Raw genomic sequence first — 55,815 nt, forward strand, 5'->3', positions numbered from 1 at the left:
GCCGACGACTTCTCGAATTGTCAACTCTGTGCGGGCGTGGCGCAGTGAAATCGTGCCGTCGCGCGAGCGCAACTGGCGGGAGACGACAAGCCCCGCGCCGGCCAGGACGTCGTACGCCGCCAGTTGGAGGACGCACACACGCACACACCCGAGCTCACCGATCCGGCCGACCGGTCCAGACCCGTCCGCCGCCCGACCCGCCAGTCCCCCRCCAGCCCGGTCAACTGGCGGCGGCCGACAGGTCGAGCCCGGGTCAGCCAGCCAACTGGCGGCTGCCGACACCCCGAACGCCCRCCGACACGTCGTACGCCGCCAGTTGCCAGACGCGCCCCCGGAGCGCGCACGGCGGACGCGGACGCCGAACGAGCGCGCCCTGACGAGCACGGCGCGGCGGGCCGAAATGGCGAACGCCGCCCCGTCCTGGTGGACGGGGCGGCGTGACGCGGGGTCAGGGGCGGGGCGGCTCAGATGTCGGCGCCGAGGCCGTCGTCGGCCCGGTTGCCGACCTCCTCGTCGTCGTCGTCGTACTCGAGGAAGGCGATCCCCTCGTCGACGTCGCCGTCGAAGGCCAGCTTGCCCTTCTCGAGCACCAGGAGCCGGTCGCACAGGTTGCGGACCGAGCCGGGCGCGTGCGAGACGTAGAACATCGTGACGCCCGACTTCACGATCTCGTCCATGCGCTTCTTGCACTTGCGCTTGAACGGCCGGTCCCCCACCGCCAGCGCCTCGTCGGCGATGAAGATGTCGGCGTCGACGTTGATGGCCACCGCGAAGCCCAGCCGGGCCTTCATGCCCGAGCTGTAGTAGGCGACCTCGGTGTCGAGGAACTTGCCGAGGTCGGCGAAGTCCACGATCTCGTCGAACTTGCGGTCGGTCTCGGCCCGCGACATCCCGAGGATGGCCGCGTTGAGGTAGAGGTTGTCGCGGCCCGTGAGCTGGCTGTCGAAGCCGGCGCCGGTGGCGATCAGCCCGGCGATCCGGCCGCGAGTGAGCACGGATCCGGAGTCGGGGCGCATCACGCCGCTGACGAGCTTGAGCAGGGTCGACTTGCCGGAGCCGTTGAGGCCCATCAGGCCCACCGACTCCCCCTCCTGCACGGTGAAGCTCACATCGTCGACGGCGTTGAAGACGTCGTGGGTCTTGCGACCTCGCGCCTTGGCCAGCGCAATCTGCTTGAGCGAGCGGTGGTAGGACATCGTGAACGTCTTGGTGGCGTTCTCCACCTTGATCATGGTGGTCATCAGAGGCGCTCCGGGACCCGCGACTCGAGCCGGGCGAACAGCCGCTGGGCGAGCACGACGCACACGAGGGCGCCGAGCGTCATCAGCAGACCCCGGGTGAAGAGGTGGTCGGGCAGGTGCAGGGACTCGGTGTACGCCGGGTCGCTGGTCGTGCCGGTCCAGAAGCCGCGCTGGAACAGCAGCACCGCCTCGGCCATCGGGTTCCAGAGGTAGTACGTCGCGATCGGCTCACCGAAGCGGGCCTGCACCAGCGTGTACGGGTACATCATCGGCACACTGAAGGTGACGAACTGGGTGAGCGTCTGGGCCACCTTGCCGAAGTCGCGCATGAAGACGTTGGCCACGCTGAAGACGAGCCCGAGCGCGAGGCCCAGYAGGGCGGTGAGGCTGAAGCCCAGCAGCGCCGCGGCCATCCCCACCGGGTCCGGGACCCAGCCCAGCAGGACGCAGGCGAAGACGAGGATCACGAGCATCGGCACGGTGTGCCACGCCGCCACCATCATCCGCGAGACCGGGAACATCTCCCGTGGCACCGGCAGCTTGGTGATCAGCGAGCTGTTCTGGATCAGGGACTGGGTGCCGCCGTTGAAGGTCTCGGTGAAGAAGTGGACGACGACCATGCCCGCGAAGAGGTGCACGGCGAAGTTCTCCATGCTGCCGCCGCGGCCGACCATGACCTGGAACAGGAAGTAGAACAGGCAGAAGCGGATGGCCGGCTGGAGGTAGCTCCACATCCACCCCAGCACGGTCCCCTGGTAGCGGGACTGGATGGTGTTGCGCACCAGCATCATCAGCAGGTAGCGGCGCCGCGCGACCTCGGCGAGACCGGTGGCCGCCGGGGGCGCGAGCGGGAGCGCCTCGAGCTCCTCACGGGTGGGACGCCGCGAGGCCGGGGTGCCGGGAGAGCCGGAGGTGAGGGTGCCGCTCATGCGGAGGCCGACCCCGTACTCGACCCGGCGCCCGACTCGGACCCGGTTCCGGCGCTCGTCCCGGTCCAGGGCTCGAAGGTCTTCTCCCATGCCTCCGGCGAGGTGATGTCGCCGAGCGCGGCGCGGTACTCCGCGGCGAGCCGCGGCCACTCGCGCTGGAAGCGTGCGTGGATCTCGGCGGTGCGCTTCATCAGGTCCCGGAACTTCTCCGGGTCGCGCTCGTAGAGCGCGGCCGAGTTGCCGTCGGGCATCGACACGACGGCCGAGTCGTAGCGCGCGAGGCGGTACCACTTGGCGTCCATGGCCGGGATCTCCGCCTCGGGGTGCTGCCTCGAGGTGGGCCGGATCGACCTGAGCTGCCGCAGCGGCATGGTCGCGGCCCGCACGAGCAGCGCTCCCCGGCCGGGGACGCCGGAGTCGTCCTTGCCCTTGCGCGGTGGCTTGTGGCGGCGTACGGACGGGAAGGCGTCCGGGTCGGCCTGCAGCTGGGCGTCGGAGAACTGCTTGCGGAACGCGTTGACCTCGGCCAGCCGGGTGGCCAGCTTGCCGTGCAGGGCATGGGGGCCCTCGAGGACGTCCTGCAGGGCCATCAGCCGCAGCTCGACGGTGGAGTACTGCATGGAGACGAGGTGGGCGACCTGGTGGTTGAGGCTCTCGCGCACCATCCGGCCACCCCGCTCGTACGGCGAGTGGAGCAGCGCCGCGACGAAGCGGTTGCGGAGGTGGAAGTAGGCCTGCCAGTCCAGGGCGTCGTTCTTGTCGGTCCACGGGATGTGCCACACGGCCGCACCCGGGAAGGTCACCGTCGGGTAGCCCGCCTCCTTGGCGCGCAGCCCGAACTCGGAGTCGTCCCACTTGATGAAGAGCGGCAGGCTCAGGCCGATCTCGTCGAGCACCTGGCGCGGGATCAGGCACATGAACCAGCCGTTGAAGTCCACGTCGATGCGCTTGTGCAGCCAGCGCGTCGAGCGCAGGTTGCGGGCACCGAAGTCCCAGTCGCCGAAGACGCCCGGGGCCGACAGCCACCAGAACCGCCAGGGGGTGATGATCTCGCCGAAGCTGTGCAGGCGGGTGCGCGCGTAGATGCTGAACATGTGGCCGCCCACGATCGTGGGACGGCGGGCCAGGTCGCCGAAGGTGACGGCCCGGATGACGCCCTCGGGCTCGCAGATGACGTCGTCGTCCATCATCATCGCGTACGTCGCGGTGCCCTTGCGGACCGACTCGAGCTGGCCGCGGGCGTAGCCGCCGGAGCCGCCCAGGTTGCCCTGCTCGATGACACGCAGCGTCTCGCCCAGCGAGGCCGCGGCCTCGGGGAAGAACTCCGAGTCCACCATCTTCTGGGTGCCCTGCTCCATGACGAGAACCTCGTCGAGGTAGGGCCGCAGCTCGGGGGTGGACCCGAGCTGGCCGATGAGCTTGGCGACGAAGTCGGGCCGGTTCATCGTGGTGATGCAGATGTCGACCGTGCCGTGCTCGGCCCGGTCGGCGGGCACCTCGGCGGACCACTCGGCGGAGCGGACGACGACCTCCTCGTCGCCGGCCACGACGTCGTACCAGTACCAGCCGCCGTCGACGAAGGGCTTGAGGGTCAGCGCGAAGTCGAAGGTCGAGCTCTCCTCCTCACCGGTGGTGACGGTCTCCACGCGCTGCGAGCGGCCGTTGGCCATCGAGCGGTAGACGGTGACCGTGGCCCCGCGACCCTCGATCGTCAGGGTCAGGTCGACCTCGGAGACGATGGTGTAGCGGCGCCAGTAGCTGGCTGGGAAGGCGTTGAAGTAGGAGCCGAACGAGATGCGCTCCTCCGCGGACAGCCGCAGGGCCTCGCGGTCGAGGATCTGGTCGGGGTGGATCGAGATCCCGGTCGAGGCCGACTGACGCATCTGGGCGGCGTTGAGCTGCTGGGCCTGCCGGTTGGAGCCGACCTCGTACTTGTCGGCGTCGAGGACGGCGGCCTCGGGGTCGACGTACAGGCGGTAGACGTCGGTGTCGCCGTCGATGGGCAGGATCTGGCGCTGCAGGACCCGGCGCGCGGTGGCGGGCCCGGTCTCGGTGGCGGCTGTCGTCGAGCTGGTCATGCGTCCACTCCTCCGCTCGTGAGCGCCTCTCCGTCGACGAAGTGCGGCCTGAGCTTGTTGTCGAACATCGACAGCGCCGACCCGATGGCCATGTGCATGTCGAGGTACTTGTAGGTGCCGAGGCGACCGCCGAAGAGGACCATCGGCTCCTTCTTGGCCAGGTCGCGGTACTTCAGGAGCTTGGCCCGGTCGTCGGCGGTGTTGACCGGGTAGTAGGGCTCGTCGTCGGGCTCGGCGAAGCGCGAGTACTCGTGGACCACGATCGACTTGCCCGGCAGGTAGGTGCGCTCGGGGTGCAGGTGCTTGAACTCCAGCACCCGGGTCCAGGCGACGTCCTGGTCGTTGGCGTTGACGACGCCGGTGCCCTGGTAGTCGTCGACGTCGACCGTCTCCTGCTCGAGGTCGACGGTGCGCCACGAGAGCCGGCCCTCGCAGTTGTCGAAGTACTCGTCGACGGGGCCGGTGTAGACGACCGGGACCCTGCCCTTGAACTCGTCCTGCACGTCGAACCAGTCGGTGTCGGTGCGGACCTCGATGTTGGGGTGGTCGGCCATCCGGGTCAGCCAGGCGGTGTAGCCGTCGACCGGGAGACCCTCGTAGGTGTCGTTGAAGTAGCGGTTGTCGAAGGTGTAGCGGACCGGGAGGCGCGTGATGATGTCCGCGCTCAGCTCCGTGGGGTCGGTCTGCCACTGCTTGGCGGTGTAGCCCTTGATGAACGCCTCGTAGAGCGGGCGCCCGATCAGGCTGATCGCCTTCTCCTCGAGGTTGGTGGCGTCCTCGGTGGCGATCTCGCTGGACTGCTCCGCGATGAGGGCCCGGGCCTCCTTGGGGGTGTGCGCCTTGCCGAAGAACTGGTTGATGAGCCCCAGGTTCATCGGCAGCGAGTAGACCTGCCCCTGGTACTTGCCGAAGACCCGGTGCTGGTAGCTCGTGAAGTCGGTGAACCGGTTCACGTACTCCCACACCCGCGTGTTCGACGTGTGGAACAGGTGGGTGCCGTACTTGTGCACCTCGATCCCGGTCTGCTCGTCGATCTCGCTGTAGGCGTTGCCACCGAGGTGGTGGCGGCGCTCGATGACGAGGACCTTCAGGTCGAGCTCGGTGGCACAGCGCTCGGCGACGGTGAGGCCGAAGAAGCCGGACCCGACGACGACGAGGTCGGGATGGTCAATGGATCCCTGGGACAAGGGAGAACTCCTGTGTGTGGACGCAGCGCCCGTGGGGGCTGCACGAGTCTAGCGAGGGGGGGCGGCCGAGCCGGGCAGGCGTCGCATGCCCCGCGCGGCCCGGATGGCGCGGGTCACGTTGGCGGCCTCGCCCCGCCCACCGCGCACCGGGCTGGTTGCCACGACGACGAGGGCGATCAACCACGGCTTGAGGCGCACCAGGGCGTTGTCGCCGTAGCGGAAGTGGACGACGAAGAGGTTGCGGTACATGTAGAACCCCTTCCACCCGGCAAGGTCGTGCTGCTGGTTGAAGTCCAGCTGCCGCACGAGCACCGCGTCGCGGACCGCGAGGACGGTGAAGCCCGCCCGTCGGGCGCGCAGCGCCCAGTCCACGTCGTCGTAGAAGATGAAGTAGGTCGGGTCCGGGAAGCCGATCGCGTCCACGACCCGGCGGCGCACCATGTAGCCCTCGAAGGCGACGTTCTCGATCTCGACCGTCGGCGGCATGGCCGCGCGGGAGGCGTACGTCGTCTCGATGCTGGCCTTCTTGGGCCGGATCGCCAGCGGGTTGGTGAGGTCGAAGCGGACCGCGGCCTTCTCGACGAGCCGGCCCTCCAGGTCCTCGCGCACGGCCATCAGGCAGTCGCCGTCGGTGGCCATCAGGGTGGCGAGGCAGCCGGGGGCCGGGACCACGTCGTCGTCCATCAGCCAGATGCGGTCCCAGCCGCCGTCGTACGCCCGGCGGACCCCGGTGTGGAAGCCGCCGGCGCCGCCCGTGTTCTCCTGGTGGACCACGTCGAGCGCCAGCGCGCCCGGGCCGGCGGCGTGCGCCTCGAGCACCGCGCGGGTGTGGTCGGTGGAGCCGTTGTCGACCACCACGACGACGTCGGGGCGTCGGGTCTGGGCGGCCAGCCCGGCCAGCATCCCGACCAGCAAGTCGGCACGGTTGTGGGTGACGACCACCACGGCCACGGTCTCGGTCGTCGCAGGCTCGGTCATCTCAGGAACCTCTCGTGACCGTCGTACTCCCCCGCCAGGCCGGCACGCATGGCTCCGGCGCTGAGCCGGAGCCGGGCCAGGCTGGGCCGGGTGAAGGTGTAGAACCACACGGTCTTCACCACGAAGGCCAGCGCGTGCAGCGGACCGCGGTAGTCGCGCAGGTTGACCAGGTTGTTGCGGGCCATGCAGTAGTGCTTGAGGTCGCTCGGGCTGTGGTTGTACGTCGTGCGGCCCCACATCATGGGCGTCCCCAGCTCCCCGACGCTGGGGTGCAGCACCCGGGCCCCGGCCACGGTGGCGACCCGCGCACCGGCCTCGCGGGCGCGCCAGAGGTACTCGACGTCGTCGCCCCAGATGAAGAACTCCTCCCGGGGCAGGCCGATCCGGTCGACGAGCTCCTTGGTGACGAGCACACCGTTGAAGGGGATGACGACGTCGGCCAGGACCCCCGCACGTGCGGCCGCCTGCGCCTGGGCCATGTCACTGACGACGCGGGCCCCACCGGGCAGCCGGATCGGGAAGACCAGGCGCTCCGGGTCGTCCTCGTCCACCACCAGCGGGCCCCAGAAGTCGTAGTCGTCGTCGTGGGCGAGCAGCGTGGTGAGGCAGTCCGCGTCGGGCAGGCCGTCGTCGTCCATCAGCCACACCAGGTCGGCACCGCGGTCGATGGCCCACGCCAGCCCGTCGTGGAAGCCGCCGGCCCCGCCCCGGTTGTGCTCGAGGGTGCGGGCGAGCAGCGGGACCTCCCCCGTCGTCGGCTGACCGGCGAGCCAGTCACCCGTGCCGTCGACCGAGGCGTTGTCGACCACCAGCACCTCGCTGAGACCGGCCACCTCGCCCAGCCTCGCCACGAGTCGCTGGAGCAGCGGCAGGCGGTCGAAGGTGACGACCACCGCGACGACACGGCCATCCCGGGGAGCAGTCACGGCGTACACCCTAGGGGCCACCTGCCCCTACGGACGGATCAGCAGGCCGCCCCGAGGTCCTCGGAGTCGTTGGCGGCGTAGCCGTCCCTGAGCGTCCCGAACGATCCGCCCGTCATCGACGGGGGTGCCGCGGGGGTCGTGGCCGGCGCGGGAGCGGGCGCCGGCTCGCCCGTGTCCGCACCGGCGCCCGTGTCGGCGGCGGTGTCGGTCTCGGGCTCCACCGGCGCCGGGGCCGGGGCCTGACCCTCGGCGCGGTCGATGGCCTCGGCGACCTTGCTGTGGATCAGCTCGATGTCCGGGTCGGCGGTGGTGACGAGCGGCGGGACCAGGGAGAGGGTGGCGATCTTCTGGCTCTTGGCCTTGATGGCCAGGTCCACGAACCGGCCGACCTCGCCGCGCGGCACGCTGGTCGAGATCATCTCGGAGGAGGCCTCGGCGATCTTCTCGAAGTTGCGCAACGCCGTCTCGGGGCTGATCTGCTGCAGCATCGCGTTCATGACGCACTTCTGGCGGGCCATGCGCGAGTAGTCGTCCGAGCCCTCCCGGGCGCGGGCGAACCACAGCGTGTCCATGCCGTCGAGGGTGCGGGTGCCGGGCTCGATGTAGCGGAAGAAGGAGTCGGTGGGCAGGCCGACCGGGATCCGGTCCCGCACCGTGAGCTCGACGCCGCCGACCGCGTCGACGAGGTTGCGGAAGCCGGCGAGGTTGACCATCGCGTAGTAGTTGATGTCGAGGTCGGTGATGCCCTCGACGGCGGACACCGTCGCGTCCACGCCGGGGTTGTCGGAGCCCTTGAAGAGCTCGGTGTGGTCGCCCGCCCAGGTGCTCACGCCGTTGAGGTAGCACCCGTCGCAGTCGAAGCCGTGCGGGAACTGCTCGGCCATCGGCGAGCCCTCGTCGAAGGGGAAGTTCGCCATGTTGCGGGGCAGCCCGATGAGGACGGTCTTGCCCGTGCGCGCGTCGATGCTGGCGACGGTCAGGGAGTCGGGTCGCAGGCCCCAGCGGCCGACTCCGGAGTCGCCGCCGAGCAGCAGCACGTTGAAGCGTCCGTCGTGGGCGCCGACCACGGCGCCGTCGCCGAACATCGTGAGCATGAAGGTGCGCTGCACGCCGACCATGTGGGCACCGAAGAGCAGGCTGCCGGCCACCGTCAGGGAGAGGAGCCCGTTGACGCCGACGACCGCGAGGCGCTGCTGGCGCTGCAGGCCCAGGGGCTGGCCCAGGCGCCAGGCGTCCATGAACAGCAGGGCCCAGCCGACGGCCAGCGCCATCAGGCCCAGGCGCAGTGCGCCGAGCAGCAGGGTGTTGGAGGCCGCCCAGAAGACGAAGGAGTGCGCGAAGGCGGCCACGAGGGCGCTCAGCAGGACGGCCACGACGACACCCAGCCACACGCGGATCGCGATCCGGCCCAGGCGTCGGTTGCCGGCCACGAGCTGCGCCGAACCGGGCATGACCATGGTCATCACCATCAGGGTCACGGCGCGACGGAAGCGCACGCGCTGCGCGCGGTCGGCAGTGGTGTGGCGGCCGGCGTCGTGCGGCGTGGTCGTGTGCGGCGGAGCGTCGGGGTGCGACCCGCTGGAGCCGTCGGGTGGCATGGGGTGCCTCTCTTGCTGGGGGAAGTCAGCCCGGCCAGTATCACCAGTCCCACCCGTCACAACGCGGCACGACGCGCCGCCGTGGCCCGATGGGTGCAGATCCCCGACGTGCTACGGCGACCAGTCGTCGTACTCCGCCCACCACCGGTCGTCGGCATCGAGGAGGTCGACCACCCGGTCGGCCGCCTCGAGCACGGCCCCGACCGTGTCCAGGCCGATGCGCCCCTGGACCCGCTGGGCGTGCAGGTGCTCGACGTCCTTCCACTCCCGGCGCCCGTCCGGGTGGACGATGAGGTCGAGCCCGTGGTCGTCGGTGTCGAACCCGTCGTCATCGCGCCCCACCGGGCTCTCGAAGTTGACGTACCAGTGCTGGAAGACGTCCTCGACGAAGAACTTCCAGACGCTGTAGCGCTCACCGGTGCGGTGCACCTGGAGCACGGTCGTGCCGCCCCAGGCGGGGTGGGCGCCCCACGGATGGGGGCCTGCCGGGTGCTCGTGGAACGTGAACGGGGAGCCGGGCTCCAGCAGGACCGCGAAGGTGGTGCCGTCGTCGTCCACCACGGTGACGGGATGCTCCATCCACACCTGCCCGTGGAGGACCTCTCGCCGGGTGATGACCTCCCCAGGCACCCACGGCGTCGTCATGCCGTGCGGCCCCGGTCGATCTCCTTCTTGCGGGCCAGCCGGTGGGCGCGGCGGATCTCGGCCTCGCGCTCGCGGCGTACATCGCTCGGCGTCTCGGTCACCAGGCCCGGGACGGCGCGGGGGGCGCCGTCCTCGTCGATCGCGACGAAGACGAAGTACGCGCTGGCGACGTGCACGGGCTCGTCGGCGGCGTTGCCCCACGGCTGGGTCTCGACGCGCACCCCGATCTCCATCGACGAGCGTCCGGCCCAGTTGACCTGGGAATAGGTCTTCACGATGTCGCCCACGTGGACGGGCCGCAGGAAGGTCATCTCGTCCATGGCGGCCGTGACCGCCGGACCGTCACTGTGCCGGAAGGCGACGGCCCCCGCGGTCGAGTCGGCCAGCTTCATGATCTCGCCACCGTGCACGTTGCCCAGGATGTTGGCGTGGACCGAGGTGGCCGCCATCGCCAGCGAGACCCGGGAGTAGGACACCGCGCGCGCGGTGAGCGGTTCACTCATGCGGGCACGGTAGCGTCTCGGCCATGGCTGAACGTCCCCCCGGGAAGGGCGGTCCCGCGGAGGGAACGCCCGAGTACGACTGGCTCTACGGCAAGGGCGGCAAGGGCGCCCCGCCGGAGGGCTCTGCCGACGCGACCCGGATGGTCCCCACGCGGGGACGCTCCGGTGAGCGCGAGCGCCCGGACGAGACCCGGGTCATGCCGGCCCAGCCGCGGACGTCGTCGTCCGGGGGTGGGCGACCGCCGGGCGGGCCGTCGACCGCCGCGGCCTCCGCTCCCCCCCCGCGCCCCGAGCGCGAGCGTCGTCGGCCGCGGTTCCGCTTCGGCATCGTCAAGCTGATCGTGCTGGTGTGGCTGGTCTTCATGCTCGCCGTGCCGTTCTGGGCGTGGAGCAAGGTCGACAAGATCGACGCCATGCCGGGCGACAAGGGCCGCCCCGGCGAGCAGGGCGGCAACACCTACCTCATCGTCGGCTCCGACTCGCGCGACGACCTGACCGAGGCGCAGCGCAAGGACCTCGGCACCGGCGGCGAGGTCGGGCAGCGCACCGACACGATCATGCTGCTCCACACGGGCGACGGACCCAACATGCTCATGTCGATCCCGCGCGACTCGATCGTCTCCATCCCGGGTCACGGCGACAGCGAGAAGGTGAACGCGGCGTTCGCCTACGGCGGGCCCCAGCTGCTGATCCAGACCCTCGAGCAGGAGACYGGGATCCGCATCGACGACTACATCGAGATCGGCTTCGGCGGCTTCGTCGGGATGGTCGACGCGGTCGGCGGCGTGGAGATCTGCCCCAAGGCGGCCATGAAGGACCCCCTCGCCAACCTCGACATCAAGAAGGGCTGCCAGGAGGCGGACGGCAAGACCGCCCTCGGCTACGCCCGCTCCCGGCACACCTCCAACCTCGGCGACATCGACCGGGCCCAGCACCAGCGCGAGGTCGTCTCCGCCATCGGCAGCAAGGCGCTGTCGGCGTGGACGTTCGTCAACCCTGTCCGCTACTACGAGCTGGCCATGGCGTCCTCGTCGTCGTTCTCGGTGAGCGAGGGGACCAGCCCGATCTCGCTGGGCCGCTTCGCCTTCGCCATGACCCGTGTCGACGGCGACTCGGGCCTCACCTGCGGCGTCCCCATCCAGGACCTCGCGGTCACCTGGGACGCGGAGCGCTCCGAGCAGCTCTTCTCCTACATCCGCGACGACGACACCTCGAGCATCCCCGAGGACCTCTGCACCCCCAGCGGGATGCCGGGCCGGTGAGCGGCTACGACACCCTGTCGGTGAGCACCGACGCCGACGGCGTCTGCACGCTCACCCTCGACCGTCCCGACGCCCTGAACGCGTTCACCGTCACGATGGCGCGCGAGCTCGAGAACTTCTTCACCGCCGCCGCCACGGACGACGCCATCCGCGCGATCGTGGTCACCGGTGCCGGGCGGGCCTTCTGCGCGGGCATGGACCTCTCGGCGCAGGGCAACGTCTTCGGCCTCGACGAGGACGCACACCCCACGCCCGCAGACCTCCGCGACCACCTCACCGAGGCGCCGTACCAGGACGGCGTCCGCGACACCGGCGGCAAGGTGACGCTGGCGATCCACGCCTGCCCCAAGCCGGTGATCGCCGCCATCAACGGTGCAGCGGTCGGCATCGGGGCCACCATGACCCTCGCCATGGACCTGCGCCTCGCCTCCACACGGGCACGCATCGGGTTCGTCTTCGGTCGCCTCGGCATCGTGCCCGAGGCGTGCTCGTCGTACTTCCTGCCCCGGATCGTCGGCGTCCAGCAGGCGCTGGAATGGGTCTACTCCGCCGAGGTCCTCACCGCCGAGGCCGCCCTGGCGGGCCGTCTGCTGCGCTCGGTCCACGAGCCCGACGACCTGCTGCCGGCCGCCCTGGAGCTGGCCCGGTCCTTCGTGGTGGGACGCTCCCCCGTCGCCCTGGCACTCGCCAAGCAGCTGCTGTACGCCGGGACGTCGGCCGCCTCCCCGCTCGAGATGCACCGTGCCGACTCGCTGGCCATGTGGCACACCGCGGTCGGCGACGGCAGGGAGGGCGTGGCCGCCTTCCGGGAGAAGCGCGACCCGGAGTTCACGGGTCGAGCCTCCGAGGTCCCGGAGATCTTCTAGCCCCCCTCAGGGCTGTACTGCTGCCCCTGCACGGTCGGCATCATCGAAGGCGTCCGCACGCCGTCGAGAGGACCACCATGCAGATCGGCTACACGCTGATGACCGAGCAGTCCGCGCCCCGGGACCTGGTGCGCTACGCCGGGCTCGCCGAGGAGGCGGGCTTCGACTTCGAGGTGATGAGCGACCACTACTTCCCCTGGCTCGAGGAGCAGGGCCACGCGGGCTACGCCTGGGCCATGCTGGGTGCCGTCACCCAGGCGACCGAGCGGGTCGAGCTGATGACCTACGTGACCTGCCCGACGGTGCGCTACCACCCGGCGGTGGTGGCCCAGAAGGCCGCGACCGTCCAGGAGCTGTCGGGAGGGCGCTTCACCCTCGGCGTCGGCTCGGGCGAGAACCTCAACGAGCACGTGGTCGGCCGGGGGTGGCCCACCGTGCACGTGCGCCACGCCATGCTCGTCGAGGCGCTCGAGATCATCAACCGGCTCTTCGACGGCGGGTACGTCGACCACGACGGCGAGCACTTCACGGTCTCCTCCGCGAAGCTCTGGGACCTGCCCGAGGTGCGGGTGCCGATCGCGGCCGCCGTGTCCGGTCCCGCCTCCGTCGAGCGGCTGGCACCGCTCGTGGACCACATGGTGGCGGTGGAGCCCTCCGCGGACCTGGTGTCGCAGTGGTCGGGCTCCGGCGCGCGGGGCGATCGCAAGATCGGCCAGATGCCGCTCTCGTGGGACCCCGACCGCGACCGGGCGATCGCGCGGGCGCACGAGCAGTTCCGCTGGTTCGGCGGCGGCTGGGCGGTCAACGCCGAGCTCCCGGTGCCCTCCGGCTTCGAGGGCGCGACGCAGTTCGTGCGGTCCGAGGACGTGTCGGACTCCATCCCGTGCGGTCCCGACGTGCAGCCGGTCGTCGAGGCGGTGGCCGCGTGGCGCGAGGCCGGCTTCACCGACCTGGCGCTGGTGCAGATCGGCGACGAGCGTCAGGAGGACTTCGTCGCCTGGGCACGTGACGAGCTGCTGCCGGCACTGCGCGACGCCTGAACGAGCCCGAATCCCCTCCAGATCTCCTTGCGCGGGAGCGAGCGTCGTCGTACGCTCGCGATATATCGCAATGCGTCGGTGACCTTCGGGTCATCGACGCCACCACCGGGAGGGACGCACGCATGGGACACCGCAAGAATCCTTGGGATCTCCGCTTCGACCAGCACGGCTGGGGCGGGCCGCCGCGCGGCACCAGCGGTCCCCCGCCGTGGATGCAGGGCCTGCTGGGCTGGGGCCAGACCGGCAGCCCGCAGCCGCCGTCGGGGGGCCCGCGTGCTCGCCGTGGCGACGTCCGCCTGGCGATCCTGTCGGCGCTCGCCGACGCCCGTGGCCGGGGTGAGCCGATCAACGGCTACCAGGTCATCCAGCAGATCGCCGACCGCAGCAACGGTGCGTGGCGCCCGAGCCCCGGCTCGGTCTACCCCACCATCCAGCAGCTCGCCGACGAGGGCCTGCTGGAGACGGACGACGAGCGGGGACGCAAGACCCTGCGCCTCACCGCCCAGGGCGAGAGCTATGTCAGCGAGCGCGCCGCCGAGCTCGAGGCCGTCTGGGCGCCGTTCGAGCGGGCCCAGGAGCGGGCCTCGACCGGCACGTCGGGTGACCTCAAGTCCGAGATCGGTCAGGTCATGAGCGCGGTGTGGCAGCTCGTCACCCAGGGCTCCGAGGCCCAGCGGCGGGCCGCCATCGGGGTCCTCGTCGACACCCGCCGCTCGCTCTACGGCATCCTCGCCGACGGCACGGAGCCGGCGTCCGACCCAGAGCTCGACGAGGACCTGTGATGACCGATCCGCACGCCGGCGCGGCCCGGATCGGGGACCGGGAGCGGGAGGCCGCGACCTCGATCCTCAACGACCACTACGCGGCGGGACGACTCGACACCGAGGAGCACGCCGAACGCCTCGACGCCATCTGGTCGGCCCGCACCCGCGCGGACCTCGACGTGGTGTTCTGGGACCTGCCAAGGGCGGTCACCCCGCCTGCGCGGACCCCGGCACCCGTACGACGTACGGCGTCGTGGCGTGCGCCCCTCACCATGTTCCTCATCGCGGCGCTCGTGCTGGCGATCGCGCTCCAGGTGCCCTGGTGGATGTGGCTCATCGGTCTCGTCGTGCTGCTGAAGTCTCGCCACTGGGGCGGTCGCAGCTCACGCCGCTCGTGCCACAATCACGGCCCGAGGGCTCGACCCTGAGTCGTCACCCGCGAGCCAACCGCTGGAGGCCTGAGGATCCTCAGTCGCGTCGCGCCAGCTGCGCKCCCGCGGTCTCGCGCATCTCGCCCCACGAGTTGCCGAGGTAGGCGTCGCCGGCGCCCTCCCAGAGCGCGAGGGCGGCCGTCACGGCCTCGCGCTCGGCGTCGGGCAGCACCCCGGCCAGCGCCACCTCGTCCAGGGTGGCGCTGTGCCGCAGGAAGGCCACCGCGACACGGGCACACGCGGCGTCGAAGCCCAGGGACTCCGGGGCCTCGGCCTCCGCCGCGGCCACCTCGCGATCCAGCTCGGCCTCCTCCTCGCGCACGTGCGGGAGCCGGGGGGCGAGCACCGCGTGCTCCAGCGCGACGTGGATCGCCAGACGGCGACGGGCGTGGAGGAAGACGTCCTCCCGGGCCCCGGCATGGAGACGCGACACCCGGCACCAGGCGTCGCGCAGCTCCTCGTGCTGCGTGGCCAGCAGTCGCGCCAGCTGCTCGCCGGTGGTCACCGGTCCGGCGGCCTCAGGCTCTCGTGGGGGCGTACTCATACCCGAGGCCGTACCCCGAGGGTGCGGATGCATGCGTCGCGCCACGGCGGGTACGGGACGGTCAGGACGGTGGTCGGTCGGACCGGGCTCACGCAGCTCCGGGACGACCGGCCACTTCCCGGGGTCAGGCCGTGAGCTCCGGGTCCTGGTCGCGGGACATCGAGCCGAGGTAGCCGTGGCGCACACCCCACAGGACCGCCTGCGAGCGCGATGAGACGCCCATCTTGCGGTAGGCGGAGCGGATGTAGGACTTCAGCGAGTTGATGCTGATCGAGGCCCGGTCCGCGATCGACTGGTTGTCCAGGCCCGCGGTGATCATCGCGATCACCTGGGCCTCGCGGGGGGTGAGCGTCTCGAGGGGCGACTCGGGGACGGCGGGGGTCCCCACGAGCGGTTGGCCGGTGCCCAGGTCCACCACGGGCCGCCCGTGGTGGATGGACTCGAGGGCGGCGACGAGCCGGGCCGCCGGCAGGGCCTTGGACAGCACACCGCTGACGCCGTTGCCCAGGGCGAGCTCCACCAGCTCGGGCCGGGCGTTCCAGGTCCAGGTCACCAGCCGACCGTCGTGGGCGACGGGGTGGACCGCCGCCAGCGGCAGGTCCCGTACGCCGGCCAGGGTGTCGTGCAGGGTCAGGTCGACGTCGCGGGCAGGCACGCCGCCCGGCGAGGGCAGCACCTGAACTCGGGGGGCGTACGGCGCCAGGAGGCCGGTGAATCCGACGGTCACGAGCTCGGACTCGTGGGCCAGGGTGACGCGCACGGGGCGACGTCGACGTGTCATCACGGTCATGGAGCGCGGCGTACCCAACTCCCGGGATCGCATGCCCGAAGGGAGGTAGTGGTGGACGAGGACGGCTGGTTGGCTCGGAGGTCGTGGTCGAGCAGCGTGCCACGCTCGACCTGAGCGAAGGAGCGACGTGTCGCCCACATCCCCGCCCCCGGGGCACCGCGGTGTCTCCCGTGCCCGCCGGATGGAACTCACCGGTGAGCTGCTCGCCCGACTCGACGACCCGGCCGAGGCGCGCCTCGAGCTGGAGGACGAGATCATCCGCCTCAACCTCGTCGTGGCCACCCAGGAGGCCCGCCGCTACGAGCGCCGCGGCATCGATCCCGACGACCTGCGTCAGGTCGCCTGCCTGGCCCTCGTCAAGGCCGTACGCCGATACGACCCCGCGCTGGCCACCGACTTCCTGGGCTACGTCGTCCCGTGCATCCGTGGTGAGCTGCGCCGCTGGTTCCGCGACGCCGGCTGGGTGGTGCGACCGCCGCGCTCGGTCCAGGAGCTGCAGGCCAGGGTCACCCGGGTGAGCGCCGAGCTGGCCCAGGAGCTCGGCCGGTCCCCGCGCCCCAGTGACATCGCGGCACGTCTCGGGGTGCCGACGGAACGGATCGAGGAGGCCGTCTCGGCCCACGCCGGCTACGCGGTCGACTCCCTCGACGCCGTGGCCGACGACTCCGAGCGCCCGCTGGCCGCCTCCCTCGTGCACCACGAGGCGGGGTTCGCCCAGGTCGAGGCCCGGACCGTGGTCGCCCCGCTCGTACGACGCCTCGGCACGCGCGAGCAGCGCATCCTGGAGATGCGCTACCTGCACGACGCGACCCAGGGTGAGATCGGGGCGGACATCGGGGTGACCCAGACCCAGGTGTCACGCCTCATGACGGGGATCAACCGTCAGCTGCGAGCCGAGCTCACGCCGCGCGACGACGGCGCCCCCGGTCTCTCGCCGGCCGTCTGATCGTCCGGTCCGGTCACCGACCTGTCGGGACGGGTCGGTCCAGGGACGCCTCGAGCGCCGTCATCAGCGCGTCGATCCCCGACCGCACGTCTCCCCCGCCCGGCTGGAGCAGCTCGTCCAGACGGGCCCGGGCCGATCGCACCGCGTCCCGCAGCTCCCTCGCCCGCTCACGGACCCGGTCCTCCCCGGCAGTCGCCTCGAGCCGCGTGAGTCGGTCCTCGAGGGCGACCACGCGTGGCGACGACACGGCCCAGCCGCCCGCGACGCGCTCGCGCGAACCGGTGTCCCGGAGGTCGGGCAGCAGCTCGCGCGCGAACCACGACACCTCGTCCTCCGCGGCGCCGAGGTCGCCGCGCCCGGCCCCTCGGCGGCGCGCCCTCACCCACAGGAGGACCCCGATCGCCAGCGCGATCACCAGTCCGCCGAGGAGCCACCACCACCCGGTCCCACCCTCGTCCGCCTCGACCTCGGCCTCGGTCGCCTCTGCCTCGACCGTCGCGGACGTCGAGGGCGCGGGCTCCGTGGTGGCGCTCCCGGTGGGCGCGGGCAGGACGGAGGTCTCCGAGGCAGTGGGGCTCGTGGGCTCGGGCTCGACGGGGGTCTCTGTCTCGACGGGGGTCTCGGTCTCGACGGGGGTCTCGGAGGTACTGGAGGTCGAGGGTTCGCTGGGAGTCCGGGTCGGGCTCGGGACGGTGGGCGTCCGGGTCGGGCTCGGGACGGTGGGGGTCCTGGTCGGGCTCGGGAGAGTCGCGGTCCGGGACGGCTGGGCGGATGCCGACCCAGTCGGGGTCGGGGTCTGGGTCGGGGTCGGCCGGTCGCCCGAGACGTCGCTGCACGAGGTCACCAGCAGGAGAGCGGCCGCGACACCGACGGCTCGCGCGACACCGTGACGATGTCTCGTCGTGGTGGACATGGAGACCCCCTCAGCCCGTCGAGCCCCGCCCGGGCGGACGGACCTCGGACGGCCCCCGCATGCTGGCACACGGCCCTCCCCCGGGACATCACCCTCCACCTCCCGCCGTTCGGGTCACCCGGGTGACCCGTCGGGCGGGGGATGCGACGCCGGTCGGCGCGACGGATCCTCGGTGGCAGGCCCACCGTCGTCAGGGCCCGCCGCGTGCCCGCCGAGGACCCGCGCAACCAGAGGGGGCCCGAACACATGGTGACCACGGACGTACACCTGGACCGGACCGTCCGGGCGGAGCCGATCGCAGAGCCCCCGGGGGAGCCGACCGCCGCGGGCCCGGGTGACGCCGACCTCACGCGGACGATGGCGCTGGTGAGCGCACGGCTCCGGGAGCGGTTCGCCTCGGTGCCCGCGACGACCGTCGAGGAGGTGATCAGCGAGCTCCGCAGCGAGTTCGACGGGTGCCGGGTCCGAGCCTTCGTGCCGATCCTCGTCGAACGCCTGGCCCGGGACCGCCTGACCGTCTGGTCGATGCCCGAGCCCCGGGCTGACCAGGCCTGAGCCGGCCGCCCCTCCACGTAACCGTGGTCATCCTCGCCGCACCCCGGTACGGGGGATCGGGGCGCGGCGAGGAATCCAGGGGGTGGGACGCCACAGGGGAGCGTCCCGGAGTCACGACGGCGGGTGAGCGCGCTCGTACTCGCCGTGACCTCACGAAAGACAGTACGCACCGGCGACGTTCCACACAGCACCACACGGGACGGGTGCCGTACCCTCTCGGGACATGCCACGGTCACGGGCCGCACCACTGCTCGGTCGGCGTGCCGCGCTGCGCGGGTACGTCGCGCTGGCCCGCGGGCTCGACCTCGACGCTGCGCGCCTCCTGGCCGCGCAGGGCCTGCGCGTCGATGCGCTGGAGCCGGATGCCTGGTCCCCGGTGGACGCCATGGCACGGGTGCTCGGGTCGTCCGCGCGTTCGTCGGGTCGCGACGACTTCGGCCTCCTGCTGTCGAAGAGACGGCGTCTGTCCACGCTGGGGCCGCTGAGCCTCCTCCTGCACGAGGAGCCCGACGTGGCCAGTGCCGTGCAGCTGCTGCATCGAAACGCCGCCAGCTACAACCAGGCGCTCTCGTTCTCGACCGTCCACGCGGACGTGTTGACGACGATCGAGGTGACGCTGTCCCTGGGCGACGACGTCGATCCGGGGTCCGCACGTCAGGCGCTGGAGCTGGCGGTCGCCGCGTACCTCGGGATCCTCCGGGAGCTGTGTGCCCCGGGCTGGCGCCCCGTCGAGGTCCAGCTCCCCCACGACACACCCTGCGATGTGCGAACCCACCACAGCGTCCTCGACACCGCCATCGTGTTCGACGCGGCTCGAGCCGCCGTCGTCCTCCGCCGCGACGACCTTGACCTGGAGCTGCAGACCGACCCCCAGCGTCGCACGTACGCGCGACGGTTCCTCGACCTCCTCCGCCTCGACTCGCAGGCCGCCGGCATCACGGGCGCGGTGCACACGCTGATCCGGACCAGGTTGCCGTCCGGTCGATGCTCCGCCGAGCTGGTGGCTCGCGACCTCGGCATGGACCGGCGCACCCTTCACCGCCAGCTGGAGCGCGAAGGGACGACCTTCACCACGCTGCTCGACGACGTGCGCGCAGCCCTGGCCGAGGAGCGGCTGCGTGACCCCAACTACACCGTGACCCAGGTGTCCGAGGCACTGGGGTTCGCCGCCCCCAGCGCCATGTCGAGGTGGTTCACCCGCCGGTACGGCTGCTCGCCCTCACAGTGGCGCGACCGGTTCGAGGCGGCACCGGCGAGGGCGACAGACAGCACCGCCTGATCCCCACTCTGATCCCCACGCCGCAGCTCCGCACGGACCTGGATCAGAGCTGTGACTGCACCCCGTTGAGGAGCTGGCGGGCCATCACGATGCGCTGGACCTGGTTGGTGCCCTCGTAGATCTGGGTGATCTTCGCGTCGCGCATCATCCGCTCGACCGGGTAGTCGCGAGTGAAGCCGTAACCCCCGAGCACCTGCACCGCGTTGACGGTGACCTCCATGGCCACGTCCGAGGCGAAGCACTTGGCCGCCGCCCCGAAGAAGGTCAGGTCCTTGTCCCCCCGCTCGGAGCGACCGGCGGCGGCGTACGTCATCTGGCGGGCCGCCTCGACCTTCATGCCCATGTCGGCCAGCATGAACTGCATGCCCTGGAAGTCCGCGATCGACTTCCCGAACTGGCGGCGCTCCTTGGCGTAGTCGAGCGCGTAGTCCAGGGCCCCCTGTGCGACGCCCACCGCCTGGGCGGCGATGGTGACCCGGGTGTGGTCCAGGGTCTGCATCGCCGTCGCGAAGCCGCTGCCCTCCTCGCCGATCATCCGGTCCACAGGGATCCGGACCTTGTCGAGGTAGACCTCGCGGGTGGGGCTGCCCTTGATGCCGAGCTTCTTCTCGGGGGCACCGAAGGAGACGCCGGCGTCCGACTTCTCCACCACGAACGCCGAGATGCCGCCGCGGGTCTTCTTCTCCGCGTCGGTCACCGCCATGACCGTGTAGAACTCCGACTCGCCGGCGTTGGTGATCCAGCGCTTCACCCCGTCGAGCACCCACTCGTCGCCGTCGCGCACCGCGCGGGTCTTCATGCCACCGGCGTCCGAACCGGCGTCGGGCTCGGAGAGGCAGTAGGAGAACCCGCCCTCGCCACGGGCCAGGGCGCCGAGGTACTTCTGCTTGAGCTCCTCCGAGCCTGCGATCTGCACCGGCAGCGACCCGAGCTTGTTGACCGCGGGGATCAGGCTCGAGGACACGCACGCCCGCGCGACCTCCTCGATCACCAGCACGGTGGCCAGCGCGTCGGCGCCGGCACCGCCGTACTCCTCGGGCACGTGCGGGGCGTGGAAGTCGGCCGCGAGCAGAGCCTCGGCCGCCTCACGCGGGTAGCGGGCCTCCTCGTCCACGACCGCGGCGTACGGCGCCACCTTGGCGTCGCACAGGTCGCGGACGGCCTCGCGGATGGCCTGGTGCTCCTCGGAGAGGGCGTAGAAGTCGCTCATGCCATCGATTCTACTAGCGGGTAACCACTGCCGGGCACGTCGGGACCACCGACGACGACCGCCCGGCCGGTGCCGAGGCACCGACCGGGCGGTCGAGGAGGACGAGACAGTGGTCAGCGGACCACGATCACGACCTTCTTGTCCTTCGAGGTCTCGGTGAAGTCGTCGCCCACGTAGACGACCTTCACCTTGGTGACGCCCTTGGCCAGCTTCTTCTTGAGGGTGACCGTCGTCTTGCCCTTGGCGTTGAGAGAAGCCTTGCCGAGCACCTTCTCGCCCTTCATGACCTTGACCTTGCCGGTCGGGGTCTCGTTGTCGGCCTTGACCGTCACCTTGACCTTGGCCTTCTTGCCGAGGGGAGTGATCTTCTTGGCCGACTTGCCGGTGGTCGTGGACTCGTTGGCGGCCAGGATGATCGAGCCGAGGCTGGCGGGCGAGCCGGCCTTGAGCGCGCACGGGACGTCGGCGAGCATGACCACGTCACCCTGCTTGGTGGCCGTGAACGTGAACGCCGACGGCACCGCGATGTTGTAGGTGCCGGCACCCGGGAGGTTGACGGGCACGGTCGTGGCCGGCACGACGCCCGGGGTGGCCAGTGGGTTGGGGGTGTTGATCGTCAGCGGCTGACCGGCGGTGGCGGGCACCGGGGTCTGCGGGAACCGGACGTCCTGCAGGGCGAGGTCGGCCGTCCTCGAGGAGGACAGCTCGTCCAGCGTGGCGACCATGTCGTTGGAGAAGCCGCCGATCGTCGTCGCGCCGAACAGGCCCTTGGCCGCCTCGACCACGTCGGCCGGCAGGGTCACGCCGAGCAGCACGGGGATGGCCGGGGCGTCGAGGCCGGCGTTGGCCGCGGCGGGCAGGTTGGCGACGATGTTGACCGGGATGTCCCGCGGTCCGAGGGCCGGGAAGTTGCAGGTGAAGGTGGTCGCCGCGGTCGCGGCCTGGGCGGCCGGAGCTGTCATGGCGACGAGCGCGCCGGCGCTCAGCGCGCCGGCGGCAAGGGCCGCACTGACGCGGCGTACAGGGGTGTGAAGCATGGTGGTGTCCCTCCGTGGTTGTGTGTGGCGTCACACAGTACCGCTGAGTAACGTCGGCCGGGTTTGGGCGACCGTCGAACGGGGCACCCCCCCGCCCATGCGTACGTCGCTCCTCACCGCCGCCCTGCTCGTCCTGCCGCTCGTCGGCTGCTCGGGCGGCGGCGGCGGCTCGGGTCCGGCCACCGACGCGTCGTCGTCATCGTCCACGTCACTGCCGAGCGAGGAGCCGGTCGAGGAGGCGGCGGCCACGCAGATCACCATCGGCGGCCAGGCCTACGTCCCGCCCTGTGCGCTGCTGCCCCCGACCGAGGCCGCGCAGCTGCTGCCCCTGACCAGGGCGGCCGACGTCACCGAGCGCGGGAGAGGTGCCTCGACGACCGACAAGGAGCTCGCCGACCGCAAGGAGACCGTCACCGGCGCCCAGGTCACGACGAGCTGCGACTACGGGCTCGGCGACTCCGACAACACGCAGGCGCAGCTCCGGGTGGTGCAGTTCCCCACCGCGGCCGCCGCCACCGCGGAGTGGCGCACCTTCAAGAAGTACGGCGACGGCAAGCTGCCCCGGGACCTGCGTGACAACAACGGCGTGTTCGACGCCCTCGAGCAGGCCACGGTCGACATCATCGAGGACGCCCAGAAGAACCTCGGCGGCGTCCGGCTGCGCGGCATCGACGAACGCATCCTGTGGCAGGCGGGCGAGAGGGCGTACATCGCGACGACGGGCAACCTGTTCCTCGGATTCACCCGGGGGCTCGACCACGGTCTCACCGACGACCTGACCGAGCGCGACGCCCGGCTCGCGGAGCGGGTGCTGACCACCGCCATCGACCGAGCCAAGGAGCTGCGCGGCGAGGACGCCGAGCCCGCCGTGGGCTCGACGGGCCAGATGGTGCAGGCCGAGGGCTGGCCCGTCTTCCTCGACCCCTGCGCGCTCTTCGACGCGGAGGTCGTGGACATCCTGTTCCCCGAGGTCGAGCTGCAGGAGCTCACCTCCTCCTCGACCGACGCCGATCCCGACTCCAACCTGGCCCTGGACTCCCCCGCCGGGCGTTCGGTGGAGAACAGCTGCCAGCGCGAGGACCTCGAGCGCCGGCACACCGCCGAGCTGCTCGTCCAGTACGTCGCACCCGGCGACCAGCCGCAGAAGGTGCTGGACTCGTACCTGTCCAACCTGGCGTTCCAGGATCCCCGGCCCTCCCCCGAGCAGGTCCGCACGATCCGGGGCGCCCTGCGCCAGGGCGGGATGTACGACGTCGACGGCTCCTACGTGCTCGCCAGCACCGGCGGCGGCATGTACTTCTACGTGGTCTGGGACCGCTACGTCCTCCAGCTCGAGGCAGAGCAGGCGACCAAGCGCCGGGGCGGCGGGTCCACGACGTTCCCCGAGCTCGAGACGGTCGACAGCTACACCCTCAAGACGGCGATGGAGGCGGTCTTCGCCCACACCCAGGACGCGCTCGGGTCCGACGGGTGAGCGCTACCGTGGCGCCATGAGCAGCGACTGGCAGGACCGCGCGACCGTCGACCGGATGCTCGACGACCTCGAGACGTGGGCCGTCGTGGGGCTGTCCGGCGACACCGGGCGCACGGCGTACTCGATCGCGAGCCTGCTCCAGCAGCGTGGCAAGACGATCGTGCCGGTCCACCCCGCCCACGGACGACCGGACGCCCCCACGGTGCTCGGCGAGCGGGGCTACGCGACGCTGGCCGACATCCCGTTCCCCGTCGACGTCGTCGACGTCTTCCGCCGCTCCGACGCGGCCGGCGAGTTCGCGGACCAGGCCGTGGCCATCGGGGCGCAGGGCGTGTGGTTCCAGCTCGGCGTGGTCGACGAGGCCGCCTACGAGCGGACCACGGCCGCCGGCGTCGCCATGGTCATGGACACCTGCCCGGCCATCGAGTGGCGCAAGCGGGGCGCATGAAGGACCTGCACGTCCCGTCCGGCCCCGGCCTCCCGTCGGGGCTCGTCGTGCCGGACGCCGACCTCGTCGAGCGGTTCTCCCGCTCCCCCGGCCCAGGCGGTCAGTCGGTCAACACCGCGGACAGCCGGGTGGAGCTGGAGTACGACGTGCGCACCGCCTCGACCCTCACCGGCACCCAGCGCACCCGGGCGCTGCGCCGCTGGCCCGACGGCGTGGTGACCATCGCCGCCTCCGAGCACCGCTCCCAGCACCGCAACCGGGTGGCCGCCCGCGATCGGCTGGCCGCGCTGCTGCGAGAAGCCCTCGCCCCGCCGCCCCCGCCCCGGCGGGCGACCCGGCCGACGCGTGGGTCGAAGGAACGGCGGCTGCGGGCCAAGAAGGAGCGCGGCCAGACCAAGGCGCTGCGCGGCCGGGTGAGCGACTAGAGCTCGACGGTGGCCTCGGCGGTCGTGATGCCGAGCTGGGACAGCGTCTCCTCCATGACCCACTGCACGCCGAGGGTGTCCTCGAGCGGCACCACGGGCGACTCGGTGAGGCCCGCGGCCAGGCAGCGACCGACCTCCTCGATCTCGTGGCTGTAGCCGCGACCGCGCGCGGGCAGGTCCAGGGTCTCCGCCGCCTGGCCGTTGCGCCGCACGACCAGCGACGTGGGGTGGTGGAAGCGCGGCGGCAGCTCGATCGACCCGCCGGTCCCCCAGACCACGGCGCGGCCCGGGCTCTCGGTGGTGAGCCCGCAGGCCAGCGAGGCGCCGCGTCCGTCGTCGTACGCCAGGTGCATCACCACCGACGCGTCTGTGCCGTTGGGGTAGCGGGTGCCGGAGGCGACGACGCGGTCCGGGGTACCGAGGAAGTCCTGGGCCATCGAGATGACGTAGACCCCGAGGTCGAGCGTCGCGCCCCCGCCGAGGGCGGGGTCGAACAGCCGGGAGGCGGGGTCGTAGTCGCGGTGGGCGCCGAGGTCGGCCTGCACCGCGATCACCTCCCCGATCTCGCCGGCCTCGACGAGCCGCCGGGCCTCCACGACCGCCGGCTGGAGGCGCGTCCACATGGCCTCCATGCAGAAGACCTCGCGCTCGCGGGCCGCGGCCACGACCTCGCGCGCACCGGCGAGCGTGGCGGTGAAGGCCTTCTCCACGAGCACCGGGACGCCGGCCTCGATGGCGGCCAGGGCCAGGGCGTGGTGCTGCGGGTGGGGCGTCGCGACGTAGACGACGTCGACGTCCGCGCCCATCAGCTCGCCGTAGGTGTGGGCACCCTCGATGCCGTACGACGCGGCGAGCTCGCCGGCACGCTCCCGGGTGCGGGAGCCGATCGCGGTCACCTCGGCGTCCGGCACGTGCTCGAAGTCGCGCAGGAAGACCTCCGCCATGGCGCCGGTCCCTGCGATGCCCCACCGAGTCGTCATGGTGACCAGCCTAGGGGCGCGTCGCGGCCACCGCCCGGGAGGCGGCTCCGACCACACCCTCGAGAGGTCCGCGGGTGCGCGTGGCGGCGAAGACCGATCCGATGCCCAGCAGGAGCAGGACGTGGAAGAGGTAGCTGTCCCGCAGCCCGTCGGGCAGGAGGCTCTGCGAGCGGGCCACGACGTGCACCGAGTAGAGCGTCAGCGTCATCGCACCCGCGCCGAAGAAGACCGCCACCGCCAGCCGTGCGGTCGGGCCCAGGACCGGCAGGGCCAGCAGCAGGACCCCCACCACCAGGAGCGCCGACCCGATGGTCTGCGCCAGGTCGAAAGGCGTGGCCGTGTGCGGCGCCACGACCAGCAGCCACTGCCACGCGCCACCCGTCGGCGTGGTCCCGGGCAGCCCCGCCGAGATCCGGTCGAGCAGCGCGGCAGCGTCGAGGCCCTGGGCCGGCGGGTCGGCCAGCAGGGCCTGCTGCACCGACGGGATCGAGGTGAGCGCGCGTGAGACCAGTGTGGCGACCACGGCGGCCGCCCCTCCCCCGGCGACCAGCATCGTCGCCGTACGCCGTGAGGTGAGGTCGAGGCGACCGACGGCCATCCCGGCGAGCACGTAGGCCAGCCACGGCACGGCCGGGTAGTAGCCGGTGAACGTGAGCTCGGCCAGCAGCCCACCCGGGTCGGCGACGAGCTGGCCCCACGTCGGGCTGGAGAACTGCCGCTCGGGCAGCGACGGCCGCACCAGGTGCGACACGACCGGTGCCAGCACCAGCCACCCGCCCGCCAGCAGGGCCAGCCGGCGGGCGGAGAGCCCGACGAACGGGAGCGCGAGCAGGAAGACCACTCCGTAGTACGTGAGGATCACCGCGATCCCCGAGTCGACCTCGCCCAGCAGCAACCCGATCGCGGCCACGAGCACGGCCCGGACCACCAGTCCGGCGGACGTGCGGGCCCGGGCCGCACCGACCAGAGGGCGGCGGCGCCCGGTCACCAGCGCGATGCTGACACCGGCCAGCACGGCGAAGAGCGCCGAGGCGCGTCCACCGGCCAGCGCGTGGCCGAAGGACAGCGACCCGTCGGCTTCGCGCTCGACGAGGACGTGCGTGGCGACCATCCCGAGCAGCGCCAGGCAGCGCGCCACGTCGATGGCGACGAGGCGACCCGGCACCGGGTGCTCGGTCAGAAGCCGAGCTTCCGGGCGCCACCCGTGGCGTTGCGGACGACGGCGCCCTTGTCGGTGGCGGCCTGGCGCAACTCGGCCTGGAAGTCCACCATCCGCTTCTGGAGCGTGGCGTCACCGCTGGCCAGGATGCGTACGGCGAGCAGCCCGGCGTTGCGGGCCCCGCCGATGGCCACGGTCGCGACCGGCACCCCGGCCGGCATCTGCACGATCGAGAGCAGCGAGTCCATCCCGTCCAGGGCCTTCAGCGGCACCGGGACGCCGATGACCGGCAGCGGGGTCACCGCGGCGAGCATGCCGGGCAGGTGGGCCGCCCCGCCGGCGCCGGCGATGATGACCTCGATGCCCCGCCCGGCGGCCTCGCGGCCGTAGGCGAGCATCTCGTCGGGCATCCGGTGGGCGCTGACGACGTCGGCCTCCACCTCGATGTCGAACTCGGCGAGGGCCTGGGCCGCCGCCTCCATCACGGGCCAGTCGGAGTCCGACCCCATCACGATGCCGACGCGTGCCGTCATGTCACTCACCTTCACTCACTGTGGTTGCCGAGGTCGCCCCGGAACCACGCGGCGGCGTGCCGCGCGCGCTCCAGGCAGTCGTCGAGGTCGTCGCCGTAGGCGTTGACGTGGCCGACCTTGCGGCCGGGCCGCAGGTCCTTGCCGTAGAGGTGCACGCGCAGGTGCGGGTCGCGGGCCATCGCGTGCGGGAAGCCGTCGTAGAGGCGGCCGGTGTCGGTGGGGCCGCCCAGAATGTTGACCATCACCGTCCAGCGCGACCGCGGGGCGGGCGACCCGAGCGGGAGGTCCATGACGGCGCGCAGATGATTCTCGAACTGGGACGTCACCGCACCGTCCTGCGTCCAGTGGCCGGTGTTGTGCGGCCGCATCGCCAGCTCGTTGACGAGGATGCGACCGTCGGTGGTCTCGAAGAGCTCGACGGCGAGGATGCCCGTGACGTCGAGCGCACCGGCGACGCGCAGGGCGATCTCCTGCGCCTGGCCGGCCAGCTCGGGCGCCAGGTCGGGGGCGGGCGCGACGACCTCGTAGCAGACGCCGTCGAGCTGGGTGGAGGCGACGACGGGGTAGGACGCCGCCTGGCCGCTGGGCGAGCGCGCCACCAGGGCCGACAGCTCGCGGCGGAAGTCGACGAGCTCCTCGGCGAGCACCTCGACCCCGGCCGCGTCGGCCGCCGCGAAGGCCGCGTCGGCCTCGGCCAGCTCGCGGACCACCCACACCCCCTTGCCGTCGTACCCACCGCGGGTGGTCTTGAGGACGCAGGGCAGCCCGAAGGCCTCGACGTCGGCGGGGGTGGTGACCAGCGCGTTGCGCGGGCACGGGATGCCCAGCTCGGCGAGCCGGGCCCGCATGACGCCCTTGTCCTGGGCGTGCACGAGCGCTCCGGGCCCCGGTCGCACGGCGATGCCGGACTCCTCGAGCGCGTGCAGGTGCTGGGTCGGCACGTGCTCGTGGTCGAAGGTGACCACGGGACAGCCGGCGGTCACCCGGCGCAGGGTGGCGAGGTCGGTGTAGTCGCCGACCTCGTGGTCGGGGATCACCTGGGCGGCCGAGACGCCCTCGGCCTCGGCGAGCAGTCGCAGGGGCAGGCCCAGGGCGATCGCGGGCTGCGCCATCATGCGCGCCAGCTGCCCGCCACCGATCACGGCAAGGGTGGGTGCGCGGTCCGTCACGCAGGAAACCCTAGGGCAGCACTCCTGAGCGCTGCTCAGGCCGTCTCGACGCTCGTCTCGAAGCGGAGCCCGTGGCCGCGCAGGGTGGTGATGAGACGCGGCTTGCGCGGATCGTCGTCGAGCTTGCGGCGCAGCCACCCCAGGTGGACGTCGATGGTCTTGGACGAGGTCCAGAAGGTCGTCTCCCAGACGTCCTCCATGAGCTCGGCACGGGTCACCACCAGACCCGCTCGAGACATCAGCGCGTGGAGGAGGTCGAACTCCTTGCGGGACAACCGAATCTCCCGGTCACCCCTCCACACCTTCCGCTCGTGCGGGTCGAGACGGACGTCCTGGACCTTGAGCACGGGCCAAGGTTCGTCGGAGTCCGGCGCCGGTGCGGGCGCTTTTACCCAAACGTGGACGAATGGTCTGGTCCGGCCGTATGCACGGCCGAGACGCCGGTGCCCACGGACGGATCAGCGGCGGCGTACGGCGACCGGCTCGACGAGCCCGAACCCGTGCACCGGGCGGGCCGGCAGGCGGCGACTCTCGAACTCGTCGACCGGCAGCTGGTCGGCCGTGCGCTGGTCGATGATCAGCCGGTTGCGGCGGGCCACGGCGGTCAGCCGCGCGGCCATGTTGACCGGCGGACCGAACACGTCGCCGAGGCGCGGCACGACCGGGCCGGAGGCCAGGCCCACCCGCACGTCGGGGAGCTTGGGGTCGCGCCCGATGACGTTGATGATCCCCTCGGCCACCTCGATGGCCGACTCGGCGTCGGCGATGACGAAGAGCACGGAGTCGCCGAGGCTCTTGATGATCCGGCCGCCGTGGTTGGTGACGACGTCGTGGCAGCGGCCCTCGAACTTCTCGACCAGGTCGCCGATCTTGTCGCGGTCCATCTGGTTGGACAGCGCGGTGAAGGACACCAGGTCGGCGAAGCCGACGGTCACGTCGACGGTGTGCAGGTCCTCGTCGTTGGCGCCCATCGCCTCCATCCGGGCGACGGCGGCGGCGAGGTGGCGGCGCCACGCGTAGATGAGCGTCTGCTCGAAGTGCGGGCTCACCTCCTCGATCAGCCGCAGCGCCGAGCCCACCCGCGAGCCGGTCGCGTCCGGGCCGGCCTCGAGCTCCTCGACCCGGCTGGCCAGGGTCGCGACCTCCCAGTCGGCGAGGCGGGCCATCGTCTGGCCGACGCCACGCGTCATGTTGACCGCCATGTCGAAGTCGACGGACCCGCTGTCGACGATCCCCACGACGTCGCGCACCGCCTCGGCGTCGGCGCGGGTGAAGGCGCGCTCGCCCAGCTGGTCGGGGAAGCCGAGCGCCCGCCACAGCCGACGGGTCTGGTCGACCGTCACCCCGGTCTCGGAGGCCACCTCGAGGGCGGTGAGGGTCGGTTGCTCGCCGAGGATGGCGAGGTCGAGGCGCTCGGGCGCCGGGGCCGTCGTGTCCGGCCCCTGCTGCCCGCGGCGTCGCCGCTCAGGTGCCATCGTCGACGCGCTCGGGAGAGGAGGCGCCGGTGGAGAGGGTGTGCAGCTCCTCGGCCACCCGCAGCTGCACCCGCTCCACCTGCGGGACGTCCTCGAGCAGCACCCGGCCGTTGGTGCTCGCGTCGGAGACGATGAGGGTGCCGCACCCGAACATCCGGTCGACGACCCCGATCTCGAAGTCGACCCCGCTGATCCGGTTGAGCGGGATCGTGCGGCCCTCCTTCGCGATCAGCCCCGAGCGCTTGATGAAGCGGCGGTTGGTGAAGGTGTAGGTCGTGGTGAGCCAGTCCAGGAACGGCCGCAGCACGAACCACACGGCGACCAGCGCCGCCACCACCCCGGCGCCCGCGCCCACGGGCGTCGAGTCGGTGAGGGTGCTGAGCCAGACCACCGCGGCCACCAGGACCACCAGGACCACGGCCGGGACGATCAGCGCCTTGGGGTGCGTGCGCGTGGAGACGACGACGTGCTCGCCGTCGTTGAGGAGCTTGGTCGGGAAGGCCACGTCCCGATCATGTCACTGGCGGGGTCGCACGTGAACGACATCGCCGGCCCCGACGGTGAACGTCCCGTCGGCCGTGCTGACGACGAGCGCACCCCGGTCGTCCACGTCCAGCGCCTCGCCACGTCGTACGACGTCCCCGGGCAGGTGGACGTCGACCTCCCGGCCCAGGGTCGAGCAGACGTCGGAGTAGGCCGCGCGCAGCGACGCGGTGTCGTGGAGCAGGCCCTGGAGGCCGTGCAGGGAGCCCAGCACCTGGCCGAGCAGCCCGCTGCGGTCGACCCGCTCGGAGGTCTCGAGCTCGATCGAGGTGGCCAGGGCCACGGGGAGCTCGTCGAGGGTCTGGGAGACGTTGATGCCCACCCCGATCACCGCGGCAGGTCCGGTCGGGGTCTCGATCCGCTCGACGAGGATGCCGGCCAGCTTGCGCTCCTCGACCAGCACGTCGTTGGGCCACTTGAGCGCGATCTCCGGGATCCGGTCGGCGATCGCGGCCTGGACGGCGTACCCGGTCAGCAGCGGCAGCCACGTCCAGTCCTGGGCGGGGAGGTCGGGGCGCAGCAGTGCCGAGAAGGTCAGCGACGTGCGTGCCGGCGTCTCCCAGACCCGGTCGAGGCGGCCGCGTCCCGCGGTCTGGTGCTCGGTGACCACGACGAGGCCCTCCCCCTCCCCCGCGCGGGCGCGCTGGGCCACCACCGCGTTGGTGGAGGGGGTCGCCTCGGTGACCTCGACGCGCCAGCCGTCGGGGGCCACGATGCGGTCGGGGTCGAGTGCTGGGCGCGGTGCCGGGTCGGACGTCATGGCACTACATTGTCGGACGCAGACAACAGGAGGCCACACGACGTGAGTGCACAGGTGCAGCCCGGTGAGGGCACAGACGTCCCCGAGGACATCGACATCCACACGACGGCAGGCAAGCTCGCCGACCTCGGACGGCGTCTCGACGAGGCCGTCCACGCCGGGTCGGCGAAGGCGGTCGAGAAGCAGCACGCGAAGGGTCGCAAGACCGCCCGCGAGCGCATCGAGATGCTCTTCGACGAGGGGTCCTTCGTCGAGCTCGACGAGCTCGCCCGGCACCGGTCCACCGCCTTCGGCCTCCAGGACCGACGCCCCTACGGCGACGGCGTGGTCACCGGCTACGGCACCGTCGACGGGCGCCAGGTCTGCGTGTTCTCCCAGGACTTCACGGTCTTCGGCGGCTCGCTGGGCGAGGTCTACGGCGAGAAGATCACCAAGGTGATGGACCTCGCCATGAAGACCGGCTGCCCGATCATCGGGATCAACGAGGGTGCCGGCGCCCGCATCCAGGAGGGCGTCGTCTCGCTCGGCCTGTACGGCGAGATCTTCCGCCGCAACGTGCACGCCTCGGGGGTCATCCCGCAGATCTCGATGATCATGGGCAACTGCGCCGGCGGGCACGTCTACTCCCCCGCCGTCACCGACTTCACGATCATGGTCGACAAGACCTCGGCGATGTTCATCACCGGCCCCGACGTCATCAAGACCGTCACCGGCGAGGACGTCACGATGGAGGAGCTCGGCGGGGCCCGGACGCACAACACCAAGTCCGGCAACGCCCACTACATGGCCTCCGACGAGGACGACGCGGTCGAGTACGTCAAGGCGCTGCTGTCCTACCTCCCGCAGAACAACCTCGACGAGCCGGTGATCTTCGACGAGCAGGCGGACCTCGAGGTGGGTGAGCTCGACCTCGCGCTCGACACCCTCATCCCCGACGGCGCCAACCAGCCCTACGACATGCACACCGTCATCGAGACCGTGCTGGACGACCAGGAGTTCCTCGAGGTCCAGCCGCTCTTCGCGCCCAACATCATCGTCGGCTACGGCCGCGTCGAGGGCCGCCCCGTCGGCGTGGTCGCCAACCAGCCGATGCAGTTCGCCGGCACCCTCGACATCGACGCCTCCGAGAAGGCCGCGCGCTTCGTGCGCACCTGCGACGCGTTCAACATCCCCGTGCTGACCTTCGTCGACGTGCCGGGCTTCCTGCCCGGCACCGACCAGGAGTTCAACGGGATCATCCGCCGCGGCGCCAAGCTGATCTATGCCTACGCCGAGGCCACCGTCCCGCTGATCACCGTCATCACCCGCAAGGCCTACGGCGGCGCCTACGACGTGATGGGCTCCAAGCACCTCGGTGCCGACATCAACGTCTCGTGGCCCACCGGTCAGATCGCGGTGATGGGCGCGCAGGGCGCGGTCAACATCCTGTACCGCAAGGAGATCGCGGAGGCCGAGGAGGCCGGCAACGTCGAGGAGCGTCGCGCCGAGCTGGTCCAGGAGTACGACGACACCCTGGCCAACCCCTACATCGCGGCCGAGCGCGGCTACATCGACGCGGTCATCTCCCCCCACGAGACCCGCTCCGAGATCGTCCGCTCCCTGCGGCTGCTGCGCACCAAGCGCGGGACCCTGCCGCCGAAGAAGCACGGGAACATCCCACTGTGAGCGACAGCGAACGATCCGACAGCGCGCCGATCCTGCGCGTGGTCAACCCCGACGCCACCCCCGAGGAGGTGGCGGCCCTGGTGGCCGTGTTCGCCGCCCTCGGCAGCGCCGGCGGCGAGCCGCCGAGGCGTCGTACGCCGGAGTGGTCGGCGCCGCACCGCGCCGTGCGCCGCACCCACGCCAGCGGCCCCGGGGGCTGGCGCTCCAGCGCCCTGCCCCGCTAGCCGGTCCGAGCGGGGCCCCGGGGCCGTAGGGTCGCCCCCGTGACCGAGACCTCAGCCCCGCGCCCCGTCGACGACCTGTGCAACCGGTTCGTCGAGGACTACTGCACCCTCGACCCGATCGCCGCGACCTACTACGGCGTCGCCGGGCACGACGACCGACTGCCGGACTACTCGCCGGCCGGGTACGACGCCCGGATCGCCCTCGTCCGCCGCGCGGTCGAGGCCGTGGAGGCCGCGACACCCGTCGACGACCGCGAGGCCGCGGCCCGGGACTCCTTCCTCGAGCGGCACCGCCTCGAGCTGGAGATGGAGGACGCCGGCATCTCGCGCTGCATGGTGTCGGTCATCGACAGCGCGATCCACGCGATGCGCCAGGTCTTCGACCTGATGCCCACCGAGGGCGACGCCGCCCTCGAGGCGATCGATGCACGGCTCGCCGCGATCCCCGGCGCGGTCCAGGACTACCGGGTCACGCTCGCCGACGAGGCCGCCCGCGGGCGGGTGTCCGCGGCCGCGCAGTACGCCAAGGTCGTCGAGCAGATCCGCGGCTGGACCGGCGAGACCGGGGCGAGCGGGGACTTCTTCGGCGGCCTGGTCGAGCGCTGCGCCCCCTCCGGCGAGCTCGCCGACCGGATGCGCGAGCACGCCCGGGCGGCCACCCGCGCCTTCGCCGACTTCGGGCTCTTCCTCTCCGACGAGATGGAGCCGCAGGGTCGCGCCAAGGAGGCCGTGGGGCGCGAGCACTACGAGCTCACCAGCCGCTACTTCCTCGGCGCCACCGTCGACCTCGAGGAGACCTACGCCTGGGGCTGGCAGGAGCTCAAGCGCCTGGCCGACGACATGGCCGCCACCGCCGACCGCATCGAGCCCGGCGCCACCGTCGCCGAGGCGGTCGCCCACCTCGACGCCGACCCCGCGCGCGTGGTGCACGGCCGCGAGGCCTTCCGGGACTGGATGCAGGAGCTCGCCGACCGCACCCTGGCCGAGATGGCGGACGTCCACTTCGACATCCCCGAGCCGGTCCGGCGCATCGAGTGCATGCTCGCCCCCACCAACGACGGCGGCATCTACTACACCGGCCCCTCGGAGGACTTCGTCCGCCCCGGCCGCATGTGGTGGTCGGTGCCTGACGGCATCGAGGACTTCTACCCCTGGCGCGAGGTGACGACCGTCTTCCACGAGGGCGTCCCCGGCCACCACCTGCAGGTGGCCCAGACGGCGTACCGCAGCGAGAGCCTCAACCGCTGGCAGCGACTCATGTGCTGGGTCAGCGGCCACGGCGAGGGCTGGGCCCTGTACGCCGAACGGCTGATGGACGACCTCGGCCACCTGTCCGACCCCGCCGACCGCCTCGGCATGCTCGACGCGCAGTCCTTCCGGGCCGCGCGCGTGGTCGTCGACATCGGCATGCACCTCGAGCTGGAGATCCCGGCCGACAACCCGTTCGGGTTCCACCCCGGCGAGACGTGGACCCCCGCGCTGGGTCGCGAGTTCCTCGGCGACCACAGCCAGGTCGAGCCCGACGTCCTGGACTTCGAGATCAACCRCTACCTCGGCTGGCCGGGGCAGGCTCCCTCCTACAAGGTCGGGGAGCGGATCTGGCTCCAGGCCCGCGACGACGTGCGCGCCCGCCAGGGCGACGCCTTCGACCTCAAGGCCTTCCACCGGGCCGCCCTCGACCTCGGCTCGCTGGGCCTCGACCCGCTCCGGGCGGCGCTCGACCGGCTGTGAGGTGAGCGTGGGCGGGGACGTCCTAGGGTCGGCACCATGCAGCTCGTCCTCGCCTCCGCCTCCCCCGCCCGCCTGGCCACCCTCCGCTCCGCCGGGATCGACCCGACGGTGATCGTGAGCGGGGTCGACGAGTCCCAGCTCGACGGGCTGCCGCCGGCCGAGCTGGCGCTCCAGCTGGCGGAGCTCAAGTGCGGGGCGGTGGCCGCGCGCGAGGACGTGCCCGCCGGGGCGCTGGTGCTGGGCTGCGACTCGGTGCTGGAGCTCGACGGCGAGGCCCTGGGCAAGCCCGGCTCCGCGGAGGTGGCCATCGAGCGGTGGCGGGCGATGCGGGGCCGCGCCGGTGTGCTCCACACCGGGCACTGCCTGCGTGAGGTCTCCTCCGGGCGGGTGGCCGCGGCGACCGCGAGCACGACGGTCCACTTCGCCGACCTGGCCGACGACGAGATCGCGGCGTACGTCGCCACCGGCGAGCCCCTGGAGGTCGCGGGCGCCTTCACCGTCGACGGCCTGGGTGGCGCGTTCGTCACCCGCATCGAGGGTGATCACCACAACGTCGTCGGGGTCAGCCTGCCGTTGCTGCGCGAGCTGGTCGTCGAGCTCGGCCACTCGTGGACCGGGCTGTGGAACGCAGCGGGCGTCAGCCCGGCTTGACCGCGATCACCGGGCAGTCCGCGTCGATGATGATGCTCTGCGCGACGCTGCCCATGATCAGCTTGCCGACCGGGGTCCGGTGCCGGATCCCGATCACGATGACGTCGGCGATGACCTCCTTGGCCACCGCGAGGATCTCCTGGGCGATGTCCTTGCCCGTGGTCTGGCGCAGCTCGTGCGCGACGCCGCTGGCGGCCAGCTGCTCCTCGAGGGTGTCCTTGTCGGCGTCCCCGAGGTAGCGCTTGTCCACCAGGGCGTCGCCCTTGGTGCTGTTGACGATCACGACGCCGGTCCCGCGCCGCTGCGCCTCGCCGAGGCCGTAGGCGAGCGCGGCCTCGCCGTACTCGTCGGGGATGTAACCGATCACGACAGCCATCAGGAGACCTCCGACTCGTTGGACACGGGGTGGGGCACGGGGCCACGGACCCGGGACAGGACCGTGGGGACGACCAGGGCGAGCACGATGAGGACGTAGACGAAGATCGCGAGCGGCTCGTTGAAGAGCCCGCTGATCGCGCCGTTGGAGAGGTCGAGCGCCTCACGCATCTTGGTCTCCATGAGCGGGCCGATGATGACGCCGAGGATCAGCGGCAGGATCGGGATGCCGAAACGCCGTACGGCGAATCCCACGGCGCCGAAGACGAGCAACAGGGCGACGTCGAAGGCGCTCTGGTTGACCGCGTAGGCACCGAGCGAGGCGAAGAACAGGATCCCGGCGTAGAGCTGGGGCCGCGGGATGCGCAGCAGCTTGGCCCACAGCGGCGCGAGCGGCAGGTTGATGACCAGCAGCAGCGTGTTGCCGATGAGCAGGCTGGCGAGGAGCGTCCACACCAGGTCGGGCTGGTCGGCCATCAGCGTCGGTCCGGGCACGATGCCGTACGTGCGCATGGCCGCGAGCAGCACGGCCGCCGTGGCGGTCACCGGCAGGCCGAGGGCCAGCAGCGGCACGAACATGCCGGCGGCGCTGGCGTTGTTGGCCGCCTCCGGCCCGGCCACGCCCTCGATGGCGCCGTGCCCGAACTCGTCGGACCGGCGCGAGAGCTTGCGCTCCAGGACGTAGGACAGGAACGTCGGGGTCTCCGCGCCACCGGCAGGCAGGGCACCGAACGGGAATCCGAGGGCAGTTCCGCGCAGCCACGGGCGCCACGAGCGGGACCAGTCCTCCCCGGTCATGAAGGGCCGCCCGACCGGGATCACGTCGAGCGGGGCCCGGCGCAGGTGCGCGGCGATCCACATGGCCTCACCGATGGCGAAGATGCCCACCGCCACCACCACGATGTCGATGCCGTCGGCGAGCTGGAGGACCCCGCCCGTCAGGCGCGCCTGGCCGGTCGAGAGGTCGAGTCCGACGAGCCCGATGGTGAGGCCGATGGCCAGCCCGATGAAGCCGCGCAGCTTGGACGAGCCCAGCACCGCGGTGACGAGCACCAGCGAGAACAGCATGATCGCGAAGAACGACGGTGCCCCGATGTTGACCGCGACCCGCGCCAGGCTCGGGGTGAAGAACGCGACGAGCAGGGTGCCGATGGTGCCGGCGATGAACGACCCGATCGCCGCGGTGGCCAGCGCCTGGGCGGCCCGTCCCTTCTTGGCCATCTTGTTGCCCTCGATGGCCGTCATCACCGAGGCGGACTCACCGGGGGTGTTCAGCAGGATCGAGGTCGTCGACCCGCCGTACATCCCGCCGTAGTAGATGCCGGAGAAGAGGATGAAGGACTGGGTGGGCTCGAGGCCGAACGTCAGGGGCAGCAGCAGGGCCACCGCCATGGCCGGGCCGATGCCGGGCAGCACGCCGACGAAGGTGCCGAGGAGGACGCCGACCGCGCAGAAGGCGAGGTTCTGCGGCGTGAGCGCGCTGGCGAAGCCGTCGAGGAGCAGGCTGAGGGTGTCCATCTCAAAGCACCCCGTCCAGGATCCCCGGCGCCAGTGGCACGTCGAGGCCGACGTAGAAGAAGTACCAGGTGGCCACCGCCATCACGACGCCCACGACGAGGTCGCGGACCAGGGTGCGGGACCCCAGCGCCCAGGCGCAGCCCGCGAAGAGCAGCCCCCCGGTGACCGCCCACCCCAGCACGTTGACCAACAGCACGTTGAGCATCATGATCCCGGCCAGCTTGCCGACGGTCAGCCAGTCGGCCGGGCTGGTGAGGTCGACGTCCTCGCCCTCCTCGCCCTCGGCCACGTCGCCGCGAGCGGTGGCCAGCGCGAGCAGCACGCCGAGCACGATCATCGACGTGCCCACGACGTAGGGGAAGACGCGAGGGCCGATGGGGTCACCGAAGCCGACGTTGAGGCCGCGGGCGTCGATGATCGTCCAGAGCCCGACCAGGGCCAGGACGATCGCCAGGCCGTACTGCGCGCGGTCGACCTCGACCGGCTCGGTGCGGGGTGCGTCGGTGTCGGCCATCAGATGAGCCCCAGATCCGTCAGGGTGGTCGAGACCCGGGTGTCCTGCTCCTGCAGGAAGGTCTCGAAGTCGTCACCGGTCTTGAAGTCGTCGGTCCAGCCGTTCTCGGTGAGCGTGTCCTGCCACCCCGGCGTGTCGTGCATGGACTCGAGATAGCCGACGAGCTCGTCGCGGCGCTCGTCGGATATCTCCGGCGGGGCGAGCAGCCCGCGCCAGTTCAGGAAGACCAGGTCGATGCCCGACTCGGTCAGGGTCGGCACGTCGGCGAAGGCGTCCTGCGGGGAACGCTCCTCCCCCGACACGGCCAGCATCCGCAGCTCGCCGTTCTCCACGCTGCCGAGGAACTCCGCGGGGCCGGAGAAGCCGGCGTCGATCTTGCTGCCGAGCAGGGCACTCGTGAGGGGTCCGCCGCCGTCGTAGGACACGTAGTTGACGTCGCGGGGGTCGACGCCGACCTCGTCGGCCAGCTGCATCGGGAACAGGTGATCGGGGCCGCCGGGCGACGAGCCGCCGCCGATGGCCAGGGAGGACGGGTCCGCCTTCCACGCCTCGACGAAGTCGTCGACGGTCTCGAAGGGCGAATCGGCCGGCACCAGGATGCCCTCCGGCTCACTCATCAGCTGGGCGATCGGTGTCGCGTCGAGCGGGCCGTAGCCGCTGGCGAAGGAGTAGGTCGAGCCGACCACGCCGAGGCCCACGGTCATCAACGTGTGCTCGTCGCCGGCCTCGCCGATGAGCTGGGTCATGGCGGCCGCGCCACCGGCGCCGATGACGTTCTCGACCGTGAACGTGCCGCCGGTGACGTCGTTGTCCTCCATGACGCCGACCGCGGCCCGGCCGGTCTGGTCGTAGCCGCCCCCCGGACTGTTGGGGATGATCATCAGCAGGTCACGGCTGTCGTCCCCGCGGGTCACTCCGCAGCCGGCCAGTGAGAGGGCGACCCCGAGGGTCGCGAGGATGGCCGTCGTACGTCGCCCAAGCCGTCGCATGCGCCTCATCGTGCACCCGGGAGGAAGATGTGTCGAGCGCCAGGCTCCGCCGTCAGCTGGGGCTGGCGACGCCGTCCTCGGCGATCTCCTCATTGATGCCGAACACGAGCTGACGGGTCAGCACGAAGCGTGCCGCGTTGGCCATGGCCAGCCCGATGAGGTTCGCCGAGACGTTGTCGGACAACGGGTCGTCGAGCCCGAGCGGGTTGCGGCTGAGCCACAGGCAGGCCATCGGGATGAGCATGGTGACGAGGCTGATGGCCACGAACGCCGTCCGGCCACCGTCCGGGTGCCGGGTGTCGCGGTGCCGGAAGGCCCACGACCGCGTGCCCCGGTAGGCGATCACGGTGCCGACGAGGTTGGCGAGCACGTAGCCGACCTGCGGCTGGTCGTTGAGCGGCGCCATGCCCTCGGTGTTGAAGCCGTGGACGAGGAGGTTGAAGAGGATCACCGAGACGGCGGTCGCCACCAGCCCGACGGCCTGGTAGCGCCAGATCTCCCCCGCCAGCCGGCGGCCCCTCGGCGTCACGGGTGAAAGGCTAGCCCGCGCACCGCGCGGAGCCCGCCTTCCCGGCGCGCCGCGACGGGAGTCTTTGCTCACTCACCACCGTCTCACCGCCCCGGGAGAACCCCTTGACCCGAACACATGTTCGAGCAAGAATGATTCATGGCCTCCTCTCCCGCGCTGACCGCCGAAGCACTGTCGGCGACGCAGCGCGGGCTGGCCCACGGCTTGCTCAGCCCGAGCGGGCTCGGTGATCCCGACCGGGTGGACACGATCCGGGCACTCGAGGAGCTGATCTGCACCGCGACCGCGGCCCAGGCAGCACTCGCCGCCGAGCTCGACGCGTCCCAGCGCGCCGCCCAGGCCAGGGCGGGCGCCCGCGCCGCCGAGCAGGGCCGCGGGGTCGCCTCCATCGTGGCCTTCGCCCGTCGCGAGTCCCGCCACCGGGGCGAGCGGCACCTCGGTCTCGCCACCATCGTGCGCACGGAGCTGCCGCACACCTGGGCCGCCTGGTCGTCCGGCCACATCACCGAGTGGACGGCCACCGTCATCGCTCGCGAGACTGCCTGCCTCCCGCTCGAGCACCGCCTCACCGTCGACCACGTGGTCGCTGTCGACGCCGAGCGCCTCTCACTCCTCGGCCAGCGCGAGCTGATCGGCGTCCTGCGCACCGAGGCCGAGCGCCTCGACCCCGAATCGGTGGTCGCACGTCGCCGCCGCGCCGAGTCCGAGCGCTGCGTCACCCTGCGTCCCGCCCCCGACACGATGACCTGGCTCACGGCCCTCCTGCCCGTCAAGGACGGCGTCGCGGTCCTGGCCGCCCTCACCCGAGTCTCCGACAGCGCCCGGTCGGCCGGCGACCCCAGGAGCAAGGGGCAGGTCATGGCGGACTCCCTCGTGGCGTCGGTGCTCGGTCAGCCGTCCACGACGACCACGACGCCCACGACGCCCACGACGCCCACGACGCCCACGACGCCCACGACGACGGCCGCCGTGCCGGTGCGACTCGGGCTGGTCATGAGCGACTCGGCCCTCCTCGGCACGAGCGACGAGCCCGCACACCTCGACGACTACGGCCCCATCCCTGCCGAGCTCGCCCGCGAGATCGTCGCCGCCGCACTCACCGATGACGAGCAGGTGTGGGTCCGTCGGCTCTACACCAGTCCCACCACCGGCGAGCTCGTCACCATGGACTCGCACCAGCGAGTCTTCCCGGCCACGCTCAGCCGCTTCGTCCGGCTCCGCGACCGCGTCTGCCGCACCCCGTGGTGCGACGCCCCGATCCGCCACATCGACCACCCCGACGAGCACGCCCGCGGCGGAGCCACCAGCGCTCGCAACGCCCAGGGCCTCTGCGAGGCGTGCAACTACGCCAAGCAGGCCCATGCATGGCGGGCTCGACCCGCGCCGGACGACACCGGTGGCCACGTCATCGAGACCACCCTGCCCACCGGGCACACCTACCGGTCCCGCGCGCCCGCCGTCGCCACCGTCAGACGGACGATGGCGCCAGGGCTGAGCATCGACTACGTCCTCACCGGGTGAGCCGCGCCTTCAGCGCAGGCGCGCGGGGTTGACCGCCGCCGTCACGGCCGCGGCGTACGCCAGGTAGCCGTCGAGGGTCGGGTGGAACGCGGCCGGGTCGAAGGGGCCGAGGACCCAGGGCTCCGGAGCGTTGACGCCGTGGCCGTCGAACCGCTTGGTGACGTCCACGTAGTCGAAGCCGTGCCGGACGGCCGCCGCTTCGACCACGCCGTTGAGCAGGTCGGCGCCGTCGTTGAGGGCCTGCTGCTCGGCGACCGAGGCACCGAGGTAGGCACCGTTCTCCGGCGAGAACAGGCGCGGGTAGCCGGTCACCACGACGCTGGCACCGGGAGCGGCCGCCGCGACCTGCGTGTGGACGGCGTCCAGCAGCCCCGGCAACTGGGTGACGATGCGCCCGCGGACCAGGCCCAGGGCCCCGGAGCACTGCAGGTCGGTGCCGCCGAGGCAGGCGCCCACCGCCGAGGACCAGCCGATGTCGTTGCCGCCGATGCTGAGGGTGACCAGGTCGGTGTCGTCGTCGAGCGCCGAGAGCTGTCCGCCCGACACCAGGGAGGTGGTCGTCGCCCCGGCGCACGCGACGAAGTCGTCGAGGGCGATCTTCTTGCGCCCGTCGACCAGCACGGCGTACGCCGACTGCGACCGCCCGCAGGTCGCGGAGTACGGCGGGACGCCGTAGCCCGACGCGTAGGAGTCACCGAGGGCGTCGTACTCGATGGACTGACGCGGCGCCGCCGCGGCCGGGGCCGTCCCGGCGAGGGCGAGGACGAGCAGGACGAGGGCGGTGGCGGATCGCTTCATGGTCGGAACGTACGCCCGGCGCAACGGCCCTGACCAGGGCCGATGCGTCACTCGACGGGCAGGCCGAGCCCCCGCGCGATGAGCATCCGCTGGACCTCCGAGGTGCCCTCGCCGATCTCGAGCACCTTGGCGTCGCGGTAGAAGCGCACCACGGGGTACTCCTCCATGAAGCCGTAGCCGCCGAAGACCTGGGTCGCGATGCGGGTCGCGGTGACCGCCGACTCGGTCGCGTAGAGCTTCGCGACGGCCGCCGCCTGCTTGAAGTCCTTCATGGAGACCGGGCGGCCGGCGTCCATCGCGTCCTTCATCGCGGCGGCCTTGTAGGTGAGCAGCCGCGAGGCGTCGAGCATGACCTGGAGGTCGCTGATCTGGAACGCGACGCCCTGCTTGCGTCCGATCGGGCCGCCGAAGGTCTGCCGCTCCCCCGCGTACTGCAGCGACAGGTCGAGGCACGCCTGGATGCAGCCGACCGCGAGCGCCGCGATCGCGACCCGGCCGTCGTCGAGGGTGGCGAGGAACTGCGCGTAGCCGCGACCCCGCTCGCCGAGCAGGTGCGACTCGGGGACACGAGCATCGACGAAGGAGAGCGGGTGCGTGTCGGAGGCGTGCCAGCCCAGCTTGTCGTAGGCCTTCTCGGCGGTGAAGCCGGGCGTCCCGGACGGGACCATGATCGTGGAGATCTCGGCCTTGCCGCCCTCGCGCTCACCGGTGCGCGCGGTCACGGTCACCAGCGAGGTGATCGTGGAGCCGGAGTTGGTGATGAACTGCTTGGCCCCGTTGACGACCCACTCGCCGTCGGCGAGCACGGCCCTGGTCTTCGTGGCCCCCGCGTCGGAGCCGGCGCCCGGCTCGGTGAGGCCGAAGCCGGCGAGCCGCTGGCCCGACACCAGGTCGGGCAGCCAGGTCTGCTTCTGCTCCTCGGTGCCGAAGGTCAAGATCGGGTTGATGCCGAGGCCCACCGCGGCCTCGAGCGTGATGCCCATCGACTGGTCGACGCGACCGATCTCCTCGATGGCCAGGCAGAGCGACGTGAAGCCGCCGTCATCGCCGGCGAGGCCGGAGCCGCCGAACTCCTCGGGGGCGGTGAGGCCCATCAGGCCGAGGTCGCCCATCTGCTGCACCACGTCGGTCGGGAAGTGGTGGTCGCGGTCCCACTGCGCCGCGTGCGGCGCGATCTGGGCCTGCGCGAACTCGCGGACGCTGCGACGGAACTGCTCGTGCTCGGGGGACAGCTCGAAGGTCATGGGGAGACAGTAGCCGCGTTGGTTAACGATCGCTAACCGCGTGCGACCGCGATGTCGGATGACGCGAGCCGGTCGACTAAGGTAAGCCGACCCTAATCAATCTCCCCCGACCGTGATCCGATCCGCGAGGACCCTCCTGCGATGCCGACCTCCCCCCTGCGCCGCGCCACCCGTCGATGGGCCGGCGCCACCGTCGCCGCGCTGCTGGTCGCGCCCCTGGGCGCCTGCAGCATCATCAACCCGCCCGACCTGGTGATCTACAACGCCCAGCACGAGGAGCTCCTCGACGAGATCGTGCCGATCTTCGAGGAGGAGTCGGGCCTCGACGTCGAGCTGCGCAGCGGCAGCGACCTCGAGATGGCGAACCAGATCGTCGAGGAGGGCGGTGACTCCCCCGCCGACGTCTTCCTCACCGAGAACTCCCCCGCGATGAGCATCGTCGACAACGCCGGGCTCTTCGCCCCGGTCCCGCAGGCCGCGCTCGACAACATCCCCGCCCAGTACGTCCCCAGCTCGGGCACCTGGACCGGCTTCCTGGCCCGCTCCACCGTGGTCATGTACAACACCGACAACGTCACCGAGGCCGACCTGCCGAAGAGCATCCTCGACTTCGCCGACCCCGAGTGGAAGGGGCGTGTGGGCTTCTCGCCCACCGGCGCCGACTTCCAGGCCATCGTGTCGGCGGTGCTCGAGCTCGAGGGCGAGGACGCGACCCGCACCTGGCTCGAGGGCCTCGCGGCCAACGGCGTCGTGCTCCAGAACAACCTGGTCGTCATGCAGGCGGCCGACGAGGGCGAGATCGACGCCGGCATCGCCTACCACTACTACTGGTACCGCGACCGCGAGGAGAACGGCACCGACTCGGACAACTCCGAGCTGTACTTCTTCGGCAACCAGGACCCGGGCGCGTTCCTGTCCGTCTCGGGCGCCGGCATCTTGAAGAGCTCGGAGCACGCCGAGGCGGCCGGAGAGTTCGTCGAGTGGCTGACCTCCACGACCGCCCAGCAGGCCATGGCCGAGTCCTACGCGCTGGAGTACCCCCTCAACCCGGACGCCCAGCTCAACCGGGACGTGAAGCCCTTCGACGAGCTCGAGCCCCCGACCGTCGACGTCGCCAGCCTCAACGGTCCGAAGGTGACCGAGCTGATGACCGAGGCCGGTCTGCTCTGAGCACGGGCACCCGCACCGCGACCCCACCCCTGCTGCTCGCGGCAGGGGTGGGCGTCGCGCTGCTCGCGCTGATTCCACTGGTGTACGTCGCGACGTACACCGTCATCATCGGTCCGGCGGAGCTCTGGGACCTCGTCGTCCGGCCGCGGATCCTGGACCTGCTCCGCAACACCGTCAGCCTGGCCGCGGTCACCATGGTCGCCACCGCGGCGCTGGGCGTGGCGTTGGCCTTCCTCGTGGAGCGCACCGACCTGCCCGGCCGCCGGTGGTGGCACGGGCTGCTCGTCGCCCCGCTGGCGGTGCCGGCCTTCGTCAACGGCTACGCGTGGGTGTCGCTGGACCGGTCGATCCACGGCTTCGGCGGCGCCTGGCTGGTGGTGACACTGTCCTACTACCCGCTCGTCTACCTGCCCGCCGTGGCGGCGCTGCGCGGCCTCGACCCCGCGCTGGAGGAGGCCTCGTGGTCGCTCGGCCACACCCGGTGGCAGACGTTCGCCCGGGTGGTCCTGCCCCAGCTGCGTCCGGCCCTGCTGGGCGGCACGCTCCTGGTCGGGCTGCACCTGCTGTCCGAGTTCGGCGCACTGGCGCTGCTCCGGTTCCCGACCTTCACCACCGCCATCTACGACCAGTACGGCTCCACCTTCAACGGCTCCGCCGCGACCGCGATGGCCGCCGTCCTGGTGCTCCTGTGCCTGTTCCTGCTGCTCGCCGAGCTGCGCCTGCGGGGCACCCGGCACTACGCCCGGGTCGGCCAGGGCGCGGCGAGGCTCTCCGAGCCCATCGCGCTGCGCGGCCTGCGGTGGCCGCTCCTGCTCCTCGTCACCGGGCTGGTCGTGCTCGCGCTCGGCGTGCCGACGTACGCCCTGCTGCACTGGCTGGCCGTCGGCACCTCCACCGAGTTCCCGCTCGACGAGCTGCTCTCCGCGACCGGCTCGACCATCGTCCTCGCCGCGCTCGGCGCGCTGGCCACGACGCTGGCGGCGGTGCCGGTGGCGTGGCTGGCGGTGCGCTACCGCGGCCGGCTCACCACCCTCGTCGAGCGCAGCACGTACGTCGCCAACGCCCTGCCCGGCATCGTGGTCGGCCTCGCGCTGGTGGTGGCGAGCCTGCGGCTGGTGCCCGCTGTCTACCAGACCGCCCTGCTGCTGGTCGTGGCCTACGCGATCCTCTTCCTGCCCCGCGCCGTGGTCTCGGTGCGCTCCGGCCTGGAGCAGGCCCCCGTCGTGCTCGACCACGTCGCCCAGAGCCTGGGCACCGGGCCGATCGCGACCGCGCGCCGGGTCACGCTGCCGCTGATCGGGCCGAGCCTGGGCGCCGGCGCCGCGCTCGTCTTCCTCGCCATCTCCACCGAGCTCACGGCCACCCTGATGCTGAGCCCCATCGGCACCCGGACCCTGGCGACCGAGTTCTGGTCGGCGTCCTCGGAGCTGCGGTACGGCGCGGCGGCGCCGTACGCCCTGCTCCTCGTTCTCATCTCGGTGCCCGCGACGGTGCTGCTCATGCGGCAGGAGAGACTGCACCCATGAGCGCACTGACGGTGACGGGGGTGAGCAAGTCCTTCCCGTCGACAGGCTCCGGACAGGAGGCGACCCTCGCGGTCGACGACGTCAGCCTGCACGTGCCGCACGGCTCGCTCACCGCCGTGCTGGGGCCGAGCGGCTGCGGCAAGACGACCCTGCTGCGGCTCATCGCCGGGTTCCTGACCCCCGACGCGGGCACCATCGCCTTCGACGACCACGTCGTGGCCGGCGCCGGTCGGCCGACGCCCCCGCAGGATCGCCGGGTGGGCTACGTCCCGCAGGAGGGCGCGCTCTTCCCGCACCTCGACGTGGCCGGAAACATCGGCTTCGGCCTGCCCCGAGGCGAGCGCGCCGCCGGTGCGCGGATCGACGAGATGCTGGATCTCGTCGAGCTCCCGCGTGCCTTCCGCGGCCGGGCCCCGCACGAGCTGTCCGGGGGCCAGCAGCAGCGCGTCGCCCTGGCCCGCGCCCTCGCCCCGGGTCCCACCGTCGTCCTCCTCGACGAGCCGTTCTCCTCGCTCGACGCGTCGCTGCGCGAGTCGACCGGACGCGCCGTGGCCCGGGCCCTCCGGGCCGCGCAGGCCACCGGGCTGCTCGTCACCCACGACCAGTCCGAGGCGCTCTCCCTCTCCGACCAGGTCGCGGTCCTGCGCGAGGGACGGCTCATCCAGGCCGGCTCCCCCGCCGACGTCTACCTCGCGCCGCACGACCCCGAGCTGGCCCGCTTCGTCGGCGGCGCCACCTCGCTGCCGGGCCACGCTGGCCAGGGCGTCGCGGCCACGTGCGCGCTCGGCGACGTCACGCTGACGCACCCGGCGTCGGCCGACGACCTGGTGCTGGTGATCCGCCCCGACCAGGTCGTCCTCGATCCCGACGGGGTCCAGGCGCGCGTCGACGAGGTGAGCTTCTACGGGCACGACGCGGCGATCCGGCTCAGTGTCGGCGGTGCGGCCCTGGTGGCCCGGGTCTCGGGGCCGACCGCGCCCGCGGCCGGCGAGATGGTGAGGATCGGCGTGCGCGGGACCGTGCACGCCTACCCCGCCCCGGTCCGCGACTGAGACCTCGGTCGGCGCCGCGGGACGGGGGCGATAGTGTGCCCGCGGCATCGCAGGCAGCAGACTTGGAGTGTTCCGTGGCTGATCATCAGGGATTGCAGAAGGTCCTCATCGCCAACCGTGGTGAGATCGCAGTGCGCGTCATCCGCGCCTGCAAGGACGCCGGCATCGGGAGCGTGGCCGTCTACGCGGACCCCGACCGTGACGCCCTCTTCGTCAAGCTCGCCGACGAGGCCCACTCGCTCGAGGGGTCCACCCCGGCGGAGTCCTACCTCGACATCGCCAAGATCGTCGCGGTGGCGCAGAAGTCCGGCGCCGACTCGGTCCACCCCGGCTACGGCTTCCTCGCCGAGAACGCCGACTTCGCGCGCGCCGTGATCGACGCCGGCCTCATCTGGATCGGCCCGCCGCCAGAGGCCATCGAGAACCTCGGTGACAAGGTCAAGGCCCGCCACATCGCGGAGAAGGTCGGCGCCCCGCTCGCGCCCGGCACCAAGGACCCGCTCGCCAACGCCGACGAGGCCGTCGCCTTCGCCGAGGAGCACGGCCTGCCGATCGCGATCAAGGCCGCCTTCGGTGGCGGCGGTCGCGGCCTCAAGGTCGCCAAGGAGCTCTCCGAGGTCGCCGACGCCTTCGACTCCGCGGTCCGCGAGGCGGTCACCGCCTTCGGTCGCGGCGAGTGCTTCGTGGAGAAGTTCCTCGACCAGCCCCGCCACGTCGAGACCCAGTGCCTCGCCGACCAGCACGGCAACGTCGTCGTGGTCTCGACCCGCGACTGCTCGCTGCAGCGCCGCCACCAGAAGCTCGTGGAGGAGGCGCCCGCGCCGTTCCTCAGCGAGGACCAGCTGACCCGGCTCTACGAGTCGTCCAAGGCCATCCTCAAGGAGGCCGGCTACGTCGGCGCCGGCACCTGCGAGTTCCTCGTGGCCAAGGACGGCACCATCTCCTTCCTCGAGGTCAACACCCGCCTCCAGGTCGAGCACCCGGTCTCCGAGGAGGTCACCGGCATCGACCTGGTCCGCGAGATGTTCCGCATCGCTGCCGGCGAGGAGCTCGGCTACGACGACCCCGAGATCCGCGGCCACTCCATCGAGTTCCGCATCAACGCCGAGGACGGCGGCCGCAACTTCATGCCCGCCCCCGGCACGCTCTCCACGTGGGCCCCGCCGAGCGGCCCGGGCGTCCGCGTCGACGGCGGCTACCTCGAGGGCGAGACCATCCCCGGCTCCTTCGACTCCCTCGTCGCCAAGCTCATCGTCACCGGCCGCGACCGCACCCAGGCGCTCGAGCGCTCGCGTCGTGCGCTGGCCGAGTTCGTCGTCGACGGCATGCCCACGGTCATCCCCTTCCACCAGGCCGTGGTGAGCGACCCGGCGTACGTCGGTGCCTCGACGCCGTCCGGCGAGGGCGAGTTCACCGTCTACACGACCTGGATCGAGACCGACTTCGACAACCAGATCGAGCCGTACGCCGGTGGCCACGCCGAGGCCGACGAGCCCGGCGAGCGCCAGCGGGTCACCGTCGAGGTCGGYGGGCGCCGTCTCGAGGTCGTGCTCCCCGCGGGCCTCGGCGGACTCTCGACGGGCGGAGGCAACGGTGCCGCCAAGAAGCCGAAGCGGGCGGCCAAGAAGGCCGGCGGCGCCGCGTCGGGCGACGCGGTGACCAGCCCCATGCAGGGCACCATCGTCAAGGTCGCCGTCACCGAGGGCCAGGAGGTCGCCGAGGGCGACGTCGTGGTGGTCATGGAGGCCATGAAGATGGAGCAGCCGCTCAAGGCCCACAAGTCCGGGACCGTCACCGGCCTCCAGGCCGAGGTCGGCGCCACGGTCACCAACGGCGCGGTCATCTGCGAGCTGAAGGACTGACGCGCGGCGGTCGACCCGCGGTCCATAGATAGCGAGTGCTCACTTTTTATGTGACACTCGGGTGGTGACCACCCCTCGTCGGACGCAGGCCGAACGTCGCGACGCGACCATCACGCGTCTCCTCGACGCCACCGTCGACTGCCTGGCGACGCGCGGGTACGCCGCGACGACCACCTCCGCCGTGGCCGCGGCGGCAGGCGTGAGCCAGGGTGCACTGTTCCGGCACTTCCCCACCCGCCAGGACCTCCTGGTCGCCACCGCCGAGGCGGTGGCCGAGCGCAACGTGGCCGCCTTCCGCGGCCTGGCAGATCCGACCCCGGACGTCGGGGCCGTCGCCGCCGTGCTGGGGCACCTGCGCGCGGTGGTCCTCTCCCCCGCCAACCAGACGTGGCGCGAGCTGCTCGTGGCGGCCCGGGCCGACCCGGGGCTGCGGCTCGCGCTGCTCCCGGCCCGCGAGGGACTCCAGGAGCAGATGCTCGCGGCGGCCACCGACCTGTGGGGCGACCTCCTGCCGCCGCAGGACCTGCCCGCGGTGCTCAGCATCGTCGTCAACTTCCTCGACGGGCTGGCCTTCTCGGCCCTCGACCCCGACCCGTCCACACCGCCCGGTCGCACCGTCGAGCGCTCCCTGGTGCTGCTGGCCCACCTGATCGTCGACCGCCACCCCGCCACCGAGGAGACCCCGTGACCCAGACCCCCTTCGAGCCCGACGTCATCGTCGTCGGCGCCGGCCTCGCCGGCCTCGTCGCCACCCATGAGCTCGCCCTCGCCGGGCGTCGGGTGCTGGTGCTCGACCAGGAGAACCGGCACAACCTCGGCGGCCAGGCCTGGTGGTCCCTCGGCGGACTGTTGTTCGTCGACTCACCCGAGCAGCGCCGGATGGGGATCAAGGACTCCCCGGAGCTCGCCCTGCAGGACTGGCTGGGCAGCGCCCAGTTCGACCGGCTCGGCGACGGCACCGGCGGCCCCGGCCGCGGGGAGGACCACTGGCCGCGGAGGTGGGCGGAGGCCTACGTGCGGTTCGCCCACGAGGAGAAGCGCGACTACCTGCGCGCCCTCGGCCTCCGGTCCCTGCCGTTCGTCGGCTGGGCCGAACGAGGGGACGGGCGCGCCACGGGCCACGGCAACTCCGTCCCGCGCTTCCACCTCACCTGGGGCACCGGCCCCGAGGTCGTCCGCGTCTTCGCCGAGCCCGTGCTCGCGGCCGAGGCCGCCGGCCTGGTGCGGTTCGCGTTCCGCCACCAGGTCGACGAGCTGGTCGTCCGCGACGGCGCGGTCGTCGGCGTACGCGGCACGGTCCTGGCCCCGGACGACTCCGCGCGCGGTGTGGCGTCCGGACGGGAGCCCGCGGGCGACTTCGCACTGGAGGCCGGCGCGATCGTCGTCACGAGTGGTGGGATCGGCCACAACCACGCGCTGATGCGCCGCAGCTGGCCGACCGCGCGCGTCGGCCCGGCGCCCACGCACATGATCAGCGGCGTCCCCGCCCATGTGGACGGTCGGATGCAGGCCATCTCCGAGGCGGCCGGCGCCACCATGGTCAACCGGGACCGGATGTGGGCCTACGTCGAGGGCATCCACAACTGGGACCCGGTCTGGCCCGACCACGCCATCCGGATCCTGCCCGGCCCGTCATCGATGTGGTTCGACGCGGAGGGTCGGCGCCTCGAGGGGATGTCGGGCGTGCCCGGCGCGGACTCGATCGGCGCGATGAAGCAGATCCTGGCCGCCGGGCACGACTACTCCTGGTTCGTGCTGACCCAGTCGATCATCGAGAAGGAGTTCGCCCTCTCCGGCTCCGAGCAGAACCCCGACATCACCGGCAAGGACCTGACGTTCCTGGCGAAGACCCGGCTCGCCAAGGGCGCCCCCGGCCCGGTCGAGGCGTTCAAGGAGCACGGCGAGGACTTCGTCGTGGCCGACACCCTCGAGGAGCTGGTCGCCGGGATGAACGCGATCGCCCGGGGCCCGGCGCTCGACGTCGCGGAGATCGAGCGCCACATCGTCGCGCGCGACCGCGAGATGGACAACGCCTTCACCAAGGACATCCAGGTCATGGCGATCCACAACGCCCGGCGCAGCCGCACCGACAAGCTGATCCGGGTCGCCAAGCCCCACAAGATCCTCGACCCCGCGCACGGTCCGCTCATCGCGGTCCGGCTCAACATCCTCTCCCGCAAGACCCTCGGCGGGCTGGAGACCGACCTCGAGGGCCGGTGCCTCGACGGGGCCGGACGACCGGTCCCCGGCCTGTACGCCGCCGGCGAGGTCGCCGGGTTCGGCGGCGGCGGGGTGCACGGCCACAACGCGCTGGAGGGGACCTTCCTGGGCGGCTGCATCTTCAGCGGCCGGGCTGTCGGCCGGTCRCTGGCGCGCTGAGGAGCGTCAGCCGCCGTCCAGCCCCACGGTCCCGGCGAGCACCCCCAGGTGGTGCTCGAAGAGGTCCTGCGGCCGGCCGAGGGTGTCCGCGCCGTACTGGCCGAACACCTCCCACGACACGCACCCGAACAGCGCCGCCCACGCGAACAGCCCGCGCGCGACGAGCTCGTCGGGGGCAGTGAGGCCCATCTCGCGACGCAGCCGGGCCAGGTCCCGCGACAGCCGCCTCGGCGAGACCGACGTGTCGTCGACGGCGGTCGCGCCCGCCCGCCAGGCGTCCTCCCACACCTCGACGAGCCGGGTGATGACGCGCGTGCCCGGGCCGGTCGTCTGCTCCGCGGGAGCCGCGTAGCCGGGCACCGGGCTGCCGAAGAGCAGGGCGTACGTCGCCGGCTCGGCCAGCGCCCAGGCCCGCACCGCCCGGCCGATCGCCCGCATCCGGCCGTCGTGGTCGGCCCGGTCCACGCGCTCGAGGGCGGCGTCCACGGCGTCGCCCAGCTCGTCGTACCCGTCGACGACGAGGAGGGTGAGGAGCTCGTCCCGGCTGCCGACGTAGCGGTAGACCGCCGACGACACGACCCCGAGGTCGCGGGCCACCGCTCGCAGCGAGAGCGCGGCCGCGCCGTCGGTGGCGAGGTGGCTGCGGCCGATCCGGACGATGTCGCGCATCGTCTGCTCGCGTGCCCGGGCCCTCGGCGTGGTGGCGTCGCTCATGTGCCGAGCATGCCACATGAGCGAGCATGCGTACTCGAAGTGAGCAGTGCTCTTGCTATATGCGCGCGGCGAGCGCATGCTGGACGTAACGAGAGCACCGCTCTCTCAACCCAGGAGTCACCATGAACGCCATCCACGTCGTCACCGGAGCCGGTCCCGTCGGCTCGACCGTCGCGCTGCAGCTCGCCGAGTCGGGCCAGCAGGTGCGACTGCTCACCCGCTCCGGCAGCGGACCGGACCACCCCCTCGTCGAGCGCCGGCGCGTCGACGTCTCCCGCCCAGAGCAGCTCGACGAGGCCTTCGCCGGAGCGGTCGCGGTCCACCACTGCATCCACGGCTCGCGGTACGACGCCCGCACCTGGGCGGCCGAGCTCCCCGTCGCCGAGCGTCACGTCCTGGCCGCCGCCGGGCGCGCCGGGGCCGTGGTGGTGTTCCCCGAGAGCCTCTACTCCTACGGGCCGGTGGACGGCCCCCTCACCGAGGACTCCCCCCGCGCCGCCACCACCGGCAAGCTCGGCGTGCGCACGGAGCTGCTGGCCCAGCGGGCCGCGTCGGAGACCCCCACGGTGAGCGTGGCCGCGTCGGACTTCTACGGTCCGCTCGTCCGCAACGCCCACGCGGGCGAGCGGCTGGTGCCGACGGTGCTCGCCGGACGGACCATGCGGGTGCTCGGCAGCCTCGACCAGCCGCACTCCTTCACCTACGTGCCCGACCTCGCGGCCGCGATGGTCCGCGCCGCGGCCACGCCGGACCTGTGGGGCTCGTTCCTGCACGCCCCCACGGCTCCCCCTGTCACCCAGCGCGAGCTCGTCGAGCTGGTGGCGGAGGCGGGCGGTGTCCCCGTCCCGCGGATGTCGGCGATCCCCGCCTGGGCGCTGCGGGCGGTGGGGACGGTGTCGCGCGAGTCCCGCGAGCTGGCGGAGACGTCGTACATGTTCACGGCACCGTTCGTCCTCGACTCGTCACGGAGCCAGGAGTGGCTCGGCCTCGCGCCCACGCCGCTCGGCACGGGCATGAAGGAGACCGTCGCCTGGTGGCGCACCGTCGGGACCGACGGCTGACTCAGCCTGCCGCGACCTCGTTGCGGACCACCGCGTCGCGCGGGGGTGACGCCGTCTCGGTGTCGGGAGCCGTGTCGCCGGTGACCGTGCGGAAGACCTCGTCGGCCACGCCACGCATGCCGGCGAGCAGGGGGTGGAAGGGCGCCGCCACGCCCGGTAGTGCCTCGGGGCCGTTGATCCACGCCTCGGGTCCGGCGCAGACGTCGTGGCCCGCGGAGACCTCCTCGAGGTCGACGTACGTCGCTCCGGCCGCCTCGGCACCCGTGCGCAGCGAGTCGTTGAGGCGCTGGGCCACGGTCGCGGCGGTCTCGAGCTGTGCGGGCGGCAGCGGCACCGCCTCGCAGCCGTCCTCGGCGGGCAGCACCTGCGGGTAGCCGACGACGTAGACCTCCGCATCGGGGGCGCGCTCGGAGACCTGGCGCACGGCCCCGGCGACCCGCGCCCGGACCCGGCCGGCGTCGCGGAGCAGACGCTGCTGCAGGCCGGGCGGGCAGGCCTGCGCCCCACCGGGCGCGCAGTCGACGAGCGAGGAGAAGATCCCGAAGTCGTTGCCACCGATGCCCAGCGTCACCAGGTCGGTGTCCTCCGACAACGCGTCGAGCTGGGGCGCGACGCTGGCGCCGCCGATGACCTGCTGGCTCCCGGCCAGGTCGGAGGTGTCGGCCGCCGAGCAGGTCACGTCGCGGTAGGACTCCACCGAGAGCCAGCCGGCCAGGAAGGCCGGGTAGTTGTCGGTCGAGCGCACGCACCCCGACGGGTCCGAGCGCACGGTGGTGATCAGCGGACCGGCGCTGTAGGAGTCACCCATCGCGACGTAGTCGATCTGCTCCGGCAGGTCCCCGAAGGTCGGCGCCGCGGCGTCCGTGAGGTCGGCGGAGCCGTCGGCCCCGGAGCAGGCGGTGGCGGTGAGGACGAGCGCGGCGAGGCCCGCGAGCAGTCGTGGCGAGAGGGAGGACAGGAGCACCGGACGATCATGTCACCGGCGTGGTGAGGCCCTGCGTGCCCGTCCTACGGACCGGTAACGGCCACCCGGACGGCGTACTCGATAGCGTGCCGCCATGTTCTCCAAGGTGCTGGTGGCCAACCGCGGCGAGATCGCGATCCGGGCGTTCCGTGCGGCGTACGAGACCGGGGCGCGCACGGTCGCGGTCTTCGCGCACGAGGACCGCTGGTCCGAGCACCGGCTCAAGGCCGACGAGGCCTACGAGATCGGGGAGCACGGCCACCCGGTGCGGGCCTACCTCGACCCCGACGCGATCGTGGCCGTGGCCCTGCGGGCCGGCGCGGACGCGGTCTACCCGGGCTACGGGTTCCTGTCCGAGAACCCCGCCCTGGCCGAGGCGTGCGCCAACGCCGGCATCACCTTCATCGGCCCTACGGCCGACGTGCTCACCCTGACCGGCAACAAGGCCCGCGCGATCGCCGCCGCCCGGGCGGCCGGCGTGCCCACCCTGACGTCGGTCGACCCGTCCACCGACGTCGAGGCCCTGGTCGCGGCCGCCGAGTCCATCCCGGCTCCGCTCTTCGTCAAGGCCGTCGCCGGCGGCGGCGGTCGGGGCATGCGGCGCGTGGACGACCGCGCCCAGCTGCGCGTGGCCATCGAGACCTGCATGCGGGAGGCCGAGGGCGCCTTCGGCGACCCGACCGTCTTCATCGAGCAGGCGGTCGTCGACCCGCGCCACATCGAGGTGCAGATCCTGGCCGACGGCGAGGGCAACGTCATCCACCTCTTCGAGCGCGACTGCTCGGTCCAGCGCCGGCACCAGAAGGTCGTCGAGATCGCGCCCGCGCCCAACCTCCCCGCCGAGCTGCGGGACCGGATGTGCGCCGACGCGGTCCGCTTCGCCCGCGAGATCGGCTACCGCAACGCGGGCACGGTCGAGTTCCTGCTCGACCCCGCCGGCAACTACGTCTTCATCGAGATGAACCCGCGCATCCAGGTCGAGCACACGGTCACCGAGGAGATCACCGACGTCGACCTCGTCCAGTCGCAGATGAGGATCGCCTCCGGCGAGACGCTGGCCGACCTCGGCCTCTCGCAGGAGGGCATCGTGGTCCGCGGCGCCGCCCTGCAGTGCCGCATCACGACCGAGGACCCCGCCAACGGCTTCCGCCCCGACACCGGCAAGATCACGACCTACCGCTCCCCCGGTGGCGCCGGCGTGCGCATCGACGGCGGCACGACCTACACCGGCGCCGAGGTCAGCGCCCACTTCGACTCGATGCTGGCCAAGCTCACCTGCCGGGGCCGGACCTTCGACAAGGCCGTCGAGCGGGCCCGCCGCGCCGTCGCGGAGTTCCGCATCCGCGGCGTCTCCACCAACATCGCGTTCCTGCAGGCCGTGCTCGACGACCCCGACTTCGCCGCCGGTCGGCTCACCACGGGCTTCATCGAGGACCACCCCCAGCTCCTCTCGGCGCGCGCCTCGGGCGACCGCGGCTCCAAGCTGCTGACCTACCTCGCCGACGTCACCGTCAACCAGCCGCACGGCCCGGCACCGGTGACGGTCGACCCGGTGACCAAGCTGCCGGCCGTGAGCCTCGACGTACCCGCCCCGGACGGCAGCCGGCAGCACCTGCTGCAGGTCGGGCCCGAGGAGTTCGCCCGCGCCCTCCGGGCCCAGGACCGGGTGGCCGTCACCGACACGACCTTCCGCGACGCCCACCAGTCCCTGCTCGCCACCCGGGTGCGCACCCGCGACCTGCTCAGCGTCGCCGGCCACGTGGCCCGCACGACCCCCGAGCTGTGGTCCCTCGAGGCGTGGGGCGGGGCGACGTACGACGTGGCGCTGCGCTTCCTGTCCGAGGACCCGTGGGAGCGGCTGGCGCTGCTACGCCAGGCGGTGCCCAACATCTGCCTCCAGATGCTGCTGCGCGGTCGCAACACGGTCGGCTACACGCCGTACCCGACGGAGGTGACCGAGGCCTTCGTCGCGGAGGCCGCCGAGACCGGCATCGACGTCTTCCGCATCTTCGACGCGCTCAACGACGTCGAGCAGATGCGCCCGGCCATCGAGGCGGTGCGCGCCACCGGCACGACCGTCGCCGAGGTGGCGCTCTGCTACACGGGCGACCTGTCGGACCCCGACGAGACCCTCTACACGCTCGACTACTACCTCGACCTGGCCCGCCGGATCGTCGACGCCGGCGCCCACGTGCTCGCGATCAAGGACATGGCCGGGCTGCTGCGCGTCCCGGCCGCCCGGACCCTGGTCACCGCGCTGCGCGAGGAGTTCGACCTGCCGGTCCACCTGCACACCCACGACACCCCGGGCGGGCAGCTCGCGACCCTGGTCGCGGCGATCGACGCGGGCGTCGACGCCGTCGACGCCGCCTGCGCCTCGATGGCCGGTACGACGTCGCAGCCGCCGCTCTCCGCCCTGGTCTCGGCCACCGACCACGGCCCCCGCGAGACTGGCCTGTCGCTGGCCAGCATCAACGCGCTCGAGCCCTACTGGGAGGCGACCCGCCGCGTCTACGCGCCCTTCGAGTCCGGGCTGCCGGCCCCGACCGGTCGCGTGTACCGCCACGAGATCCCCGGCGGCCAGCTCTCCAACCTGCGCCAGCAGGCGATCGCGCTCGGCCTCGGCGAGAAGTTCGAGCA

At 72.1% G+C, this 55,815-nt stretch carries 55 protein-coding genes (1 of these 55 only partly in view); 24 read left to right on the forward strand and 31 right to left on the reverse strand.

All coding sequences use genetic code 11. The annotated features are described in order from the left end of the window. Positions 1-464 precede the first annotated feature (464 nt). The 9 genes from AC1DQF_RS01535 to AC1DQF_RS01575 form a co-directional block, all read right to left on the reverse strand. Entirely contained in the window at positions 465-1,241 is a 777-nt protein-coding gene (locus AC1DQF_RS01535) for an ABC transporter ATP-binding protein (RefSeq protein WP_477523442.1), read from the reverse strand. Further along, on the reverse strand, positions 1,241-2,170 hold the full coding sequence (locus AC1DQF_RS01540; protein WP_477523443.1) for an ABC transporter permease: 930 nt from the start codon (positions 2,168-2,170) through the stop codon (positions 1,241-1,243). Before AC1DQF_RS01540 ends, AC1DQF_RS01535 begins: the two co-directional genes overlap by 1 nt. Beyond that, a complete protein-coding gene (locus AC1DQF_RS01545; protein WP_477523444.1) occupies positions 2,167-4,248 on the reverse strand; it encodes a glycosyltransferase in 2,082 nt (693 codons plus the stop codon). Before AC1DQF_RS01545 ends, AC1DQF_RS01540 begins: the two co-directional genes overlap by 4 nt. Next, a complete protein-coding gene (gene glf / locus AC1DQF_RS01550) occupies positions 4,245-5,435 on the reverse strand; it encodes a UDP-galactopyranose mutase (RefSeq protein WP_477523445.1) in 1,191 nt (396 codons plus the stop codon). Before glf ends, AC1DQF_RS01545 begins: the two co-directional genes overlap by 4 nt. Positions 5,436-5,483: 48 nt before the next feature. Next, positions 5,484-6,413 (reverse strand): glycosyltransferase, encoded by a 930-nt coding sequence (locus tag AC1DQF_RS01555; protein WP_477523446.1) that lies wholly within the window; start codon positions 6,411-6,413, stop codon positions 5,484-5,486. Next, positions 6,410-7,339 carry a glycosyltransferase family 2 protein gene (locus AC1DQF_RS01560; RefSeq protein ID WP_477523447.1) on the reverse strand — a complete coding sequence of 310 codons (930 nt, stop codon included), beginning with the start codon at positions 7,337-7,339 and terminating at the stop codon, positions 6,410-6,412. Before AC1DQF_RS01560 ends, AC1DQF_RS01555 begins: the two co-directional genes overlap by 4 nt. Before the next feature lie 38 nt (positions 7,340-7,377). Then, the gene (locus AC1DQF_RS01565) at positions 7,378-8,937 is read right to left on the reverse strand and encodes an LCP family protein (RefSeq protein ID WP_477523448.1); all 1,560 of its coding nucleotides are present in this window, start codon (positions 8,935-8,937) and stop codon (positions 7,378-7,380) included. A 111-nt stretch (positions 8,938-9,048) separates the two neighbouring features. Next, a complete protein-coding gene (locus AC1DQF_RS01570; protein ID WP_477523449.1) occupies positions 9,049-9,516 on the reverse strand; it encodes a DUF402 domain-containing protein in 468 nt (155 codons plus the stop codon). Between the two features lie 62 nt (positions 9,517-9,578). Beyond that, positions 9,579-10,085, reverse strand: a complete 507-nt coding sequence (locus AC1DQF_RS01575) for an acyl-CoA thioesterase (protein WP_477523450.1) — start codon at positions 10,083-10,085, stop codon at positions 9,579-9,581. Positions 10,086-10,108: 23 nt separating this feature from the next. Between AC1DQF_RS01575 and AC1DQF_RS01580 the strand changes: the two genes are divergently transcribed. The 5 genes from AC1DQF_RS01580 to AC1DQF_RS01600 all read left to right on the forward strand — a co-directional run bounded on the left by AC1DQF_RS01580 (position 10,109) and on the right by AC1DQF_RS01600 (position 14,445). Further along, positions 10,109-11,347: an LCP family protein gene (locus tag AC1DQF_RS01580; RefSeq protein ID WP_477523451.1), complete on the forward strand. Its 1,239-nt coding sequence runs from the start codon at positions 10,109-10,111 to the stop codon at positions 11,345-11,347. Then, positions 11,344-12,213, forward strand: coding sequence for a crotonase/enoyl-CoA hydratase family protein (locus AC1DQF_RS01585; protein ID WP_477523452.1), 870 nt, complete (start codon positions 11,344-11,346; stop codon positions 12,211-12,213). Before AC1DQF_RS01580 ends, AC1DQF_RS01585 begins: the two co-directional genes overlap by 4 nt. A 77-nt stretch (positions 12,214-12,290) precedes the next feature. Continuing rightward, positions 12,291-13,253: a TIGR03557 family F420-dependent LLM class oxidoreductase gene (locus AC1DQF_RS01590; protein WP_477523453.1), complete on the forward strand. Its 963-nt coding sequence runs from the start codon at positions 12,291-12,293 to the stop codon at positions 13,251-13,253. Positions 13,254-13,375: 122 nt separating this feature from the next. After that, complete coding sequence (locus tag AC1DQF_RS01595) at positions 13,376-14,035, forward strand: PadR family transcriptional regulator (protein ID WP_477523454.1); 660 nt, start codon at positions 13,376-13,378, stop codon at positions 14,033-14,035. Continuing rightward, complete coding sequence (locus AC1DQF_RS01600; RefSeq protein WP_477523455.1) at positions 14,035-14,445, forward strand: DUF1707 SHOCT-like domain-containing protein; 411 nt, start codon at positions 14,035-14,037, stop codon at positions 14,443-14,445. Before AC1DQF_RS01595 ends, AC1DQF_RS01600 begins: the two co-directional genes overlap by 1 nt. A 40-nt stretch (positions 14,446-14,485) precedes the next feature. On the opposite strand, the gene AC1DQF_RS01605 is transcribed toward AC1DQF_RS01600, so the two are convergent. Further along, positions 14,486-14,992, reverse strand: a complete 507-nt coding sequence (locus tag AC1DQF_RS01605; RefSeq protein ID WP_477523456.1) for a hypothetical protein — start codon at positions 14,990-14,992, stop codon at positions 14,486-14,488. A gap of 124 nt (positions 14,993-15,116) precedes the next feature. Next, a complete protein-coding gene (locus AC1DQF_RS01610) occupies positions 15,117-15,782 on the reverse strand; it encodes a helix-turn-helix transcriptional regulator (protein WP_477523457.1) in 666 nt (221 codons plus the stop codon). 181 nt (positions 15,783-15,963) lie between these two features. Between AC1DQF_RS01610 and AC1DQF_RS01615 the strand changes: the two genes are divergently transcribed. Beyond that, positions 15,964-16,728 carry a sigma-70 family RNA polymerase sigma factor gene (locus tag AC1DQF_RS01615; protein ID WP_477523458.1) on the forward strand — a complete coding sequence of 255 codons (765 nt, stop codon included), beginning with the start codon at positions 15,964-15,966 and terminating at the stop codon, positions 16,726-16,728. A gap of 13 nt (positions 16,729-16,741) precedes the next feature. Here the strand turns inward: AC1DQF_RS01615 and AC1DQF_RS01620 are convergent, their stop codons facing one another. Then, on the reverse strand, positions 16,742-17,641 hold the full coding sequence (locus tag AC1DQF_RS01620) for a hypothetical protein (protein ID WP_477523459.1): 900 nt from the start codon (positions 17,639-17,641) through the stop codon (positions 16,742-16,744). Positions 17,642-17,887: 246 nt separating this feature from the next. Between AC1DQF_RS01620 and AC1DQF_RS01625 the strand changes: the two genes are divergently transcribed. After that, entirely contained in the window at positions 17,888-18,196 is a 309-nt protein-coding gene (locus AC1DQF_RS01625) for a three-helix bundle dimerization domain-containing protein (protein ID WP_477523460.1), read from the forward strand. 223 nt (positions 18,197-18,419) lie between these two features. Beyond that, positions 18,420-19,475 (forward strand): AraC family transcriptional regulator, encoded by a 1,056-nt coding sequence (locus AC1DQF_RS01630; RefSeq protein ID WP_477523461.1) that lies wholly within the window; start codon positions 18,420-18,422, stop codon positions 19,473-19,475. 43 nt (positions 19,476-19,518) lie between these two features. Here AC1DQF_RS01630 and AC1DQF_RS01635 read toward each other — a convergent pair whose 3' ends face one another. Then, positions 19,519-20,685 carry an acyl-CoA dehydrogenase family protein gene (locus tag AC1DQF_RS01635; protein WP_477523462.1) on the reverse strand — a complete coding sequence of 389 codons (1,167 nt, stop codon included), beginning with the start codon at positions 20,683-20,685 and terminating at the stop codon, positions 19,519-19,521. A 113-nt stretch (positions 20,686-20,798) separates the two neighbouring features. After that, positions 20,799-21,722 (reverse strand): DUF6801 domain-containing protein, encoded by a 924-nt coding sequence (locus AC1DQF_RS01640; protein WP_477523463.1) that lies wholly within the window; start codon positions 21,720-21,722, stop codon positions 20,799-20,801. Between the two features lie 97 nt (positions 21,723-21,819). On the opposite strand from AC1DQF_RS01640, the gene AC1DQF_RS01645 reads away from it, so the two are divergent. Genes AC1DQF_RS01645 through arfB form a run of 3 tightly spaced genes read left to right on the forward strand, consistent with a single transcriptional unit; the run spans position 21,820 to position 24,069 of the window. After that, positions 21,820-23,196, forward strand: coding sequence for a hypothetical protein (locus AC1DQF_RS01645; protein ID WP_477523464.1), 1,377 nt, complete (start codon positions 21,820-21,822; stop codon positions 23,194-23,196). A 16-nt stretch (positions 23,197-23,212) separates the two neighbouring features. Then, positions 23,213-23,644: a CoA-binding protein gene (locus AC1DQF_RS01650; protein ID WP_477523465.1), complete on the forward strand. Its 432-nt coding sequence runs from the start codon at positions 23,213-23,215 to the stop codon at positions 23,642-23,644. Beyond that, positions 23,641-24,069, forward strand: a complete 429-nt coding sequence (gene arfB, locus AC1DQF_RS01655; RefSeq protein ID WP_477523466.1) for an alternative ribosome rescue aminoacyl-tRNA hydrolase ArfB — start codon at positions 23,641-23,643, stop codon at positions 24,067-24,069. The genes AC1DQF_RS01650 and arfB overlap by 4 nt, the downstream gene beginning before the upstream one ends. Here the strand turns inward: arfB and AC1DQF_RS01660 are convergent. The 8 genes from AC1DQF_RS01660 to AC1DQF_RS01695 form a co-directional block, all read right to left on the reverse strand. Next, the gene (locus AC1DQF_RS01660) at positions 24,066-25,049 is read right to left on the reverse strand and encodes a Gfo/Idh/MocA family protein (RefSeq protein ID WP_477523467.1); all 984 of its coding nucleotides are present in this window, start codon (positions 25,047-25,049) and stop codon (positions 24,066-24,068) included. The two genes, arfB and AC1DQF_RS01660, sit on opposite strands and share 4 nt — an antisense overlap. Before the next feature lie 10 nt (positions 25,050-25,059). Beyond that, positions 25,060-26,214, reverse strand: a complete 1,155-nt coding sequence (locus tag AC1DQF_RS01665) for a heparan-alpha-glucosaminide N-acetyltransferase domain-containing protein (protein ID WP_477523468.1) — start codon at positions 26,212-26,214, stop codon at positions 25,060-25,062. Positions 26,215-26,225: 11 nt separating this feature from the next. After that, positions 26,226-26,741: a 5-(carboxyamino)imidazole ribonucleotide mutase gene (purE, locus tag AC1DQF_RS01670; protein ID WP_477523469.1), complete on the reverse strand. Its 516-nt coding sequence runs from the start codon at positions 26,739-26,741 to the stop codon at positions 26,226-26,228. 11 nt (positions 26,742-26,752) lie between these two features. Next, the gene (locus AC1DQF_RS01675) at positions 26,753-27,910 is read right to left on the reverse strand and encodes a 5-(carboxyamino)imidazole ribonucleotide synthase (RefSeq protein ID WP_477523470.1); all 1,158 of its coding nucleotides are present in this window, start codon (positions 27,908-27,910) and stop codon (positions 26,753-26,755) included. Positions 27,911-27,945: 35 nt separating this feature from the next. Beyond that, on the reverse strand, positions 27,946-28,257 hold the full coding sequence (locus AC1DQF_RS01680) for a winged helix-turn-helix domain-containing protein (RefSeq protein ID WP_477523471.1): 312 nt from the start codon (positions 28,255-28,257) through the stop codon (positions 27,946-27,948). Between the two features lie 111 nt (positions 28,258-28,368). Then, complete coding sequence (locus AC1DQF_RS01685; protein WP_477523472.1) at positions 28,369-29,385, reverse strand: adenylate/guanylate cyclase domain-containing protein; 1,017 nt, start codon at positions 29,383-29,385, stop codon at positions 28,369-28,371. Next, positions 29,375-29,890, reverse strand: a complete 516-nt coding sequence (locus AC1DQF_RS01690) for a PH domain-containing protein (RefSeq protein WP_477523473.1) — start codon at positions 29,888-29,890, stop codon at positions 29,375-29,377. Before AC1DQF_RS01690 ends, AC1DQF_RS01685 begins: the two co-directional genes overlap by 11 nt. 12 nt (positions 29,891-29,902) lie before the next feature. Then, positions 29,903-30,688, reverse strand: a complete 786-nt coding sequence (locus AC1DQF_RS01695; RefSeq protein ID WP_477523474.1) for a biotin--[acetyl-CoA-carboxylase] ligase — start codon at positions 30,686-30,688, stop codon at positions 29,903-29,905. Between the two features lie 42 nt (positions 30,689-30,730). On the opposite strand from AC1DQF_RS01695, the gene AC1DQF_RS01700 reads away from it, so the two are divergent. The 4 genes from AC1DQF_RS01700 to AC1DQF_RS01715 are packed head-to-tail and all read left to right on the forward strand — an operon-like array spanning position 30,731 to position 34,959. Next, the gene (locus tag AC1DQF_RS01700) at positions 30,731-32,353 is read left to right on the forward strand and encodes an acyl-CoA carboxylase subunit beta (RefSeq protein ID WP_477523475.1); all 1,623 of its coding nucleotides are present in this window, start codon (positions 30,731-30,733) and stop codon (positions 32,351-32,353) included. Continuing rightward, the gene (locus AC1DQF_RS01705) at positions 32,350-32,577 is read left to right on the forward strand and encodes an acyl-CoA carboxylase epsilon subunit (protein ID WP_477523476.1); all 228 of its coding nucleotides are present in this window, start codon (positions 32,350-32,352) and stop codon (positions 32,575-32,577) included. The genes AC1DQF_RS01700 and AC1DQF_RS01705 overlap by 4 nt, the downstream gene beginning before the upstream one ends. A 39-nt stretch (positions 32,578-32,616) precedes the next feature. After that, positions 32,617-34,308, forward strand: a complete 1,692-nt coding sequence (locus AC1DQF_RS01710; RefSeq protein WP_477523477.1) for a DUF885 domain-containing protein — start codon at positions 32,617-32,619, stop codon at positions 34,306-34,308. Positions 34,309-34,344: 36 nt separating this feature from the next. Next, on the forward strand, positions 34,345-34,959 hold the full coding sequence (locus AC1DQF_RS01715; protein ID WP_477523478.1) for a Maf family protein: 615 nt from the start codon (positions 34,345-34,347) through the stop codon (positions 34,957-34,959). On the opposite strand, the gene AC1DQF_RS01720 is transcribed toward AC1DQF_RS01715, so the two are convergent. Genes AC1DQF_RS01720 through AC1DQF_RS01740 form a run of 5 tightly spaced genes read right to left on the reverse strand, consistent with a single transcriptional unit; the run spans position 34,946 to position 38,884 of the window. Beyond that, positions 34,946-35,335: a universal stress protein gene (locus AC1DQF_RS01720; protein ID WP_477523479.1), complete on the reverse strand. Its 390-nt coding sequence runs from the start codon at positions 35,333-35,335 to the stop codon at positions 34,946-34,948. The genes AC1DQF_RS01715 and AC1DQF_RS01720 overlap by 14 nt on opposite strands. Continuing rightward, positions 35,335-36,852, reverse strand: a complete 1,518-nt coding sequence (locus AC1DQF_RS01725; protein WP_477523480.1) for a tripartite tricarboxylate transporter permease — start codon at positions 36,850-36,852, stop codon at positions 35,335-35,337. Before AC1DQF_RS01725 ends, AC1DQF_RS01720 begins: the two co-directional genes overlap by 1 nt. Position 36,853: 1 nt before the next feature. Then, positions 36,854-37,366, reverse strand: a complete 513-nt coding sequence (locus tag AC1DQF_RS01730; protein ID WP_477523481.1) for a tripartite tricarboxylate transporter TctB family protein — start codon at positions 37,364-37,366, stop codon at positions 36,854-36,856. Then, complete coding sequence (locus AC1DQF_RS01735; RefSeq protein WP_477523482.1) at positions 37,366-38,355, reverse strand: Bug family tripartite tricarboxylate transporter substrate binding protein; 990 nt, start codon at positions 38,353-38,355, stop codon at positions 37,366-37,368. Before AC1DQF_RS01735 ends, AC1DQF_RS01730 begins: the two co-directional genes overlap by 1 nt. 52 nt (positions 38,356-38,407) lie before the next feature. Then, positions 38,408-38,884, reverse strand: coding sequence for a GtrA family protein (locus AC1DQF_RS01740; protein WP_477523483.1), 477 nt, complete (start codon positions 38,882-38,884; stop codon positions 38,408-38,410). 138 nt (positions 38,885-39,022) lie between these two features. Here AC1DQF_RS01740 and AC1DQF_RS01745 point away from each other — a divergent pair, with 138 nt between their 5' ends. Beyond that, the gene (locus AC1DQF_RS01745) at positions 39,023-40,405 is read left to right on the forward strand and encodes an HNH endonuclease (RefSeq protein ID WP_477523484.1); all 1,383 of its coding nucleotides are present in this window, start codon (positions 39,023-39,025) and stop codon (positions 40,403-40,405) included. A 9-nt stretch (positions 40,406-40,414) separates the two neighbouring features. On the opposite strand, the gene AC1DQF_RS01750 is transcribed toward AC1DQF_RS01745, so the two are convergent. Continuing rightward, positions 40,415-41,203 carry an SGNH/GDSL hydrolase family protein gene (locus tag AC1DQF_RS01750; RefSeq protein ID WP_477523485.1) on the reverse strand — a complete coding sequence of 263 codons (789 nt, stop codon included), beginning with the start codon at positions 41,201-41,203 and terminating at the stop codon, positions 40,415-40,417. Between the two features lie 47 nt (positions 41,204-41,250). Continuing rightward, entirely contained in the window at positions 41,251-42,447 is a 1,197-nt protein-coding gene (locus AC1DQF_RS01755) for an acyl-CoA dehydrogenase family protein (RefSeq protein WP_477523486.1), read from the reverse strand. A 141-nt stretch (positions 42,448-42,588) separates the two neighbouring features. Here AC1DQF_RS01755 and AC1DQF_RS01760 point away from each other — a divergent pair, with 141 nt between their 5' ends. The 6 genes from AC1DQF_RS01760 (at position 42,589) to AC1DQF_RS01785 (ending at position 50,436) form a co-directional block, all read left to right on the forward strand. Next, the gene (locus AC1DQF_RS01760) at positions 42,589-43,617 is read left to right on the forward strand and encodes an iron ABC transporter substrate-binding protein (protein WP_477523487.1); all 1,029 of its coding nucleotides are present in this window, start codon (positions 42,589-42,591) and stop codon (positions 43,615-43,617) included. Between the two features lie 80 nt (positions 43,618-43,697). Then, positions 43,698-45,143, forward strand: a complete 1,446-nt coding sequence (locus tag AC1DQF_RS01765; protein ID WP_477523488.1) for an ABC transporter permease — start codon at positions 43,698-43,700, stop codon at positions 45,141-45,143. After that, positions 45,140-46,195 (forward strand): ABC transporter ATP-binding protein, encoded by a 1,056-nt coding sequence (locus tag AC1DQF_RS01770; protein WP_477523489.1) that lies wholly within the window; start codon positions 45,140-45,142, stop codon positions 46,193-46,195. The genes AC1DQF_RS01765 and AC1DQF_RS01770 overlap by 4 nt, the downstream gene beginning before the upstream one ends. A gap of 74 nt (positions 46,196-46,269) precedes the next feature. Beyond that, complete coding sequence (locus AC1DQF_RS01775; RefSeq protein ID WP_477523490.1) at positions 46,270-48,057, forward strand: acetyl/propionyl/methylcrotonyl-CoA carboxylase subunit alpha; 1,788 nt, start codon at positions 46,270-46,272, stop codon at positions 48,055-48,057. A 64-nt stretch (positions 48,058-48,121) separates the two neighbouring features. Continuing rightward, entirely contained in the window at positions 48,122-48,745 is a 624-nt protein-coding gene (locus AC1DQF_RS01780; RefSeq protein WP_477523491.1) for a TetR/AcrR family transcriptional regulator, read from the forward strand. Next, complete coding sequence (locus AC1DQF_RS01785) at positions 48,742-50,436, forward strand: FAD-binding dehydrogenase (protein ID WP_477523492.1); 1,695 nt, start codon at positions 48,742-48,744, stop codon at positions 50,434-50,436. The genes AC1DQF_RS01780 and AC1DQF_RS01785 overlap by 4 nt, the downstream gene beginning before the upstream one ends. 6 nt (positions 50,437-50,442) lie before the next feature. Here AC1DQF_RS01785 and AC1DQF_RS01790 read toward each other — a convergent pair whose 3' ends face one another. Next, positions 50,443-51,150, reverse strand: coding sequence for a TetR/AcrR family transcriptional regulator (locus AC1DQF_RS01790; RefSeq protein ID WP_477523493.1), 708 nt, complete (start codon positions 51,148-51,150; stop codon positions 50,443-50,445). A gap of 122 nt (positions 51,151-51,272) precedes the next feature. Between AC1DQF_RS01790 and AC1DQF_RS01795 the strand changes: the two genes are divergently transcribed. Next, complete coding sequence (locus tag AC1DQF_RS01795; RefSeq protein WP_477523494.1) at positions 51,273-52,211, forward strand: NAD-dependent epimerase/dehydratase family protein; 939 nt, start codon at positions 51,273-51,275, stop codon at positions 52,209-52,211. A gap of 1 nt (position 52,212) precedes the next feature. Here the strand turns inward: AC1DQF_RS01795 and AC1DQF_RS01800 are convergent, their stop codons facing one another. Next, positions 52,213-53,175 carry an SGNH/GDSL hydrolase family protein gene (locus AC1DQF_RS01800; protein ID WP_477523495.1) on the reverse strand — a complete coding sequence of 321 codons (963 nt, stop codon included), beginning with the start codon at positions 53,173-53,175 and terminating at the stop codon, positions 52,213-52,215. 94 nt (positions 53,176-53,269) lie between these two features. Here AC1DQF_RS01800 and AC1DQF_RS01805 point away from each other — a divergent pair, with 94 nt between their 5' ends. Next, positions 53,270-55,815 carry the 5' portion of a pyruvate carboxylase gene (locus tag AC1DQF_RS01805; RefSeq protein WP_477523496.1) on the forward strand. The gene runs 847 nt beyond the window's last position, so the window shows 2,546 of its 3,393 coding nt (coding positions 1-2,546); its start codon is at positions 53,270-53,272; its stop codon lies beyond the right edge, outside the window.

The organism is Nocardioides sp. P4_G4 (assembly GCF_056401085.1).

Coding starts and splice junctions, on each gene's coding strand:
- AC1DQF_RS01535 (WP_477523442.1), bottom strand. CDS start 1,241: ATGACCACCATGATCAAGGTGGAGAACGCCACCAAGACGTTCACGATG.
- AC1DQF_RS01545 (WP_477523444.1), bottom strand. CDS start 4,248: ATGACCAGCTCGACGACAGCCGCCACCGAGACCGGGCCCGCCACCGCG.
- AC1DQF_RS01555 (WP_477523446.1), bottom strand. CDS start 6,413: ATGACCGAGCCTGCGACGACCGAGACCGTGGCCGTGGTGGTCGTCACC.
- AC1DQF_RS01565 (WP_477523448.1), bottom strand. CDS start 8,937: ATGCCACCCGACGGCTCCAGCGGGTCGCACCCCGACGCTCCGCCGCAC.
- AC1DQF_RS01570 (WP_477523449.1), bottom strand. CDS start 9,516: ATGGAGCATCCCGTCACCGTGGTGGACGACGACGGCACCACCTTCGCG.
- AC1DQF_RS01575 (WP_477523450.1), bottom strand. CDS start 10,085: ATGAGTGAACCGCTCACCGCGCGCGCGGTGTCCTACTCCCGGGTCTCG.
- AC1DQF_RS01590 (WP_477523453.1), top strand. CDS start 12,291: ATGCAGATCGGCTACACGCTGATGACCGAGCAGTCCGCGCCCCGGGAC.
- AC1DQF_RS01595 (WP_477523454.1), top strand. CDS start 13,376: ATGGGACACCGCAAGAATCCTTGGGATCTCCGCTTCGACCAGCACGGC.
- AC1DQF_RS01600 (WP_477523455.1), top strand. CDS start 14,035: ATGACCGATCCGCACGCCGGCGCGGCCCGGATCGGGGACCGGGAGCGG.
- AC1DQF_RS01610 (WP_477523457.1), bottom strand. CDS start 15,782: ATGACCGTGATGACACGTCGACGTCGCCCCGTGCGCGTCACCCTGGCC.
- AC1DQF_RS01615 (WP_477523458.1), top strand. CDS start 15,964: ATGGAACTCACCGGTGAGCTGCTCGCCCGACTCGACGACCCGGCCGAG.
- AC1DQF_RS01620 (WP_477523459.1), bottom strand. CDS start 17,641: ATGTCCACCACGACGAGACATCGTCACGGTGTCGCGCGAGCCGTCGGT.
- AC1DQF_RS01625 (WP_477523460.1), top strand. CDS start 17,888: ATGGTGACCACGGACGTACACCTGGACCGGACCGTCCGGGCGGAGCCG.
- AC1DQF_RS01630 (WP_477523461.1), top strand. CDS start 18,420: ATGCCACGGTCACGGGCCGCACCACTGCTCGGTCGGCGTGCCGCGCTG.
- AC1DQF_RS01635 (WP_477523462.1), bottom strand. CDS start 20,685: ATGAGCGACTTCTACGCCCTCTCCGAGGAGCACCAGGCCATCCGCGAG.
- AC1DQF_RS01640 (WP_477523463.1), bottom strand. CDS start 21,722: ATGCTTCACACCCCTGTACGCCGCGTCAGTGCGGCCCTTGCCGCCGGC.
- AC1DQF_RS01645 (WP_477523464.1), top strand. CDS start 21,820: ATGCGTACGTCGCTCCTCACCGCCGCCCTGCTCGTCCTGCCGCTCGTC.
- AC1DQF_RS01650 (WP_477523465.1), top strand. CDS start 23,213: ATGAGCAGCGACTGGCAGGACCGCGCGACCGTCGACCGGATGCTCGAC.
- arfB (WP_477523466.1), top strand. CDS start 23,641: ATGAAGGACCTGCACGTCCCGTCCGGCCCCGGCCTCCCGTCGGGGCTC.
- AC1DQF_RS01660 (WP_477523467.1), bottom strand. CDS start 25,049: ATGACGACTCGGTGGGGCATCGCAGGGACCGGCGCCATGGCGGAGGTC.
- purE (WP_477523469.1), bottom strand. CDS start 26,741: ATGACGGCACGCGTCGGCATCGTGATGGGGTCGGACTCCGACTGGCCC.
- AC1DQF_RS01685 (WP_477523472.1), bottom strand. CDS start 29,385: ATGGCACCTGAGCGGCGACGCCGCGGGCAGCAGGGGCCGGACACGACG.
- AC1DQF_RS01695 (WP_477523474.1), bottom strand. CDS start 30,688: ATGACGTCCGACCCGGCACCGCGCCCAGCACTCGACCCCGACCGCATC.
- AC1DQF_RS01715 (WP_477523478.1), top strand. CDS start 34,345: ATGCAGCTCGTCCTCGCCTCCGCCTCCCCCGCCCGCCTGGCCACCCTC.
- AC1DQF_RS01720 (WP_477523479.1), bottom strand. CDS start 35,335: ATGGCTGTCGTGATCGGTTACATCCCCGACGAGTACGGCGAGGCCGCG.
- AC1DQF_RS01725 (WP_477523480.1), bottom strand. CDS start 36,852: ATGGACACCCTCAGCCTGCTCCTCGACGGCTTCGCCAGCGCGCTCACG.
- AC1DQF_RS01730 (WP_477523481.1), bottom strand. CDS start 37,366: ATGGCCGACACCGACGCACCCCGCACCGAGCCGGTCGAGGTCGACCGC.
- AC1DQF_RS01735 (WP_477523482.1), bottom strand. CDS start 38,355: ATGCGACGGCTTGGGCGACGTACGACGGCCATCCTCGCGACCCTCGGG.
- AC1DQF_RS01745 (WP_477523484.1), top strand. CDS start 39,023: ATGGCCTCCTCTCCCGCGCTGACCGCCGAAGCACTGTCGGCGACGCAG.
- AC1DQF_RS01750 (WP_477523485.1), bottom strand. CDS start 41,203: ATGAAGCGATCCGCCACCGCCCTCGTCCTGCTCGTCCTCGCCCTCGCC.
- AC1DQF_RS01755 (WP_477523486.1), bottom strand. CDS start 42,447: ATGACCTTCGAGCTGTCCCCCGAGCACGAGCAGTTCCGTCGCAGCGTC.
- AC1DQF_RS01760 (WP_477523487.1), top strand. CDS start 42,589: ATGCCGACCTCCCCCCTGCGCCGCGCCACCCGTCGATGGGCCGGCGCC.
- AC1DQF_RS01770 (WP_477523489.1), top strand. CDS start 45,140: ATGAGCGCACTGACGGTGACGGGGGTGAGCAAGTCCTTCCCGTCGACA.
- AC1DQF_RS01790 (WP_477523493.1), bottom strand. CDS start 51,150: ATGAGCGACGCCACCACGCCGAGGGCCCGGGCACGCGAGCAGACGATG.
- AC1DQF_RS01795 (WP_477523494.1), top strand. CDS start 51,273: ATGAACGCCATCCACGTCGTCACCGGAGCCGGTCCCGTCGGCTCGACC.